Raw genomic sequence first — 57542 nt, 5'->3', positions numbered from 1 at the left:
CCGCATGCCCGCAGTGGGCGGCCAGGTGGCCACTTTGCGCACGCCTCAGGGCCTCTACAAGGATGTACCCATCGACAAGTTCGGAGAGCATCAGGCCCACAACGCCCTGGCGGCACTGGCGGCGGCCGAGACGGTCATCCCCGTCAACGGGGCTCTGGACCAGGATCTGGTGGCCGAGGCCCTGAGCCAGGTGCGCATCCCCGGACGGATCGAACAGGTGCGCACCTCGCCCACCATCATCATCGATGGCGGGCACAACCTGAACGCAGCCCAGTCCCTGCGGGCGGCCATCGAGGAGAACTACGACTTCAAGCAGCTGGTGGGTGTGATCTCCATGATGGCCGACAAGCAGGTGGAGGACTACCTGGGCCTGCTGGAGCCTGTGCTGGACAGCGTCGTGGTCACCGAGAACTCCTGGAAGGGCCGGGTCATGCCGGCCGAGGATCTGGAGCGGCTCGCAGTCCGGGTCTTCGGGCCTGACAGGGTGGTCCGGCGCGACCGGATGCCTGATGCCATCCAGACGGCCGTCGACATGGTCGACAGCGAGGACCAAACCGGCGTGGGCTATGGCCGGGGAGTGCTGATCTGCGGCAGCTTCGTCACCGCCGGCGATGCCCGCACCCTACTTGCCGAGCGTCCCAATCCCGATCTGGCCAAACCTAAGGCGGAGCGCGCCTGATGTATCTCAAGGAGCTGACCCTCAAGGGCTTCAAGTCCTTCGCCTCGGCCACCACCCTGCGTTTCGAGCCGGGCATCACCGCTGTGGTGGGCCCCAACGGATCAGGCAAATCCAACATCGTCGACGCCCTGGCCTGGGTCATGGGCGAGCAGGGGGCCAAGAGTCTGCGCGGTGGATCCATGGAGGACGTGATTTTCGCCGGCACCTCCTCCAGGCCGCCGCTGGGCCGGGCTCAGGTCACCCTGACCATCGACAACACCGACCGGACCTTGGACATCGATTACACCGAGGTCACCATCAGCCGGACCATCTACCGCAACGGCGGGTCCGAATACGCCATCAACGGATCAGACTGCCGCCTGCTGGACATCCAGGAGCTGCTCAGCGACACCGGGCTGGGCCAGCAGATGCACGTCATCGTCGGCCAGGGGCGGCTGGATGCCATCCTGCGGGCTGATCCGGCCGGTCATCGGGCCTTCATCGAGGAGGCGGCCGGAATCCTCAAGCACCGCAAGCGCAAGGAGCGGGCCCTGCACAAGCTGGCCAACACCGAGGCCAACCTGTCCCGTCTGGACGACCTGATCGGCGAGATTCATCGGCAACTGGGGCCGCTGGGACGCCAGGCCAAGGTCTCCCGCCGGGCCGACATGATCCAGGTCAGCCTGCGGGACGCCCAGGCCCGCATCCATGCCGACGACGCCCTGACCTCGCAGAAGAAGCTGGAGGATCTGCGCTCGCGGATGGTTCAGACCCGTGGGCAGCTGGCCAGGGGGCAGGAGGAGCTGACCAGGGTCAAGCTGCGCATCGAACAGCTGGAGGGGCTGGATCGGCAGTCCAGCCCGGCTCTGGAGGCGGTCAACCAGCAGTGGAACGACCTGACCAAGCTCGGCGAGCGGTCCGGATCCCTGGCATCCTTGGCCAGGGAACGCAGCCGTTCGCTGGAAGCCGGCATGGTGGCCGACCAGGGGCAGGATCCCGGTGTGCTCAGGCGGCGGGCCGACGAACTCAAGGGCCAGGCCGACCGGGAGGAGGGCCAGGTCGGAGCCGACAGGATTGCCCTGGATGGCTGTGTTCAAGCCCGTGCGGATCTGGAGCGGCGGTTGGCCGCTCACCGGCAGACCATGACCGAGCTGCGGCAGGCGGCCAGAAAACGGCAGGCTCGGTTGGGGGACCTGGCACAGCTGGTGGCCAAGGAGGAATCGGCTCTGGAACTTTCCAGGCAGCGCGAGCGTGACCTGACCCGGCAGCAGGATCAGCTCAGGGAGGGCCTGGAACGGGCCAGGAACCGTGTGCGGGACCTGGACAGCCAGGAGGAAAGCCCCGACCAGGATGGCAGACAGGCTCTGGACCAGGCAGGCCAGGTCAGGGACCAGGCCCGCAACAGACTCAACGATCTTCAAGAGCGGGAACGTCGGATCCAGTCCGATGCCATCTCGGCTCAGGCCAAGGCCGATGCCCTGGCGGACACACTGGACCATCGTGGCGCTAGCGAGGCTCTGTCCCAGGCCGGGGATCCGGCCCTGCTGGGTCAGCTGACCGACTTCGTCCGCGTAGAGGAGGGCTGGGAGGAGCCCCTGGCCCAGGCCCTGCACGACTATGCCTCGGCCCTGGTGGCCAAGGATGGCCAGACGGTCGACCAGGCCCTGGAGCGGGCGCGCCGGGACCGTCTGGGACGCGCCGCACTGATTTCGGCATCAGGCCAGCTCGAGGGGGCAGGCGTAAAGCCCGGCGAGGGCCCCTGGCGGTCGGCCGCTGACCTGGTGGCCCTGCGGGAGCATCCTGCCGATCCTGACCGGGCCCAGGGGGTGCTGGATGCTGTCCGCAGTCTGCTGGCCTCCACAGCTGCCGTCGATGACGTTGATCAGGCCCACCGTGCCCTGGAGGACGGATGGCAGCAGGCGCTGACCCGCCCGGGCGACCTCTATGACCGGGTTGGCGCTGTGGGCGGATCCGCCCCGGCCACCAGCGACCTGGCGTTGACCGCACGCAGGGAGAAGGCCCTGGCACAGGTGGAGGCCCTCCAGGAGGAATCCAAGGCACTGCGGCCGCAGATGGATGCGGCCCGTGCTGTTCTTGAGCAGGCTGAGAAGAAGCTGCAGGAGGCGCGCAACCAGTGTACCGAGGCCCGGGTCAAGGCCGAGCAGGCCGCCCGGGAGCTGGCAGCTGCCCGCAAGGAATCGGATCGGGCCCAGGCCGGGGTCAAGGATCTGGAGGCTCGCCTGGCCCAGGTGCGCGACCAGGTGCGTACCCACGAACTCAAATTGGATGACCTCAAGGCCGGACTGGCCCGAGCCCAGGAGGACGGGGGGTCTGACCCTGATGACCCGGAGGGCATGGAAGAGCGACAACATGAATTGGAGACGGCCCTGGACCAGGCCCGCACGGCCGAGATGGAGGCCAAGCTGACCTGGACCGAGACCGACCGGCGGCACGCCTCCCTACTGCGACAGATTGATCTGCTGCGGGATCAGGCCGACCAGGCCGAACGCCATCGGCAGCGGATAGGCGAGGAGAACCGTCGTCGCAAGGCAGGCATGGCCTCCCTGGGGCTGATTGCGCGCAGGGCCGACCTGCTGGCCCAGCTGATCAAGGGCAGGATGGACCATACGGCCCGCCGCCGGGATCAGCTCAGGGCCAAGGCCTCGGCACACGACAAGGAGCTGACCGATCTGCGGGCCGACAGGGACGCTCTGGAACCCAAGGTGGCCGGTCTGCGACAGGACGAGCATGGTCTGGATCTTGAGCGGGAGCGTCTGGCCGGCGAGGACGGCCGTCTGCGCCAGCGCATCCAGGATGACCTGGGCATGGAACCGGAGGAGCTGATCCGCGAATACGGCCCCGACCATCCGGTGCCTGTCCTGGATGACGAGGGCAACCCCGTGCCCCTGGACCAGGAGCCGACGGAGGAGGACGGGGATTCGTCGGCCTTCAAAACGGTTCCCTACCAGCGCGGTGAGCAGGAGAAGCGGCTGGCCAAGGCCAAGCGGGACCTGGCCGCCCTGGGCAAGGTCAACCCGCTGGCCACCGAGGAATACGAAGCCCTGGAGTCCCGCAACCGCTACCTGCATGAGCAGCGTCAGGATGTGATAGGTTCCCGGGACGATCTGATGGCCCTGGTCAAGGATCTGGATTCGACCATGGTCACGGTCTTCAAGGAGGCCTTCGACGACACTGCACAGGCCTTCGAATGTATCTTCGCCACCCTCTTCCCCGGAGGGCGCGGGCGGTTGCGGCTGGAGGACCCGGACGACCTGCTGACCACAGGCGTTCTGGTCGAGGCCAGTCCAGCCGGCAAGAAGGTCCGTCGGCTCTCCCTGCTTTCGGGTGGGGAGCGTTCGCTGACGGCCCTGGCCCTGCTCCTGGCCATCTTCACGGCCCGGCCCAGTCCCTTCTATGTCATGGATGAGGTCGAGGCCGCCCTGGATGACGTCAACCTGACCAGGCTGCTCAAGGCCTTCGAACAGCTGCGGGAGCATGCCCAGCTGATCATCATCACCCATCAGCAGCGGACCATGGGCATCGCCGATGCCCTCTACGGAGTCACCATGCGGGGGGATGGGGTGACGGCCGTCATTTCCCAGCGGCTGAAAGAGCCGAATCGTTCCGGCCGCGAAGAGCCAGAGCCCGATCAAGGGTGACCTCTGCCAGGACTGCCTGAGAGTCCACGATAGGCAGCTGCGGCATGGGGTAGGCCTCGTTGAGCACCGAGAGCTCCGTGCAGCCCAGCAGGACCGAATCGCAGTGGTAGTCGTTCAGGAAGGCTTCGAGGACGCTCAGGTAGCGGTCCCGGTCCAGTCGGCCTTCCTTGACGTCGTCGTAGATCAGCGCACTCACCCGGTCCTGCAGGGCCTGGTCCGGGTCCACCAGCTGGTAGCCGGCGCTGTCGGCCGGGCCCTGGTAGATGGCGGCATGGCGGGACCCCTCGGTGCCCATGTACCCCATGCGCGGATGGGATTTCGCAGGATAATGCCGATCAGCCCAGTCGATGGTGGCCTGGGGCATGCTCAAAATGGGCACCGGGGTCAGGGCCTGGAGCCTGGGCAGAATCTGATGGGCGGTGTTGCAGGCCATGACCATGAAGGAGGCGCCCATGGCTGTGGCCTGGCGCACGTCCTCGGCCAGATAGGGGAAGGGGTCATCCTTGCTGCGGCCCAGGATGAACTCGGTGCGGTCGGGCACGGTGGCGTGGTTGAAGACCACGTAGTCCAGAAAGTCCTGGTCCCGGTGCGCCCCGGTCATCCGGTCCAGCACCCGTACGAAGCTCTCGGTGGCTAGCGTGCCCATGCCGCCCAGGACGACGAAGAAGTTCCTCATGCCAGTGTCCTCTTGTCACGGAAGTAGCGCCGGTAACGACGCCGATAGATTGCGAACATGTGTCGGATCAGCAGCCAGCGCTTGAAATTGCGGTCCTTGCCGTACTCCAGGGTGGTGCCCCAGTCCCCGCGGCGAATCATGGCCATGGCCTGTCGCTTGTCCTCGGATTCGGCGCAGTATTTGCGGAAGATGTCCTTGGGGATCTCCATCCAGAGGCGATGCCCCCGGCCGAAGACGGTGCGTCCGTTGAAGGGGGTGTCCAGAACCAGGTCGTCCACGAAGTAGCGGGCCAGGTTGAAGCCGTTCAGGGTGACCACGTAACTGCTGCGGCCCTGGCGCAGATTGATCTCGAATAGCTTGTAGACGCCGTCGCGCGGGTCGTACTTCATGTCGAAGTTGGCCACCCCGCTGTATTTGATGTCCTCAAGGAAGGCCTTGATCCGGTCGAAGATGTCCTGGTTGTAGTCGGGGATGATGGCCGCGTAGTTGCCCACGGCCTCGGGAGCAGGATCCTCCAGCAGGGGATGACCCAGGAACATCATGCGCACCCGGTGGTGACGGTCCACGTAGGCGTTGAGCACCCTCATGTTGTCATCGCCCCCGGGCACGAAGTCCTGGATGACCATCTTGGAGGTGTATCCGGCCTGGTAGGACCTGCGGATCATGGTGTCCAGCTCATCCGGGTTGCTGAAGATGAAGGCCTTCTTCCTGCCCGGGAAGTCGATGCCCAGCCACTCATCGCTGTCCGCGGGCTTCATGGCCACCGGGTAGTCGAAGGGCAGGTTGCGGTGGCGGCCGGCTTTGACGTCATCTGCATCCACCGAAACAGTCTTCGGGTGGGGAAGGTCATAGCGGTCGCAGAGCTCGTAGAATGAGGATTTGAGCGAGAGGGACCGGTTCAGTTCCTTGTCGATGGCGTTGAAGACGAACCGCTCGCGCAGGGGCTCACCGAACTCGTCCAGCAGGTTGGCGTAGGTGTCCCCGCAGGGCAGCAGGAGCAGGGTGGCCCCTGGGTGGTCCCGGTGATAAGCGTCGGCCCAGTCGTTCAGGGTGGACACGAAGACCTTGGGATTGGTGAAGTCGTGGACCAGGTGCAGGTCCAGGATCTTGCTGTATTTGGTGGGGGAGAGCTGGTAGTGGCCGAATGCGGTGGAGACCAGGCCGTAGGCCTCGTGGAAGGCTCGCGCCATCCCGTAGGTGTTGATGTCGGTTCCCAGTATGACCGGTTGGAATTCTTTCATATTTCTGAAACCACCTACCATGTGCTCGTGCGCCCCACCCTGCCGCGGGGCATTCGGCTTTCCATCTTAGAACCTGTCGGAATCGTCAGACCTTGGCTGCGCCTGTGGCTCCCAGGTCGTAGCTTTTTGTGCCCAGCAGACGTGCCACTACGTGGTCGTCGCCCTCGTAGGGCACGTGGCGGCCCTTGTTCTTGAACCAGCGTTCCTCGCCCTTGCCGGTGACCAGAATGATCCGCAGACGATCCCCCGGCTGGCCTGGTTGGCCAAGACCCTGTTCGATGGCCTGGGTCCTGTCCAGCACCATGCTGGTCTTCAGGTTGGCGTTGGTGACGAAACTCAGCATCTCCTGGTCCACATGTTCCGAGCTTTCCTCGTTTTCGTCGTCAGCGGTCAGGATGAGCCGATCGATACGGTCCTGGGCTGCCTGGACGATGCCCTTTCGGCGGTCGATTCCCCTGCCGCCGGTTGCTCCGCAGACCAGGGTGATCTCAGGTTTGCGCTCGCCGTAGCGCTCATCCACAAAGTCCAGAAGGGCCTTCATAGAGGCGTAATTATGGGCGTAATCGACATAGACAATCCGGTTGTCGGCTTGGAAGCATTCCATCCTGCCTGCGATGCGGATCTTCTCCATGGCGTGGAGTGCATCGGCATCGGGTTCCAGCCCCAGCCGGTTCAGCATGGCAAAAGCGGCTATGGCGTTCAGGGCGTTGAAATCACCGGCTATGGACAGGCTGATCGGGGTCATGGGACCACTGGAGGGGCCGATCAGATAGTCGTTGCCCTTGCCTGGAGCCTTGCGAGCCACGAAGTCGGCCTCTTGTTGGCCGAATCCGAAGGTGGTCACTGGAATGCCGGCGGCTCTCGCATCCTGACGGATCAGGTCGGCCCTCTGGATGTCGGCTCCCATGACCAGCTGCCTGCTGTTGTAGGCTATGCGGCGCTTGCAGTAGAGGTAGTCCTCGAAGGTGGGGTGCTCCATGGGACTGACGTGGTCCGGGGAGATGTTCAGGAAAGCACCCAGGTCAAAGGTCAGTCCATAGACACGATCCACCTTGTAGGCCTGGGAGGAGACCTCCATGACCAGGTAGCGCATGCCGTCATCCACTGCCTGGCGCATCATGCGGAAGAGGTCCAGCGACTCGGGCGTGGTCAGCTGGGATTCTACGTAATGGCGGCCGTCCAGGCAGTTGTCCACCGAGGAGAACAGGGCCGCCCGACCTCCGGAGAGTTCGCCCAGCATGGCGTGCAGGTAATAGGCGGTGGTGGTCTTGCCCTTGGTTCCGGTGATTCCCACCAGGGTAAGCTGGTTCTGGGGGTAGCCGTAGAAGGCGGCCGAGAGCAGGCTCATGGACTTGCGCACGTCGTTGACGATGATTCCCGGGGCGCTGGTGTGGGCGGACAGATCCTGCTGGGCCACGTAGGCTGCCGGGCCTTCGGGGCCGCAGGCATCCATGTACTCGGGCAGGAAATGCCCCTTGCAGAAGAGCAGGCTGCCGGGTCCCGCCTGGCGGGTGTCGTAGGTGACGTCGGTGAAGGGCTTGAGCAAATGGTGATCCGCGGGCTGATCCAAGGTCCATCGGTCACCCTGAATTACCTCGCGCAGCTGATCGTGTTTGCGCAGCAGTTCCAGGGCCGAAGCCATCGTCAGCGCCATGCCGTCTTCCTCCTCGTCTGATGGGATTCTTTCAGCCCGACTACAATCCGGTCGAGGCCAGGTCCAAGTCTATAGTCCCGGCCAGGCAGGCACAGAGGAGTCGCGCCACCCCTTGACCGAAAATATACATATGCTTCAGGTCCCATACCGGAAGTGACTGGGCCAACCATTGCCCGGTGATGAAAGGTCAGAGCCAGGAGTCGGTGACCGGGCGGCGGCCCTGGGAGATCAGGTGCTGGTTGAACTGTTCCCGCCATTTGGCCTGCGCCTGCCGTTGCCAGTCCATCAGGGAGTCCATGGTGATTCGGGCCACCTGGGGGAAGAGGGTGGTCATGGGCTTGATCAGGTCCACGGCGGCCACCGTATCCGCCGTGGCATTGTGGAAGTTGCCGTGGGGGATGACACCGTAGTACTCGCTGGTCATTCCCAGGTTGCGGCGGCCCGACCGATGGGAGATCTCCCTGTCCAGAACAAGAGGGTCCACCACCAGCAGATCGCCCTCGCTCAGGGGCTTGACCGAGCCCGCGCACCAGCGCGCGATGTCCCCGTCCAGCATCTGCACGTCGAAGGGGGCGTTGTAGGCCAGCAGGGGGATGCGCTTGTCCTGGGCGCGGGCGATGAATCCGGCCATCTGCTCGGTGGCCAGCTCAGGCTCCATACCCTCGGTGGCCAGCTGCTGATCGGTGAACCCGTTGACCCGACTGGCGCCCTTGCTGATATGCCGGTGCGGATTGACTATCCAGGTGGCTACTGCATCTCCTGAGTAGCCCTTGGTCGGGTCGCGCAGAACCAGGCTGGCCGAGACAATGCCGTCCTTGCCCGGTCTGGTGCCCGTGGTCTCGGTGTCGAACCCCAGAAGCCAGGAGTCCCCTAGGCGAGTTGATTCCTCCTGTTGCGGGGCGGACTCAAGCGCCTGCTCCATGCTTGTGTACTCGGTGTTTTCCATAAGCGTGATTTCTCCTTCGTCATTATGGTAACCGAGGAGCTACCGGCCCGCGACCGGGTCGGAACCGCAACGGGCGAGGGGGGATGGCACAATAGGGGTGTGGCAGATACCAGCGAACTCGAAAGCAGAAAACGTCAATTCGAGGCCCTGGCCATGCCTGCGGTGGATGTGCTTTACCGACAGGCCATGCGCCTGACCAATAACCCCGACGACGCCCAGGATCTGGTCCAGGATACTTTCGAGCGCGGATTCAAGGCTTTTGACCGCTTCCAACCCGGCAGCAACTTCGAGGCCTGGATGACCACCATCGAGCGCAACGCCTACTTCAACCAGTATCACAAGGCCAAGCGGCGCCCTCAGAGGGCCAACGACTCGACCGGCGAGTACAACGACTGGGACATCTATTCGGCTTCGGAGCACGGGTCCGAGGGGCTCAAGTCCGCCGAGCAGGAGTACATGGAGACCTTCGCCCCCGAGGAGATCATGGCCGCCCTGGACCGGCTCAGTCCGGAACGCCGGCGGGTCTTCATCGATGCCGCCATCGACGGCAAGAGCTACCAGCAGGTGGCCGATGAGGAGGGCATCAAGATCGGCACGGTCATGAGCCGGCTGAACCGTGCTCGATCGCAGCTGCGCCAGGAGCTGGAGCGGTATGCCCAGGAGCGCGGCTACCAGCAGGGTCGTGATGCTGCAGGCAAGCCCTCAGCGGAACAACATGGCGCTGGTGCTGCCAGGCCTAGTATAAAAAAAGAGATCAGCAGTAAGGGGCACTGAGGGCCCCCGAAGATTGGGTACCAGGAAGCGGGCAGGAGCATGGACGGACGCGTGGAGATGAGTCACTACGCCTACGATGACGGCGGCTCTGTCAGGGTATCCCACACCAGTCTGCGCATCTACCAGGATGCCTCCTGCGTGGATCCCAGCGATTGCTTCGATCCGGAATCCTGCTGTGATGATCGGGAGCGCATGGTCATCGAGGAGCTGCGCCGATATCTGCGCCCCGAGTGCGCACCGGACTGTCTGCTGGATCGGCTCAGGCATATGTTCGATCAGATGGATGAACTGGAGCAGGGGACCTCGGATCGCACTACAGACAAGTAGATCCGGTCAAGTAGGTCCAGCTTTTTTGGGCAGAGCAGCGGTTCTGTCCGGCTATTCAGGCTATTGCAGAAATCATGGTCTTGCACGTGTGGCCATGTTTTTTTTTTTTAAGTATATATGCAAAACCCCGGCACCGTTGGTGCCGGGGCAGACGATCAGGTGTTCGGCCTCTTGCCGTGGTTGGCGGCCTTCTTGCGGCGATCCCTGCGCTTGCGTCCGCGCATGCCCATGATTGGACTCCTTTGCTACTGATGAACCTATAAGCCTTGCCGATTATCGCACACCGGGCTGACCTTTGTCGACCAGCTCGGTTGCTCAGACTCTGCTCAGACCTCTTGTGCCCGATACCCCACCTGGGTGGTGTAGACGGCGGCAGGCTGCAGAATGACCAGGTTCCGGCCGGTTCGGAAAGCGTTGGCATAGGCGGTCATGGGCTCCACGGCAACGCCGGCCGGGCGCATGCCTGCGTCGAAGCCGGTCCCGGTGCAGACCTGCCATGAGGTGATGGTCTCATCGCCCCAGAGCTGAATGCGGATGCCGTCCGGCCGGGTGAACCAGGCCGAGCAGGTGCCGTCGTCGTCCCGCTCCACATCGGTCCAGGCATCGTCGAAGTTCGCATCCTCGCCCAGCACAGGACCCTGGCGCAGATCGGTTCGCCCCTGGACGGGTTCGGTGCCGGTGGGTAGCAGCCTGTCCGGATCGACCACCACATGCGTGCGGCAGGGGATGGACAGGGTGCAGGGGGCGTTGTCCTTCTGGATCTGGTCACCTACACCCTGCTTGCCGTTGGCCAGCCAGGGGTGGATGCCGAAGGCCCAGGGTGCTGCATCGTCGCCCAGGTTCAGGGCCCGGGTGGTCATGGTGAGCCCCTGGTCGTCCAGGGTGTAGGTGACGGTGACCACCACGTCGAAGGGGTATCCGCCCATGTCCGGCACCCGCCAGGAAAGGCTGACGGAGTCCTCGGTCAGGGCTTGCAGCCGCCAGTAGGCCCGGTATCCGTAGCCGTGGATGGCGGTGTTCCGGTCGTGTTCGTCGATGGGCAGGGTGTAGGTGTGGCCCTGGAATTCGTAGATGCCATCCTCGATCCGGTTGGGGAAGGGGACCAGCACGTTCCCGTTGCTGCAGGGTACGGTTCCATCCGGGTCAAAGGAGGCCAGCAGGTCCTTTCCCTGGTATTTCAGAACGCGCAGGATGGCTCCCAGCTCGGTCACCACCGCCTCGTAGTCCCCGTGACGGATGCTGTACTGCTGTCCTGTCCGGGGCACGGCCCCGCCCATCATCTCGTTCGTATGCATGCTCCCACTTCCATAGTGCCGTTGATGCTTGGTACGCCACCATCCTAGCGCCTGGGTGGTCTTGGCTTCTTGGTGAAAGAGTGGCGGATGGACTACCGGGGTGCTCTTCGGCTTTCTACCATGGACTTGCATTGTCCGGTACCGTCCGGATTGACATCGATAAGGAGCGGCAGTGGCAGGATTTCGGACCACCGTGTGCGAACAGCCGACCCCACAGGGGCACGGGCGAGTCATCCTGGCCGATCCGCGCGGGTTCTGCGCGGGGGTGGACCGTGCCATCCAGACTGTGCAGACCATCCTGGATGCGGACAACCCCCACCAGAGTCAGGGTCTGCCCCCGGTCTACGTGCGTCGGCAGATAGTCCACAACCGGCATGTGGTCGAGGACCTGGCCCGGCGAGGAGCCGTATTCGTGGATGAGCTGGACCAGATTCCCGACCAGGCCGTCCGTGCCGGGGTGCCTGTGGTCTTCTCGGCCCATGGAATCGCTCCCTCGGTCGTCAAGGAGGCCCAGCGGCGTGGGATGCGTGTGGTTGATGCCTCATGCCCCCTGGTCAGCAAGGTCCACCGGGAGGTCCACCGCTTCGTTCGCGACGGCTACTCGATTATCTACATAGGCCATCGGGGGCATGACGAGGCTATCGGAGTCATGGGGGAGGCCCCGGACCGGGTTCATCTGGTGGAGCATGAGGATGATATTGAGGCTTTGGACTTCGGACCCGACACCCCGCTGGTCATGCTGACCCAGACCACTCTGAGCCTTGATGAGACCGCCGACCTGGCTGCGGCCCTGCGTCGACGGTTCCCCTGGATCCAGGAGCCACCGGGCTCGGACATCTGCTACGCCACCCAGAACAGGCAGCAGGCGGTCAAGCTGGTGGCCGGTCAAGCAGACTGCATGATTGTGGTGGGTTCGGCCAATTCCTCCAATTCGGTGCGTCTGGTCGAGGTGGCCCGTCAGGCCCTGGATGCGCGCTTTCCTGGTCAGGGCGAGATGAGGGCCCACCGTGTCGACGATGCGGGCGAGCTGGACCCGACCTGGCTGCAGGGCATGGATTCGGTAGGACTCACCTCGGGTGCCTCGGTTCCCGAAAATCTGGTTCAGGGGGTGCTGGAGACCCTGGCTGCCCGAGGGTTCACCCAGGTGACCCGGGAACGAGCAGTCGACGAGCACATGCACTTCGTCCTGCCTGCCGCACTTCGTTCAGCACGCGCATCAAAGAAAGTCCCGCAACCACGGGGCTAAGGCCGCCGCTCAGATTTTTCAGTCGGTGGCTAGAGGTGCGGTCTTGGCCTTGAGGACACGGATCAGATCCCGAGGGTCCAGCCCAAGGCTGATGCCGCGCTTGCCGCCGGAGACCATGATGGTGTCGAACTCCAATGCGCCCTGGTCCAGCACGGTCACGTGTTGGGTGCGCTGGCCGAAGGGCGAGATGCCGCCCAGGACGTACCCGCTCTCACGCTCGGCCTGGGCCTTGTCGGCCATGCGGGCCTTCTTGGCGCCCACGGCCGCCGCCAAGTGTTTGAGGTTCAGGTGGCCGGTCACCGGCACAATGCCGATGACCCGCTCCTTGCCCGTGTCGGCCATCAGGGTCTTGTAGACCGTGCGCGGGTCCAGGCCCAGCTTTTTGGCTGCCTCGATACCGTACCCCTGATCCATGTGGTCCGCGTTGTGATGATACTCGTGGATGGTGAAAGGAACCCCCAGACGCTCCAGCTGGGCCATGGCCGGAGTCGCGGCATCCGAATCCGCCCGCTTCTTCTTGCTCATGACTCCATGCTAAGGTACTGACCGTTTAGGGAGGCTGAGGGGTGTCTTTGGCGCGATCGCGCGGAAAGGGTGGTCCATGACCGCTGTCAATGCCTGGCTGCTCGATGCGGTGACGGGCGGCTGGGGGCTGGCCGTGCTGTTCCTGGCCGCCTTTCTGGATGCCCTGATCATCCCCATACCCACGGAGCTGATGGTCCTGGCCACGGCTTCTGCCTTCCGGGCCACAGGAAGACCCCTTCCCGTCCTGGTCTTTCTGGTATGCGCCCTGGCCTTTGCAGGCGGCGATGCCTGCACCTATGGACTGGGACGGCTGGTCCCGCTGAATCGTCTGGCCGTCTTCCGAGGTGCCGCAGGCAAGGCTGTGACCTCGTGGGCCCATCGGGCCCTGCTGCAGGGGGGTGGCTTCTTCACACTGGCCTCGCGCTTCGTGCCCTCGGGCCGGACCGTGGTCAATCTGACGGCCGGCGCGGCGCGGTATCCGCTGAACCGTTACCTGCCCCTGGCTGCCCTGGCCGGCCTGCTTTGGTCGATTTATATGTGGACCCTGGGGTATCTGGCCGCCTCGTGGCTGGAAAACAATCCTCTGGCCGTCATGGCCTTCGGCTTTCTGGCGGGGATGGTCGTCGGCCTGGTCTGCGACCTGGCCATGCGGGCGCTCACCCGGAGGCGCTGATCACAAACAAGGGGCCCGCCCCCGTAGGGAACGGACCCCGAAATCCTTATGGCCGGAGGAGCCGGCCGGATGCTCAGTCGCCCAGCTTGGCGAAGTAGAGCAGGGTGCGGATCATGTTGCTGGTGAAGCCATACTCGTTGTCGTAGAAGGCAACGGTGCGGACCAGCTGGTCGTCACCGTGGGTGTTGACATCGGTCTGGGTGGGATCGAAGATGCCGCCGTGGGTGTCGCCGATCACGTCGGAGGAGACGATGCCCTCGTCGTTGTAGCCGTAGTAGTCCTTGCCCTCGAAGGCCTTCTTGGCGGCGTCGTTGATCTCGTCGACGGTGACCTTCTTGTCCAGGACGCAGGTCAGCTCGGTGACGGAGCCGGAGGGAACGGCCACGCGCTGTGCATGGCCCTGAAGCTTGCCGTCGACGGAGGGAACGACCTTGCCGATGGCCTTGGCGGCACCGGTGGAGTGCTCGATGGTGTTGATGGCGGCGGCGCGGGTGTTGCGCGGCTTGTTGCCCTTGGGGCCGTCCAGCAGCATCTGGGAGCCGGTGTAGGCATGGATGGTGGTCATGTAGCCGATGCGGATGCCGAAGTTGTCATCCAGCATCTTGACCATGGCGGCCAGGGAGCCGGTGGTGCAGGATCCGGCGGAGATGATCTTGTCGGAGGCCTTCAGGGTCTCCTCGTTGACGCCGTAGACCACGGTGGGCGTGGTGTCGTCCTTGGCGGGGGCGGAGATCAGAACCTTCTTGGCTCCGGCGTTCAGGTGGGCCTGGGACTTCTCGGCCGAGGTGTAGAAGCCGGTGCACTCCAGCACATAGTCCACGCCGTCGTTCTTGACCCAGGGGATGTTGTTGGCGTCCTTCTCAGCATAGACCGGGTATTCCTTGCCGTCCACCACGATGGCGGTGTCGGTGGAGGTGACCGAGACAGGGGTGCCGTCGTCGTGACGGAAGGTGCCCTGGGTGCTGTCGTACTTGAGCAGATAGGCCAGAATGGCCGGGGTGGTCAGATCGTTGATGGCGGCAACCTCGATGTTGGAGGCGTCGCCGCCACGGGCCTGGAGCTCAAAGATGCGCCGGAAGGCCAGACGACCGATACGTCCGAATCCGTTGATGCCAATCTTTACTGTCATTCAATTCTCCCTTGGAGATTGGCCGTATACAGCACAAAAAATACCGGACCGTATATGGCCGATTACTGATAACATCTCATAGTTTATAGAACCCTGTGTACTTATAGCAAGCGACTACGCGGGTTCTGCCAAGGAAAAAACGAACAAAAAAATTGGTAGGTTTTGTTGTTTGTTTGCGCAACAAAACGATCAGGAATTGTGAGTATTTTCGTTCGTATCAGCCAGCCAATCCTCCCACTGCTGCTGACGGAATCCGACCAGGACACGCCGACCATCCAGCAGGATGGGGCGCTTGACCAGCATGCCGTCGGTGGACAGCAGCTGCAGAGCCTGCTCCGTGTCCATCTGCGGCAGGCGTTTGCTCAACCCCTGGCTGCGATAGGCCTGACCCGAGGTGTTGAAGAATCGCCGCACGGGCAGGCCGCTCATGTCCAGCCATTCGGTCAGTTCCTCCTGGGTGGGTCGGTCCTCTTTGATGTCTCTCTCGATGAAGTCCACATTGTGGTCACGCAGCCAGGTGCGGGCCTTGGCGCAGGTGGAGCAGCGGCTATAGCAGATGAAGAGCGGGTGCCGGACTGTCGGGGTCGCGGACTGGGTGGTAGATGATGCTGTCATGGTTTTTCCTTTCCAAGTGGAGTTTCAAGTCAAGAGGAGGCTCATGCCAGCCGCCGGGAGGGATGGGTCTCCAGGGAGCCCAGGTCGGCCTTGGGCTCCAGGCTGGTGCTCCAGACCGGCTGGGGCGCCGAGGTGGGGTAGGTGACGAACACGGTTCCCTGCTCCAAGGCTATGTGTGCAGGCCTGCCGGGCAGGAACTCGTTGCTGACACCGGTCACCTGCTGGCTGGTCATGGTCATGCCGTCCGTCTGGTATTTGAGGCCCTGTTCGACCACGCCCAGAGCCTGGTCGCCAGCCGCCAGGACCGAGACCATGGACCTGGGCGGGCAGTCCCAGGCGGGGAAGTCCAGGCTTCCAGGGCCAAGGGCCGTGACCAGCATTCCCTGTCCCCAGAGTTCGGCCCGGCCCCCGCTGGCGGCGATCAGATGGATCAGGTTCAGGTTGGCCAGCGTGTGGTCCATGCGCCCGCCCAGGCCACCATATATAAGGAATCGTCGGCAGCCCCGCTGCCAGCCCACTTTGACTGCAGCCAGCAGGTCCGTATCGTCCTTCTCGGCAGGCAGGACCCGGCGGGGGATGTCTGTTCGTAGCCTTCGGCTACCAGCGGGCAGGGAATCGAAGTCGCCCACGACCAGGTCGGGCTCGTCACCATGCTCCAGGGCCGGCTCCAGTCCTCCGTCCGCCGCGATGACCAGGGCCTGTCCTCCGCGTGCCACCTCTTCGCCAAAGTATTGTCCGGCGCCCCAGATCCGGCAGAGCGGTGCCTGACTCGCCTGGCTCGTATGGTCCGACTGACCGTCATCCTGCATGGGATTCTTCTTTCTGCGCTCGCCCATCGGACGCGCCCCCATCATCCCAGACCAACCAGACCGACCAGGAAGGCCAGCCAACCCTGCACCAGGGCCATGTAGGTCAGGGTCCCGCAGGCGATGCTGACCATCATGTTCCGCCAACGCAGGTGAACCAGGGCCGTGATCAGCAGGGCCAGGGCCTCGTAGAGCCCATGGTCGCCCCCCATCAGGTTGGTGTGCCTCAAGGAATAGACCACCAGCAGTCCCATGACGGCGGCGGGCAGCAGACGTCCCAGCCGGGTCACCAGTGCCGGCGGCCGACGCCCCTCCGGCCAGATTATGAAGGGCAGGAATCTGGTGGCCATGGTTCCCAGGACCACAATGCCTATGGTGATCAGTTGCTGTGCAGTGGTCATGAGGCCTCCCTCTGGTTGTGGAAGTCCAAGAGGATGAAGATGGCCAGGATGACCACCATGGACGGGATGATGAACCGGTCGGGTCCGAAGACCAGCAGGCAGGCCAGGGAGGCCAGCAGACCGATAAGGGCCGGCACGCGGGCTTCGGCCTGCCGCCACTGCTCCAGAAAGAGGACCAGGAACATGGCGGTCAGCACGAAATCCAACCCCTTGGTGTCGAAGTTCGCCAGGTTGCCCAGCACAGCGCCCAGGGTGGCGCCGCCCACCCAGTAGATCTGGTTGAGCAGGGTGACGAAGAAGAGATACCAGCCCTTGTCGGTCCCGGCCGGGTGGGGGTCGGCGGACTCCAGGGCGAAGGTCTCATCGCACATGCCGAAGATCAGGTAGGGCTTCTTCCGGCCCGTCCCTCGGAAGACCGGCAGCATAGCCAGGCCGTAGAAGAGGTGCCGCGCATTGACCATCAGGGTCAGCATCAGCGCGCCCCATGGATTGAAGGTGGACATGAGCAGGTCCACGGTCACGAACTCCATGGACCCGGCATAGATCAGGGCACTCATGGCCAGCGGATAGATCACCGGGAATCCGCGGCTGGTCATCAGAAAGCCGTAGGAGATCCCCAGCACAAGGAATCCGGCCATGATGGGCAGGGTCCTCGGGAAGGCCGCAGCCAGGGAGCCCAGGATGGTCCCGGATGCCCCCGCATCTTCGTCCACCTCTTCCTGCGCTCGCTGCATGACCCGCCTCCTGGCCTCGTTTTGGAGATGGTCATATGATAATCGCCCCTTGCGCCGCATGGGCAAGCCGGTCGACAATGTGAGAAGGCTGTCAAGAGGCGAGGGAGGCGGAATAGGCGCTCTCCGGCTCCTGTTGAACCTATCGATAGGCACCGGCATGTGAGGAGGAATCATGGATAAGAACAAGATTTCGACCAACAACCCGGCCACGGTCGTTCTGGCTGGAGGATGCTTCTGGGGCATCGAGCGGTTCTTCCAGGAGGTGGACGGGATCATCGATACCCAGGTGGGATACGCCCAGTCCACAGTGCCCAACCCCAGCTATGAACAGGTCTGCAGCGGTGTCACCGATGCCGTGGAGAGCGTGCGGCTGACCTATGATCCCCGGACGGTCAGTCTGCGGACCCTGACCCTGCTTCTGCTGGATGTGATCGACCCCTTCTCGGTGGATCGGCAAGGTAACGACCGGGGCCGGCAGTATCGGAGCGGTCTCTACTGGGACCCCGAGCATCGCGAGCAGGAGGAGCCCGTCTTCCGGCGCGCCCTGGAGGAGCTGGAGCGCAGGACAGGCCGTCATCCCGCTGTGCAGGTGGAGGCCCTGATCAACTTCTATCCGGCGGAGGAGTCCCACCAGGACTACCTGTTCAAGAACCCCGGCGGTTACTGCCACATCCCGCTGGAGGCCATCGCCAACGCCGCCTCCCGCCAGCGCTACATCGAACGCATCTGGTCCCTGGACCCCGAAAGCTACGAGGTCACCCAGCATTCGGCCACCGAACGGCCCTTCACCAACGCCTACGACGGCGAGTTCCGCCCGGGCATCTATGTGGACGTGGTCAGCGGGCAGCCGCTCTTCTCCTCGGCGGACAAGTACGACTCGGGCTGCGGCTGGCCCGCATTCACCAAGCCCATCGATCCCCGACTGCTGGTCAACCGCAAGGACTACAAGCTGCTGGGTCGGCCCCGGATCGAGGTGCGGACGGCACAGACCGGCATCCATCTGGGACACGTCTTCGACGACGGACCAGCTGACCGTGGCGGGCAGCGCTACTGCATGAACTCCGCAGCCCTGCGGTTCGTACCGCGGGATCGGATGGAGGAGGAGGGCTACGGCGACTACCTGCCCCTGGTGGACGCGGCAACACGCTGACACTTCCGCTATCGATGGCACGCCGGAGCCTCTACTCTATGTGGTTCCGGCGTACTCCGTACATAAGGCCTGTCAATTTCCCGTTCCTGCTGTCCTTTTGAGATGTGGAGGCAGGCTCCTTTCTCTCGTCAGGGGTGGCCTCAAGCTATGTCACAGCCCTGGCACGCCTCAGGCATGCCTATTCGATCGGCTTTGGCAAGGGGACCTACAACGAGTCAGACCAGGCTGGCTAGCTGTCTCCATGCTCAAGCGCCATAGCACCAGCGAGTCCCTGGAAGGCGACCACGCCAAGCGCAACAATGCCTGCCGCAAGATCTGGACCGTCTACTCCTTCCTGACCTGATATGATGTCCACTTTATCCACAACGGAACCAAGCCAGAGCTTCAAGGTCTCGGAAAATAAAGCGGTACCCTTGAAACAGCTTCAAAGAGCTGGATAAGGGGGTACCCTCCATGGCTTTACGCCCTGATGTTGCCAGAAGCAGGATGGCGGATGCTGCTGAACTCTATTGGGTGCACGGCATGAAAGTTGCTGCCGTGGCAAGAGAGCTTGATGTGTCCACGTCAACTGTCTCACGTCTGCTGTCTGAGGCGAAACGTCGCCACATCATCGAGTTCACCATCAATCGTCAGGAGGACTCGGCGCTCGAGCTGAGGCATCACCTTGAGGAGAAGTTCCATATCCACGCAGTTGTTGTGGGTACTGGCGAGATATTGGATGCTACCAGGCGAAGGGTTGCCGTAGGGGATGCCGCTCAATCGCAGATTTGGAAGATGGTCAATTCCGATATGGTCATCGGTGTGGCATGGGGTCGTACTACAGAATCTCTTTCCCTTCAGCTGATACCGAAGCATCTATCGGGTGTAGAGATTCTGCAGCTTCATGGTTTTGGGAATACGCTTTCCTTCGGGGAAAATTATTTCACTCAGATTCTCACTCGCTTTGGCACCGCATTTGACGCTCAAGTTCATTTGTTCCCTGCCCCTGCCATCTTCGATTCCAGTGAAACTCGTGAGATGATGTGGAAGGAGACCAGCATTCGTCAGATGCTGGAATTGCGCCGTTCCTTGGATCTGATCATAACCTCTGTTGGTACTCCGTACGGGGCTACGCCAAGTCCTCTGTTTAGTTCTGGAGTGCTGTCCCGACATGATCGCGAAGAACTCAACCGTGAGCATGTAGTGGGGGATGTGACCTCCACCTTCTACCGCAGCGACGGCAGCATGCGTGATTTGGCTATCAATAAGAGGTCGACCGGACTGAGTCGAGAGGAATTGCTCAGGGTGCCGACTCGTCTGTTTATCGTAGCCGATGAAAACAAGGTTCAAGCCTTGACCACGGCTCTTAATGCCGGCTTGGTTACTCACCTGGTCGTTGACCAAACGACGGCAGCACATCTGGTACGGCAGTAAGCGATATTGCTCCACACGCAAAACAGGCATGCATTGTGGCATGGTCTGGATCGTGGCGGATTTTATGGTTGATCAACCTGTTCCATGCGGACTACACCCAAATGCATGGCTGGTCATATAGTATCTTGTTTCCTTCATCCCTATTCCATTAAATACCTCATAGATGAAAATATTCCCACAAATATTCGGTATTTCATGCTGATTATCACCATTAATGCATAAAGCATTCGCTTTTGATGGGTATTTTTGCTATCACTAAAAGTACCGCAAGGGATGGCGATGTCCTGAAGCGGATCTGAAAAACAAAAGAGCCCAGTGTCATGCTCCTGGGCTCACCATCTTTCCGGGTGAAGAGCTCGGGGACAGAGAGGACTGCACACGATGGCGTGTCGGATTGATGATGTCGGTGAATTCGCAACTCAGTCGATCAGGGGATTCGTCCAGGCCAATCCTGGGTATGTCAAGGCATGCCCGGGCGGTGTGATTCGTTCTACGCGCTCCAGGAATAATCAGGTTGCGCTGGTAATCGGCGGAGGCATGGGACACTATCCGGCATTCGCGGGACTCGTAGGGCCGGGCATGGCTCATGCGGCCGTGCAGGGTAATATATTCGCCTCTCCATCCGCCAGGCAGGTTGTTGACGTTTGCCGTCGAGCCGATCAAGGGCGAGGCATAATCCTCATCTTCGGCAACTATGAGGGAGATCGACTGAATTTCAACCAGGCTGCACGCACGCTTCGTGCCGAGGGCCATGATGTACGAGTTCTGCCGGTTACCGATGATCTTTATTCCGCCCCTCCAGATCGAATCCAGGAACGCCGAGGCATAGCGGGGGATATGGCGGTTTTCAAAATCGCCGGGGCTGCTTGTGCGGCAGGAATGGATCTGGATTCCGTGGAAGCCTTGGCTGTACGTGCCAATGCATGTACACGAAGCTTGGGTGTGGCATTTTCCGGATGCACGCTGCCCGGGTCGGACAAACCACTGTCCAGTGTCCCTGAAGGCCGTATGTCGCTAGGGCTCGGAATTCATGGAGAGCCTGGAATCGGTCAAACAGATAGGCCTACTATCGATGGTTTGGCGGATCTGCTGGTCAGACGCCTCATGGAAGAAAGACCCGAGGACCGTCAAATGCATGAGGCACATGTGGCTCCCATTCTTAACGGCTTGGGTGCTCTAAAGTCTGATGAGCTCTTTGCAGTATACGATGCTGTCCAGCGACGTCTGTCACAGCTGGGTCTACGATTGATCCAACCTCTGGTGGGGGAGTTTTGCACCAGTTTTGATATGAGCGGGTTGTCGCTGTCCTTGTGCTGGCTGGATGAGGATTTGGAACCTCTCTGGTCTGCTTCCGCAGAGACACCGGCTTTGCATTTGGGTAATCGTATGGATGCAAATCAGACGGATATAAATGCTCAAGTGTCTGTGCATGAGGATGGTCCGATTCAAAAAGAACAGTGGGCCACTCCGGAGTCAAAACTTGCTGCTCAAAGCATAGCCAGAATCATGCAGACTGTGATGCAATGCGTCAACGACAATGTGAATTATCTGGGACAAATAGATGCGGTGGCGGGTGACGGGGATCATGGACTCGGCATGCAGCGCGGTGCTCAAGCAGCGTCAGAAGCTGCAGATGAAGCAATTGCAGCTGGGTCCGGTTGCCGAACTGCATTGCAGAAAGCTGCTGAAGCCTGGGCCGATAAGGCAGGCGGCACGTCAGGAGCGCTCTGGGGCGAATTGCTTACGTCCCTGGCAGGTCATCTCTCCGATTCATCGAGACCTGGCACGGAGGAGATCGCAGAGGGCTGGCGAGATGCCGACAAACAACTCATGGAGTTTGGCGGGGCGAAACCGGGAGACAAGACCATGGTTGATGCCGTGCATCCTTTTGTGCAGGCTTTTACGAGCTGCGGGGGTTCGCTGGCAAATACTTGGAGTCACGCCGCAGAGGCTGCTCGCCATGGGGCTGAGGAGACAGCCGATATGCTTCCCAAGAAGGGTCGTGCGAAAGCCCATGGCAGCAAGGATCTGGGTACTCCAGACCCAGGAGCGGTCTCATTTGCCATGATTGTCCAAGCCGTAAGTCCCGTTCTTAACGATTTGGCCAGCGAAGAACAGTGTAAAGCCGACAAGGTGGTGCTCTCATGAACGTGGCCGTGAACAAAAAGCCAGTGATTGCCACTTGCCTGAATGGAGCGCCTCTGCAAGGAGCGGACGGCAGATCCATGACCGAGGCCGACCCTAGCGATTGGGCCAAGGTTTTCACAGCGATAGCAGGTGCTGGTTTCCATTACGTCGAGCTGTCGGATGCCTGGATCAGGCCGGCGGATATGACTCCTGCAAGGAGGCTTGAATTGGTTGAGACTGCACGGAGCTGCGGGGTTGAATTGCCTTCCTTGCATGTGCAGCGGGCCAGTGTCATTCAGCCGGGAATCGGGCAGAGAAATCTGGCGTATGCGCACGCCAGCATTGACGCTGCAGCGGAGATGGGCATGAAAGTCTTTTCAACCGGACTGCATCAGCCCCTGAACTCCTCGCAGCGCAAGGCCTTTTGGTTCTGGCTGGGACAAGGTCCGGTAGACCCGCCTGACGACCCTGAGCGCTGGCAGACCGCAGTGCGCAGAATCAGAGAGTTGGGCCGTCATGCCAATGACGCAGGAATGGTCATGGCTTTGGAGATGTACGAGGACACCTATCTGGGCAGCGCTGACTCCGCCGTTCGTTTCGTATCCGAAGTAGGCCTGCCCAACGTGGGTCTCAATCCTGACGTGGGCAACCTGGTCCGCCTACACCGGCGGATTGATGATTGGCGCGAAATCTATCGGAAAACGCTTCCTTATGCGGTTTACTGGCATCTGAAGAACTATCAGCGCGACGAAGCCCCTGACGGTTCCTGGCATGTTGCTATACCCACAACCTTGCGTGACGGCATCATCGATTACCGTTGGGCCGTCCATTATGCCCAAAGCTGTGGATACCAGGGCATGTTCATCTGTGAGCACTACGGAGGCGATGTTCTGTCTGTCTGTGCTCACAACGCTGAATACCTGCAGAAACTGCTTTCTCGGCCGTGACCATCGAAACGATGAACAAATCGGTCAATGATTCGGGGAAATAAACCAACACCATATCCAACAAAGGAGTACATATGAGTGCAAATACATCAACAAAACCGCGTATTGCCTTGACGTTCGGCGATCCGGCCGGCATTGGCCCTGAACTTGGCGTCAGACTGCTCGCTGATCCCAAAAACCGCAAGTCCGCCGACATCTATGTTCTGGCTGACAGGGTTGAGGTGGAGTCCGCGGCCGAGAAAGCCGGTCTCGAAGTCCCCATTGCTGATCAACCTAATGATGATGCTGTAGCTGTTCTTGACGATCATTCGCTGCCTGAAACCGCTATCCCCATCAAGCAAACTTCTAAGGAAGCCGGCGAGCGCGCACTGCATCAGCTCAGTCGCGGACTTGATCTGGCGCGCGATGGCAAAATTGAAGCCATGGTCTTCATGCCACTGAACAAGACCAGCCTGCACCTTGGCGGTATGAATGAACTCGATGAACTACGTTGGTTCGCCAAGAAACTGGGATTCAATGGGTTTACGAGTGAAATCAATATCATTCCAGGATTGTGGACTTCAAGGGTGACCAGTCACATGGGACTCAAGGACGTGCCGGGCCGTATCACCAAGGATGGTGTGGTCAGCGCAATCACTCTGCTGCACAACTTGTTGCATGACTCGGGCATAGCGGAACCCCGCCTTGGGGTTTGCGCTTTGAACCCTCACAATGGCGAGAACGGCATTTTTGGCCGTGAGGAGATTGATATCATTCGACCTGGTATCGAGCAGGCTCGGCAGGCCGGTATTAACGTGGAGGGGACCTATTCGGCTGACACCATATTCATTGGTGCCAAGGACCGGTATGACGGTGTCGTTACGATGTACCACGATCAGGGCCAGATCGCTATAAAGCTGATGGGCTTTGACGGTGGAGTCACCGTCCAAGGCGGTCTTCCCGTCTTCATAGATACGCCTGCTCATGGAACGGCATTCGATCTGGTTGGACAGAACAAGGCCAACATCACTTCAAGCCAGAATGCCTTCAACATTGCCTGCGCCATCGGATCAAGCAGGGTCAATCGCTGATCGTCAAGATCTTACCGACGGTCAGGCGAAAAGGATCGACAAAGAATGTCATCCATTTGTCTAACTGTTCGACGTGCCCCGGCATCCTCATGATTTCGGGGCCGTCTTTTGAACATACATTCAAGGAAAGAGTGTCATGCTTCCAGTTCTTAGCGGCATTGCCGCCATCATTGTTTTAATAGTTCTGATTGTGTACTGCAAACTGCATCCCTTTGTGGCGCTCATCATCTCATCTTTGGGCCTTGGTTTGGTCAATGGCCTGGGCACGGAGAAGACCGTCAAATCCTTTACTACGGGGTTCGGTTCCCAGCTGTCCACCACGGGTATCGTGATAGGTTTGGGAGCGATCATCGGCGGGATGCTAGTCAGTAGCGGCGGAGCCGAACGGATAGCCAACGTGATCGTGGGCAAGAGCAAGAAGGCTTTGATCCCTCTTGCCGTAGGCCTGGTGGCTTTGATTGTCGAATTGCCCAATTTGTTCGAGGTTACTTTCGTGCTCCTTATTCCTATTGTGTTCTCTGTGGCTAAGAGGACTCATACCAGTGCGCTTTACGTAGCCATTCCTATGGCAGCCGGTATGATGACCGCCCATGGTCTGCTTCCTCCCGGCCCAGCTACCGTCATCGGTGCAGGTGCAATCGGGGTGGATCTCGGGTTGGTTTCCATGATCGGCATCGTGATCTGCATTCCTGTGTTCGCGGCCGGTGTTTGGCTATTCCCCAAGCTCATGCAACGGTATTACCTTCGTTATCAGGTAAGCGATGGTTCTGAGTACGCCACCAAGGACGACGCCCTGGCGCAGGCTCCCAGCATGCTCAAATCACTGCCTTCGGTTTTACTGGCCCCAATTCTGCTGATCATCGGCACCATTGGCAAGGCGGTCTTCTCCAAAGGTTCAGTCGGTTATGTGATTACGCAATTCTTTGGGAATACTGTGGTCGCCTTGCTGCTGTCGGCCTTGTACGCGCTGATCTTCCTGGGGCTTGGTTCGGGCATGAATGCAAAGAAGACATTGAGTCAGAGCAAGACAAGTCTCAAAGGTGTGGTCAACGTTCTGCTGATCATCGGTGCAGGTGGTGGCCTTAAGGAAATGCTGCAGAGCACTGGTCTGAGCGATCAAATAGCGACTACCACAGCCAAGTGGGCGATTCCCACCGTTCTATTGGCCTGGCTTATCGCTGCTCTCTTCCGAGTGGCTCTTGGGTCTGGCACAGTCGCTGTGGCTGCTGCGGCGGGCATTGTGGCTCCCATGGTCGCACAAGCAGATGATTTGCATAAGGCGCTGGCTGTACTAGCCATCGCCGTAGGAGCGATGATCTTCTCTCATGTAAATGATGGTGCCTTCTGGCTCTTCCAGGAGTACCTGGACATGACAGTTCCTCAGACGCTGAAGACATGGAGCTTCCTGGTGACTGTCCAATCGGTGGTAGGTCTGATTGCTTTGCTGCTGGTGGATGTCGTCCTAGGCGTTGTGGTATAGGCCGCTAGCCCACTAAGCCGATATTCGAGATTCAAGGAAAGGTGAAAGATAATGAGACTGGCATTTGGAGCCGATCCTAATGCTGCAGGGTTGAAGAATGTGCTCATGGAGGAGGCAAGACGGCTAGGTCACGAGGTGATCGATTTTCCCACTGATGATCCGATCTATGCCAACGTGGCCATTGCCCTTGCGCAGTCTGTGGTTCGGGGTGAAGCGGATCGGGGCGTCCTGCTTTGCGGGACGGGTCTGGGCGTTTCGATCTCTGCCAATAAGGTACCGGGAGCCTATTGCGCCTGTGTGTCGGACATATATCAAGCCGAGCGTGCACGCCGCAGCAATGATGCGAACATCATCGCCATGGGTGCTCAGGTTCTAGGACCTGAAACAGCCAAATGTCTGTTAAGGGCCTATCTGGACAGTGAGTTCGATCCTGATTCCAGAAGTGGCCCAAAGGTGGCGCGCATCCGCGAATTTGAGCTTCATCAGCAATGATGAATCCGTGGGCAGCAGACAGTCAATTTTAATAGCGCAGAGTGGGGAAGATGAACAAGCCGATTGTAGCTATAAGCCTGAAAATGTATTTTACAAGAAAACAGACACTGGCATATTGTCGACGATTAGCCGATCTTCTCAATGCCGCAGCCCTACCACTGGACAAGGTGACCATGGCGGTTTTGCCGGATTTCCTTACGGTGGAACAGGCTGGGCAGGCCCTGCTGCCCACGGATGTTCATCTTGGCATTCAGGATGTGTGCGATCAAGACCGTGGCCCGTTTACTGGAGAAGTCTCCCCCCTGGATGCTTTTGACCTGGGTGTGACCGTGGCCGAAGTGGGTCATGAGGAACGCCGTCGCTTGTATGGGGAAGATGATGAACTCATCGGGCGAAAGGTTCGTGCATGCTGGCGCAATGGGTTGACACCCCTGCTGTGTGTCGGTGAGCTCAGCAACCAAGGTCCTGATGCAGCCGCTGATTACTGCTTAGAACAAATCGAAATGGGATTGGGTGAGAAGCATGACCTCCCAGCCTGGATTGCATATGAGCCTGTCTGGGCCGTCGGAGCTTCCCGACCCGCTCCGGTTGAGTACGTTCGAGAGGTATGTTCGATTATCAAAAACAGACTTGGCTCCAAATACCACAATCTGTCGCTGATATATGGAGGGGCCGCTGCTCCGGGATTGTTGACTGAGCTTTGGCCAACTGTCGATGGGGTGTTCCTAGGTCGTTTCGCCCATGATCCCGCTGCTTTCCTGGAAGTCGTGAAAGAGGCCTGTCGCTTGATAATCCAGGACTTGGAGGAGAAAAACGGTCAGAGTTGACCGCTTATTGGTGTTGTGCTAGCATAACCAACGGCTTGAGCAATCAAGAAAGCGGGTGACCCACCTGGAAGTCTCTTATGACTTCGGGTTCGAGAAGTGGCGATGTTCTGTTGTATTTTACAGAAGCGCCCATGAACGCGGAAGCGTGTCGTTTACAGCGATGGTCTTTTCGCCTGGACTCATGTGGATCGGCTGCAGGCAGTGGATGTTGTGGTATTTGAGAAGGAGTCATCATTAGCGACGAACCAAGGATTAACGACGATATACGAGTGTCTCAGGTACGCCTGATCGGGCCCAACGGCGAGCAGGTGGGAATCATTGCGACCTCCGTCGCCCTCAACCTGGCCAAGGAGGCCAACCTTGACCTGGTCGAGGTTGCACCCAAGGCCAAGCCTCCGGTCGCCAAGCTCATTGATTACGGCAAGTTCAAATACAACGAGAAGATCAAGGCTCGTGAGGCGCGCCGCAACCAGAGCATGTCGGAGATCAAGGAGATTCGCTTCAGATTGAAGATCGACGACCACGACTTCGAGGTCAAGGAGGGGCACGTGCGCCGCTTCCTGTCCGCCGGAGACAAGGTCAAGGTCACCATCATGCTGCGTGGGCGCGAGCAGTCCCGGCCCATCGGTGGCGTGGAGCTCCTGCGCAAGCTGGCTGACGACGTCGCGGATCTGGGCTCCATCGAGTTCGCCCCCAAGCAGGAGGGGCGCAACATCATCATGACCCTGTCGCCCAAGGGCAAGAAGGTCCACACCCAGTCCGAGCAGCGTCGGCGGGGTGGCCAGGCCCGTGCCGAGCGCAAGGCCCGCCAGGCGGCCCATCTGGCTGCCAAGGCCGACAACAATACTTCTCCCAAGCAGATGAAATCCAAGGAGGGCAGCAATGCCGAAGATGAAAAGTAACTCCGCCGCATCCAAGCGCGTCCGGACCACGGGTTCGGGCAAGCTCATGCACGCCGGGACCGGTATGCGCCACAATCTGGAGCACAAGTCGGCCAAGAAGCGTCGTCACCTGTCCACTGACGAGGTGCTCGCTCCGACCCAGTCCAAGAACATGAAGAGGATGCTGGCCCGCTGAGCGGGTGCTGTCGCGTCGAGTGAGATTTTAGAAAGCTGAGGAATATCTATGGCACGAGTCAAGCGGGCAGTCAACGCGCATAAGAAGCGTCGGGTCGTCCTGGAGCGGGCGTCAGGCTACCGTGGCCAGCGCTCCCGTCTCTACCGCAAGGCCAAGGAGCAGCTGCTCCATTCATATACATACAACTTCCGGGACCGCAAGGCCCGCAAGGGTGACTTCCGCAAGCTGTGGATCCAGCGCATCAACGCCGGATGCCGCGCCCAGGGAATCACCTACAACCGCTTCATCCAAGGTCTGCGCCTGGCCGGGATCGAGCTGGACCGTCGTGCCCTGGCCGATCTGGTCGTCAACGACATCGACACCTTCAACGCCATCGTGGCCGAGGCCAAGAAGGCCCTGCCTGCCGATGTGACCGCCCCGGTCGCTGCCTGATCCACTGATCTGAACACCGTATTGCAGGAACCCCGCCTTTCGCGGGGTTCTTTGCATATTTGACCATTCCTCGGCGGGACGGTAAGTTGATTGACGACAACGATGCCGGGAGCCGCCATGAACGATGATCACAGCGTAGACGCATGGGCTGTCTCGGCAGAATCGGCGGATCAGGTCAGTCCATCACCGGGCAGCGGCGCTGTCAAGCGGGCCGGATTCAGTCAGCCGCGCCCTATTTTGCGGTCGCGGGTTTTTCTCTATGTGACGGAGTTCTTCTCGGGTATGGCCGTCATGGCCGCCGAGCTGGGGGCCTCCCGCTTGCTGGCTCCTTACTTCTCTTCCTCCCAGATCGTGTGGACCATCATCATAGGGACCATCATGATCGCCCTGGCCCTGGGTGCCGTGGTCGGCGGCCGCTGGGCCGACAGGAACCCCGACCCGGACAGGCTCTACCTGTGCATTATGGCCGCGGCCGTCTGGATCGCCCTGATCCCCCTGGTCGGCAAGTATCTGATCATCCTGATCTCGGGACTGCTGATCGTGGCCGTCTCGACCAACTTCCTGGTCCTGGCGGCCTTCATATCCTGTCTGATAATCTTCGTTCCGCCCCTCTTCCTCCTGGGCACCATCACCCCCGGCCTGGTCAAGAGCGCCACCGATTCCCTGGACGACAACGCTTCGGTGGTCGGTCGGCTCAGCGCCTGCAACACCGTGGGGTCCATCCTGGGCACTTTCCTGCCCACCTTTGTGACCATCCCGGCCGTGGGGACCTTCGTCACCTTCCTGATCTTCTCCGGGATACTGCTCCTGGTGGCCTTGGTCTACTTCCTTTCCTCCCATGCGCACCGCCTGGCCTGCCTGATCGCCACGGTGGCCTTTGTGGTCTCAGCCGCCCTGTCACCGATGACGGGGTTCGCCTTCTGGGAGAAGGGCCTGGCCTACGAGGGCGAGTCCATCTACAACTACCTGCAGGTCAAAACCCTGGCGGACAGAACCATCCTTTCCACCAACGTCCTCTTCGGCGTTCAGTCGGTGACCATGAAACATCCCGGGATGACCGGCATGTACTACGACACGGCCCTGGCGGCACCGCTCATGGCCGATCAGGCCCGCTCGGCCCTGATCCTGGGCATGGGGACCGGGACCTACGCCCGGCAACTGAGGCGGTACTATCCTCGGATGGCCATCCAGGGGGTGGAGATCGACCGGACCATTAGTGACCTGGCCACCAAGTATTTTGATCAGCCCGCCGATATTCCGGTTTCCACCTACGACGGCCGAGCCTGGCTGGCAGCCAGTGGCCAGCGCTTCGACCTGATCATGGTCGATGCCTATCAGGACATCACCATCCCCTTCCAGATGAGCTCCACCGAGTTCTTCAATTTGGTCAGGAAGCACCTGAATCCGGGCGGGGTCATGGTGGTCAACATGAACATGATCGACGACGGTCAGGGGTCCATCAATGCAGCCCTGACCAATACCATCACCAGGGTCTTCGGATCCGAGGCCATTTTGACGGCCGACGTGCCACAGACCACCAACCGCGAGCTCTTTGCGCGTCGCCCCGCTTCCGACGATTTTCCGGGATCAGAAGGAGATAAAAAGGGGTCCATGCGGGACTACCCGGGTTCCGATCTGCTGGCGGAGGCGGCCGCCAGGGTCAGCCCTGATCCGGACCTGTCCCAGATGATGGAGCAGGTCAGCTCCCGTCTGAGCACGGTCGGGGATGCAAAGGGGAGGATATTGACCGATGACAATGCGCCGGTGGAGTTGTTGGGCATGCACGCCATCGACGGCATCATCAGCAGGGAGGCCGGCCCCTACCGACGGATTCTTCAGCGTGAGGGGATTCAAGGACTGATCCGGGAGGTCTCTTGATGGGCCGCCGCAATGCCGAGCGCCTTGGAAGCATGGAAACAGGGAAGTGGGGCGTTAGAATATGGCCTAAAGACCAGCGCTGATGAAGAGAACCGGAGGTTAAGCGGTAGTGGACGGTGATCATCAGGAGGGGCTGACTGCATTATTGGATCAGTTCCTGGCCTACACCGGTCTGGAGCGGGGTCTTGCACCCGCCACGGTCAAGGCTTATAAGTCCGATCTGACCATGTACATCGACTGGTTGTCCGGTCGTGGCATCACCGGTCTGGAGCAGATCCAAACCGCCGACGTGGAGGGCTTTCTGGCCCATCTGGCCGACGAGAGCCCGGCCAGCCGCTCGCGGAGGATGGCCGCCGTCCATGAGTGGCACCGGTTCGCCCTCAAGCAGGGGGTGACCGACCGGGATGTCTCCCGTACCGTCAAGGCTCCCAAGGGCACCTCAGCCCTGCCGGATGTGCTGGATGTGGACCAGGTGACCCGGCTGCTGGATGTGGCCGCCATGGGCGGGTCCAAGGATCCGGTGGTCCTGCGCGACAAGGCCCTGCTGGAATTCATGTACGCCACCGGCTGCCGGGTCTCGGAGGCCGTCGGCACCGACCTGGAGGACATGGACCTCAACGAGCGGGTGGTCCGTCTGACGGGCAAGGGCGACAAGCAGCGTCTGGTGCCCATGGGCTCCTACGCCTGTCAGGCCATGCAGGCCTACCTGAATCTGGGACGGGCCAGCCTGTGCAATCGGGCCACCAAGGGCAGGGAGCTGCGGGCCGTCTTCCTCAACAAGCGGGGCAAGCGGCTGACCAGGCAGACGGTCTGGCAGGTGGTCAGGGATGCCGGTCGCCGGGCTGGCCTGAACAGACCCCTGCACCCCCACACCCTGCGGCACTCCTTCGCCACTCATCTGCTGGAGGGAGGCGCCGACGTGCGTTCGGTCCAGGAGCTGCTGGGCCATGCCTCGGTGACCACGACGCAGATCTACACACACGTCAGCCCGCAGGCCCTGATGGAGACCTACCAGACCGCCCATCCTCGCGCTCGCTGACCCGCCAACCCGCGAATGCGGTCGGAAACTTGATAGGGTAGAGGCATGCCTACGGATTTGTTAGGGCGCGAGTATGAGACGTTCGCTGCCCCGGAGCCTTTGAAACAGCACGGCCCGGCCCGTGTCCTCGCCATGTGCAACCAGAAGGGCGGCGTGGGCAAGACCACCTCATCGATCAACATCGCCGGGGCCATGTGCCAGTATGGGCGACGGGTGCTGATCGTGGATTTCGACCCCCAGGGCGCGGCCACCGTGGGTCTGGGCATCAATGCCAACAGCGTTGACAACACCATTTACACCGCCATGTTCGACACCTCCCTGGATGTTCATGAGGTGGTCCGGCACACCCGTTTCGACGGTCTGGACATCATTCCGGCCAACATCGATTTGTCGGCCGCCGAGATTCAGCTGGTCACCGAGGTCGGTCGGGAGCAGGCCCTGGCAGCCACCATCCGGCCTCTGCGGCAGGAGTATGACGCCATCATCATCGACTGCCAGCCCTCGCTCGGTCTGCTGACCGTCAACGCGTTGACTGCTGCGGACGGGGTCATCATTCCCGTGGCGGCCGAGTTCTTCGCCCTGCGTGGCGTGGCCCTGCTCATGCAATCCATAGAGAAGGTCCGCAGCCGCATCAACCCCGACCTGCAGATCTACGGGGTGCTGGTCACCATGTACACCAAGACCCTGCATTCGGACGAGGTGCTTCAGCGCATCTACGAGGCCTTCAAGGGTAAGGTCCTGCACTCCATCATCAGCCGGTCCATCAAGCTGCCCGACGCCACGGTGGCCGGCGAGCCCATCACCATGTTCGCTCCCGAGCACAAGACCGCCAAGGAGTATCGGGAGGTCGCCCGGGAGCTGATCGCCCGCGGCATCGTGGCGTGAGCGGATCAGCGGACGGCTTCGCCGTCGACCTGGATGTCTACCAGGGGCCCTTCGACCTGCTGCTGGGCATGCTGGCCAATCGGAAACTCTCCCTGACGGAGGTTTCGTTGGCCTCCATCACCGGGGAGTTTCTGGACTATGTGCGCACCTTGGACTTCAGTCAGGGACTGGACCAGGCCAGCGCCTTCCTGGATGTGGCCTCGGTTCTGGTGGAGGCCAAGAGCGCCGCCCTCCTGCCTGTGGAGGACGAGTCCATGCGCGACCAGGCCTCCATAGATGCCCTTCGAGAGCGTGATCTGCTCTTCGCCAGGCTGTTGCAGTACCGGGCCTTCAAGCAGGCGGGGCAGGACTTTCGAGCCAGGCTGGCCGCCAACTCGGGCCGCTACCCGCACCCCGGCCATCTGGAGCCCCAGCTGGCCCATCTGCTGCCTGATCTGGTCTGGACCCTGAAGCCGGAGGATCTGGCCCTGCTCTGCGCCAATGCCCTGGTCAACGCTCCGGCCTCAGAGGTTCGGCTGGACCAGCTTCACGTGCCCCTGGTCGATCTGAACAAGGAGGCCGACCAGGTTCGTCAGGCCCTGCTGGAACAGCCCGGTCAGCCGGTGGCCTTCGCCGATCTGGTCGCCTCCTCCAAGGGCCGGGCTCAGGTGGTGGCCCGATTCCTGGCCGTGCTGATCTTCTTCCGGCAGGAGCTGATCCAGTATCGTCAGGATGGCCCATACCAGCCGCTCTACCTGCGCTGGGTAGGGCCGACCCAGGAGCCGGAAACGGCCTTGATCAGTGAGGGGGACTTCACATGAGCCAAACCTCGGCTCCCGACACCCGTCCCGAATATGTGGACTTCGACGTGCAGGACTTTCCCGGAGGATTGGCCGCCTGCCTGGAGGCCATTTTGGTGGCCACGGACCGGCCGCTGACCGCAGAGGACTTCTCCCGGGTGCTGGCCGTGGATCCGGAACCGGTCAATGCCGCCCTGGAATCGTTGGCCGAGTCCTACAGCGACCGAGGATTCGAACTGCGTCGGACCGCCCGGGGCTGGCAGCTGACCAGCCGGGCCGCCTACCAGCCCGTGGTGGCGGCTTTCGTCAAGGACGGCCAGACGGCACGCCTCTCCCAGGCGGCCCTGGAGGCCCTGGCCATCGTGGCCTACCGACAGCCCATGACCCGTGCCCAGGTGGGCCAGATCCGCGGGGTCAACTCCGACGGGGTCATCCGGGCCCTGCTGGTGCGCGGCCTGGTTCGCGAGGAGGGCCTGGACGAGCAGACCCATGCCGCGCTCTTGGTCACCACCGACCTCTTCCTTGAGCGGATGGGTCTGCAATCCTTGGAGGATCTGCCCTCCCTGGCCCCCTTCCTTCCCGACGAGGACTCGGCCCTGGCCCAGGCCCGCCAGGAGTTGTCCGGCCAGCTTCAGTCCCCGGATCCGGCCCAGGGTTCGCCCCAGGGCGAGGAGCAGTGAACGCCTGTCACACAAGGCGGTTACACTTGTCTCTGTTTGTCCAATTCCTGGACCACGCCAGCCGGCAGACAGGTCGGTAAGGGCATGGATAGCATTCACGAGAATGAGGTTTTGATGGCGGTACGCGGCGATATACGAAATGTGGCGATTGTGGCACACGTTGACCACGGCAAGACCACCCTGGTCAACGCCATGCTGCAGCAGTCGCACGTCTTCTCCGAGCGGGAGGAGGTGCCCGATCGGGTCATGGACTCCAACGACCTGGAGAAGGAGAAGGGCATCACCATCCTGGCCAAGAATACCGCCGTCAAGTATACAGGCCCACTGGCAGCCAAGCTGGGCCAGCCCGACGGCATCACCATCAACGTGGTGGACACCCCCGGCCACGCCGACTTCGGCGGCGAGGTGGAGCGCGGCATCTCCATGGTCGACGGCGTGGTACTGCTGGTGGACGCCTCAGAGGGGCCCCTGCCCCAGACCCGCTTCGTCCTGCGCAAGGCCCTGGAGGCCAAGCTGCCCGTCATCCTGGTCATCAACAAGACCGACCGGCCCGATGCCCGCATCTCCGAGGTGGTTTCCGAGTCCACCGATCTGCTTCTGGGTCTGGCCCAGGACGTGAGCGAGGAGGGAGTGGACCTGGACCTGGATTCCCTCCTGGACCTGCCGGTCATCTACTGCGCAGCCAAGGCCGGCAAGGCCTCCGTCAACCAGCCAGCCGACGGTGCCGTGCCCGACAACGACGACCTGGAGCCGCTCTTCGAGGCCATCCTGAACAACATCCCCGCCCCGGAGTATGAGGATGGAGCCCCCCTGCAGGCCCATGTGACCAACATCGACGCCTCCGACTACCTGGGCCGTCTGGGCCTGGTGCGCATCTACAACGGCACCCTGACCAAGGGCCGCCAGTACGGCCTGTCGCGCGTGGACGGGTCCATCGAGAACTTCAAGCTGACCGAAATCCTGCGCACCAAGGGCCTGCAGCGCTTCCCGGTGGACGAGGCCGGCCCCGGCGACATCGTGGCTGTGGCCGGTGTGGAGGACATCATGATCGGCGAGACCATCGTCGACCAGGACGATCCCCGCCCCCTGCCCCTGATCCACGTGGACGACCCGGCCGTCTCCATGACCTTCGGCACCAACGATTCGCCCCTGGCCGGCACCGAGGGCAAGGACCACAAGCTGACCGCACGCATGCTCAAGGACCGTCTGGACCGCGAGCTGATCGGCAACGTCTCCATCAAGGTGCTGCCCACCGACCGTCCCGACGCCTGGGAGGTTCAGGGCCGTGGCGAGCTGGCCCTGGCCATCCTGGCCGAGCAGATGCGCCGCGAGGGCTACGAGCTGACCGTGGGCCGCCCCCAGGTGGTCACCAAGACCGTGGATGGCAAGCTTCAGGAGCCCATGGAGTCCGATACCATCGACGTGCCCGAGGAGTACATGGGCGCGGTCACCCAGCTCATGGCCGATCGCAAGGGCCGCATGGAGACCATGACCAACCACGGTTCCGGCTGGGTCAGGATGCAGTTCACCGTGCCCTCCCGTGGCCTCCTGGGCTTCCGCACCGCCCTGCTGACCGCCACCCGAGGCACCGGCATCTCCTCGTCGATCTCCGCCGGCTACGCCCCCTGGGCGGGTGACATCAAGACCCGGCAGAACGGGTCCATGGTCTCCGACCGTTCCGGCAAGGCCAGCCCCTACGCCATGCAGAAGCTCCAGGCCCGCGGCGAGTTCTTCGTCAAGCCCCAATCGCCCGTCTACGAGGGGCAGATCGTGGGTATCAACAACAAGCCCGGCGACCTGGACATCAACATCACCCTGGAGAAGCACATGACCAACATGCGTTCCTCCACCGCCGACGTGCTGGAGACCCTGACCCCGCCCATCGACATGAGCCTGGAGGAATCCCTGGACTTCGCCAACGATGACGAGTGCGTGGAGGTGACCCCCGAGTCCATCCGCGTGCGCAAGATCATCCTGGACAGGGATGCCTGGTACAAGTGGAACGCCCGCCAGCGCAGGGCCAACAAGAAGTAAGTCTTCTCTCACAATCAGAACAGTCCGACCCGGCCGCCCTACGGTGACCGGGTCGGACTAGTCTTGAACCCATGAAGTCTCAGGTTTCCAAATCCAAGGGCCCAGCCGCCTCCCATTCGACGGGGGAGTCTGGCAAGGCAAGTCCCTTCCGTTGCCTGCTGGGCCTGCCAATCGGCCTGGTGGTGGGCGTGCTGGGGACTCTGGTCCAGCGCTCCGGGGCCGCTCAGGGTCTGCCCTGGGGGATGGTCCTGGCCTACCTGCTGGTGGCCTTGGCCGCCTGGTGGGTCCGTTGCGACAGCGGCACCATGGGTCTGGCACTGCATCTGGTGGCTTCGACGGTCACGGTCTGGCTGCTTTCCATGCGGGGGCCGGGCGGCGATGTGCTCATGCCCTACGCCAACTTCCCTGCATTCTTTGCCAAGTATGCGGTCTTTCTCTGGATGGGCGGGCTGGTTCTGATCCAGACCCTGGCCATCTGCCTGCCGTCCTCCTGGTTTGCTGACGGCCCCCTGCGTCGTCGGGGGCGATCCGCTTGAGCCAGGCTTCGTCAGACCGTATTCCCCTGTATTTCCTGGGACCCGAGGGGACCTTCACCCATCAGGCCGCCCTCGAGGCCTCCAGCCTCATGGCGACAAGGCTGGGCTGCCAGGCGGATCTGATGCCTTGCACGGACGCGGCTGCCATCGTGGCCGCTGTGGAAAAGGGCCGAGGTTGGGGAGTGCTGGCCTGGGAGAACAACGTGGAGGGCCATGTGGTGCCCAACATGGATGCCCTGATTGACGCTCAGGCGGTAGCGGGCTTCGGCATGGTCCGCCTGCCCATCGTCTTCGATGCCTTCGTCCGGTCCGACCATGGTCCCCTGCGCCAGGTCGGGGCCCATCCTCACGGACTGGCCCAGTGCAAGGGCTTCATCAAAGAGACCGGCCTGGATCCGGTGACAGCCAACTCCAACGCTGCGGCCTGTCGTGATTTGAGGACCGATCAGGTGGCTCTGGGGCCGCGCATCTGTGGGAGCCTCTACGGACTGGAGACCTACCGGCGTGAGGTGCAGGACTATCAGGGGGCCTGCACCGACTTTCTGATGCTGGCACCCCGGGATCAGGCTGCCGGGCTGGCACGCCGCCTGGCGCCGGCAGGGGATTTCGAGTCCATCGTCACCTTCATTCCCCTGAATACCGGGCCGGGCGTGCTGGCCAACCTGCTGGACCGCCTGCGTGATGCGGGCCTGAACATGACCTCTTTCATGTCCCGGCCCATCAAGGGGCACGACGGGACCTACAGCTTCGTAGCCAGCATCGACGCCGCACCCTGGCAGAAGGGCCTGCATCGGGTGCTTGCCGACCTGCTGGACAGGGGGGACTGGCTCAAGACCCTGGCGGTCCATCCGCGCACCCCGCATCCAGCGCCCCCCATCCGTGAATGGATGCTGCCCAGGGCGGGGGCCTTCCGGGGTGAGGACCCCGATTCCGAGACGATCAGCAAGGAGTTGTTATGGTAGATGAATCCGCGCCCTTCCCACACATGGACCTGTCAGGGCCCGAGCACATGCATCCAATAGCAGGCATGGCCGCCTCGCCGGTGCTGACATCGGCCCACAAGATCGCCGTGGCGGGCCTGGGTCTGATCGGCGGATCGCTGGCTCGTCGCCTGGCCGCCCGGGGTCGATTCGTGATTGCGTGGAACCATAACGACCGTCCCTATGAGCAGGCCCGTAGCCAGGGAATCCATTGCGTTGACACCTTGGAGGAGCTGGCCAAGGGCAAGGCCGACGTGCTTGTGCTGGCCACCCCCTTGCGGGCCATGCCCGACGTGCTCCAGACCTTGGCACCCGTGCTGACCCGTGGCACCACCCTGACCGACGTGGGCAGCGTCAAGGGTCCGGTCCGCAGGCAGGTCGAGCAGGCCGGTCTGGCCGATCGTTATGTAGGCGCCCATCCCATGGCAGGCAGCGAAGGCTCCGGCTATGAGGACTCGGACCCGGCCCTTTTGGAAGATGCCCTTTGGGCTCTATGCGTCGATGAGCATACGGACTACAGCCGCTTTTTGACAGTGGCCGACATGGTCACCCAGGGGCTTGGCAACCGGCTGATTGTCCTGGACGATGCCACCCATGACCGTGCTGCGGCATTGATCTCGCATATGCCCCATGTGGTGGCCACCGCCCTGGCCAACATGCTGACAAGGTCGCCTGACCGCCGTGTGGCTTCGGCCCTGGCGGCCGGATCCTGGCGGGACATGACCCGTGTGGCCCTGACCGACCCAGAACGGACCCGGGCCATGGTGGAGGAGAACGCCGACCAGGTGGCCGACCTTCTGGATGTCCTGGTCGAGAATCTGCAGGGCATGGCTTCCCTTTTGCGGGTTCAGAAGCCGGAGACCGGCGAAAGGCGTAGGGACTTCTTCCTCCAGACCGATCCCTTCCGGCGCTATAAGGCTGCCTTGAGCGACCAGGAGCAAATCTCCACAACTGATTTGGAACTGGATTCGCAGGAGGGCAACTGGCGGAAGGATCTGCTGGATTCGGCCCTGCGCGGGGAGCAGGTCTCGGCCTTCCTGACCACAAGCCGGGCCCGGGTGTTGCACCCGCCGGTCATCGACTGAGATCGGAGGGGTCCGGTCGGGGCGAACGGCGTTCCGGGACCGGTTTCAGCGCCACCATGTCTGCCGCCTGAAGGGTCACGCGCTCTCCGGGACGCGACCCATTGGCCGCCGGATCCCTGTCCAGGATCAGCCGATGCCCGTTCCAGTCGACCACATGGCCCACATAGTCGCGGAACTTGGGCCTTCCGTCATCCGGGTCCGATCCCAGGGCAATCCTGACCACCAGCCGTGCTCCGGCCGGTATGGTTGCTGGCAAACGCATGGCCATCCACCTCCTGGGTCAGTATCGCCTGCGGCTGCGACGAGGGCTTAAGCGCCTAGACTGTATTGCACATGCAACACAGCCAAGCGAAGGGAGCGCCCGTAGTGGACCAGGATCTGCAGGACTTTACCGACTATCTTTCCCGGGTTGCAGGCAAGAGTCCCAATACGGTGCGTTCCTACCGGGCCGACCTGTCGGGCTTCCTGCACCTGATGCATCTGCATGGCATCGATGACCCAGCGCAGATCGACCTGGCCACCATCAGATCCTGGCTGGCTCACGAGGCATCGACCCATGCCCGATCGACCATGGCCCGGAAGACGGCCGCACTGAGGTCCTTCTTCGGCTGGCTGAGCCGGCACGACCGGATCAAGACCGACCCCACCCTGGCCCTGAGCAGCCCCAAGCAGTCCGAGCATCTTCCTCGGATTCTGACGCATGACCAGGCCCGCACCCTGATGGATACGGTCGACCAGGATCCGGTCGAGCCCCGGGAGGACGCGAAAGTTCAAGCGGCCCTGCAGGTGCGGGATGCTGCCATGCTGGAGCTGCTGTATGCCACGGGCATGCGTGTGGCCGAGCTCTGCGGACTTGACCTGGATGATGTGAACCGGCACAGCCGCACTGTCAAGGTCCTGGGCAAGGGATCCAAGGAGCGGGTTCTGCCCTATGGCCTGCCCGCCGACCGTGCTCTGGACCGTTGGCTGGGGGAGGGGCGTCCGGTCCTGGCGGGCGCAACGGCCAAATCGTCCCTAAAGGCAGGTCATGCCCTCTTTCTGGGTCAGCTGGGCGGCAGGGTTGGTCAGCGTCAGGTCCGCAAGGTGGTCCACCAGGCGGCCGGTCAGGCCGGTGTGCCCGACATCGCCCCCCACGCCCTGCGGCACTCGGCCGCCACGCATATGCTGGATGGGGGAGCCGACCTGCGCGAGGTTCAGGAGATGCTGGGCCACTCCTCCCTGCGAACCACCCAGCGCTACACCCACGTCTCCATCGAGCAGCTGCGGGCCCGGTACAGGCAGGCGTTTCCCCGGGCCTGAGATTCGGCAAGTGAGACGAGACCTGTCCTGTGAAACATACTGGTATCAGAATGTGGCGTATCGCAGCCTACACGTCGGTCAAGGAACGGCGGTCAAGAACCTTCCAAGTGTATGCGCGAGAATGAGAGTCGGCTAAAGGGGAGCAGCAGCAATGAAAAAGGGATCACAGCTTACGCTCGTATCCGTAACCATCTGTGCCTTGGCGCTCTTGGCAAACGGCTGCGGCAGTGGCAGCGGCACCAACACCGAGGGTGCCGAACAGTCGTCCGGCAGCCAGGCCAGCAACAACGCCGTGGTCTCGGTCCACGGATGTGAGCCCGCCCAGCCGCTCATTCCCAGCAGTACGGCGGAGAGCTGCGGCGGGCAGGTCGTAAACGCCATCAACTCCAGACTGGTCCGCTTTGACGACCAGGGCAAGGCCCACAATGATCTGGCTTCGGAGATCAAGGGCAACGACGACATGTCCCAATACAAGATCACTTTGGCTGATGGGCGCAAGTTCTCGGACGGCACCCCCATCACGGCCAAGTCCTTCACCAAGGCCTGGTCCTGGAGCGCCAACGTGACCAACGGTCAGCTGAACGCCAGCTTCTTCGCCAACATCAAGGGCTTTGAGAACCTGCAGAAGCAGGGCGTGCCTGCGGATGCCCAGTTCTCCGGATTGAAGGTCATCGATGACAAGACCTTCACCGTGGACCTCAGCTCGCCCTCGTCCACCTTCCCCATCCAGGTGGGCTACATGGCCTTTGCGCCCCTGCCCGAGTCCTTCTACAGGGATCCCAAGGCCTTCGGGGAGAACCCGGTCAGCTCGGGTCCCTACAAGTTTGAGTCCTGGCAGCACAACGCCCTGATCAAGCTTGGCAGGAACAGCGACTACGACGGGGAGGTCAAGGTCCAGAACGGTGGCATCAACTACAAGGTCTACACCGACCTTGGTTCCGCCTATTCGGATGTGCAGGCGGGCAACCTGGATGTGATCGACAGGATCCCCACCTCCGCCGTCAAGACCTTCATGACCGACAGCATGGTGCAGAGCTACAACAAGCCCGGATCCGGTCTGCAGATGTTCACCATTCCCACAGCCATGGAGCACTTCGGCCAGGATCAGGAGGGTCACCTGCGTCGTCAGGCCATCTCCATGGCAATTGACCGCAAGATGTTGATCGACAAGGTCCTGGGCGGTCTGGGTGTCCAGCCCACCGACTTCACCGCACCTACCATCCCTGGCTATGCCAAGAACCTCAAGGGTTCGGACAACATCAAATACAACGCCAAGAAGGCCAAGGAGTACTGGGCCAAGGCCGACGCCATCAGCCAGTGGCCGGCTGACAGGACTTTCAGGATGCTCTACAATGCAGACGGCGGTGCCAAGGATTTCTATGACGGCATGGCCAATTCCATCAAGAACACGCTCGGAATCAAGGCCGAGTCCACCCCCGTGCCCACCTTCAGCGAGTTTCGTGGCAACATCAAAAAGCGCCTCTACAATGATGCGGCCTTCAGGTCATCCTGGTCGCCGGACTACCCATCGCCTGAGACCTACCTGATGAGCAACTTCGCAAGCTCTGCGGCCGATGGGAATGGGTCCAACGACGGCGACTACAAGAACCCCAAGTTCGATGCCCTGCTCCAGCAGGCAGCCAAGGCCAAGGACACCGATGAGGCCAACAAGTTCTTCCAGCAGTCGGAGGAGATTCTTCTGCAGGACATGCCGGCGGTGCCGCTCTACTACGCCAACAACACCGGTGCCTCTGCCAAGATGGTCCATGGTATGCGTCTGGGCTGGGATGGCTTCCCGATCTTCGCGGAGCTTTCCAAGGACCAGTGATGTCAAGCAGCTGCGGGCCTGAGACCGGGAAATGAGATGAGACTTGCTTTACGAAACATCTTCGTACCAGAATATGGCGTAATGTGGCTTACACGTCAGTCAGGGATCCTTGAGGTTCGGTCATCCCAGTGTTCCTGGTCATAGACGTGAGGTTGACACTCAGTAAATATAAGAAATATAGGGAGCAGCAATGAAGAAGGGTTCACAGCTTACGCTCGTGTCCGCTACCATCTGTGCCTTGGCGCTTTTGGCAAGCGGCTGCGGTGGAGGTTCAGACACCAAGGGCGCACAGCAGTCGTCCAGCAGCCAGTCCAGCAACAATACCGTCATTTCGGTCCATGGGTGTGAACCGGCCAAGCCGCTCATTCCCAGCAACACAGTTGAGAGCTGCGGCGGGCAGGTCGTGGATGCCATCAACTCCAAGCTGGTCCGCTTTGACGACCAGGGCAAGGCCCATAATGATCTGGCTTCGGAGATCAAGGGCAACGATGACATGACCCAGTACAAGGTCACCCTGGTCGATGGGCGCAAGTTCTCGGACGGCACCCCAATCACGGCCAAGTCCTTCACCCAGGCCTGGTCCTGGGCGGCCAATGTGAACAACGGCCAGCTGGCTTCCAGCTTCTTCGCCAACATCAAGGGCTATGACGATCTGCAGAAGCAGGGCGCGCCTGCGGACGGGCAGCTGTCCGGTCTGAAAGTCGTGGATGACAAGACCTTCACCGTGGATCTGAGCTCGCCTTCGTCCACCTTCCCCATTCAGGTGGGCTACACCGCCTTTGCGCCGCTGCCTGAGTCCTTCTATAAGGACACCAAGGCCTATGGCGAGAACCCGGTCAGCTCGGGTCCCTACAAGTTTGAGTCCTGGCAGCACAACGCCATGGTCAAGCTCCGCAAGAACACCACCTACAAGGGTGATATCAAGGTCCAGAACGGCGGCATCGACTTCAAGGTCTACACCGACGTTGCTGCGGCCTACTCCGATGTGCAGGCGGGCAACCTGGACGCGATCGATACCATTCCCACCTCGGCCCAGAAGACCTTCATGACCGACAACCTGGTTCAGGGCTACAACAAGCCTGGTTCCGTCCTGCAGATGTTCACCATCCCGACCACCATGGAACACTTCGGCCAGAACGAGGAGGGCCACCTGCGTCGTCAGGCCATCTCCATGGCTCTGGACCGCAAGATGCTGATCGACAAGGTCCTGGGCGGTCTGGGTGTCCAGCCCACCGACTTCACCGCGCCGGCCATTCCCGGCTACTCCAAGAACCTCAAGGGTTCCGATAATCTGAAGTACAACGCCAAGAAGGCCAAGGAGTACTGGGCCAAGGCCGATGCCATCAGCAAGTGGCCTGCCGACAAGAGCTTCCAAATGGTCTACAACGCCGACGGCGGAGCCAAGGACTTCTACGACGGCATGGCCAACTCCATCAAGAACACACTGGGGATCAAGGCCATAGCCACGCCTGTGCCCACCTTCAGCGAGTTCCGTGGCAACGTCAACAAGCGCGCTTACAACGATGCGGCCTTCCGGTCGGCCTGGTCGCCTGACTACCCCTCGCCTGAGAGCTACCTGCTGAGCAACTTCGCCAGCTCGGCTGCCGATGGCAACGGGTCCAACGACGGCGATTACAAGAATCCCAAGTTCGACGATCTGCTGAAGCAGGCTGCCAAGGCCAAGGACACCAATGAGGCCAACAAGCTTTTCCAGCAGGCTGAGGAGATCCTTCTGCAGGACATGCCGGCGGTGCCGCTCTACTACGCCAACAACAAGGGTGCGTCAGCCAAGAATGTGCATGGATTGACTCTGGGCTGGAACAGCTATCCGAACTTCGCGGAGTTGTCCAAGCAGAAGTGATGATCGTGCCGGAAACGGCATAATCCGTCGTCACTGACCCGGCCGGATCCGCATCAAAGCGGATTCGCGCCCGGGTCTTGTGTACTGGCGGCGGATTCGGGAAACCAACCAAAGGAAAGAGCAGCATATATGAAGAAGCAATCGGCCCTGACCATTGCTGGCGCCGGACTGTGCGTCATGGCGCTCACGCTGGGCGCCTGCGGCGGATCCGGCGGATCCGACTCCTCAGCCAAGGGGACCGACAGCGGCAGCTCGGATGCCGTCATCTCGGTCTTCAACCCTGAGCCGGCCAATCCACTCATTCCCAGCATGACCAACGAGGTGGGCGGCGGCAACCCCATCGACGTCATGTTCTCCAAGCTTGTCCGCTTCGACGACAAGGGCAAGCCAGCCAACGAGATCGCCAAGCAGATCAAGGCCAACGAGGACAACACCCAGTACACCGTGACCATCAACGACGGCTGGAAGTTCTCGGATGGCACCCCGGTCACCGCACAGTCCTTCACCAAGGCCTGGTCCTGGGCGGCCAACATCGCCAACAAGCAGCTGGGTTCCAGCTTCTTCGCCAACATCAAGGGCTATGACGACCTGCAGAAGGAGGGCACCCCTGGCGATGCCCAGCTGTCCGGCCTCAAGGTCATCGACGACAAGACCTTCACCGTGGATCTGACCTCGCCCTCGTCCACCTTCCCCATCCAGGTGGGCTACACCGCCTTTGCCCCGCTGCCTGAGTCCTTCTACAAGGACACCAAGGCCTTCGGCGAGAAGCCGGTGACCGTGGGACCCTACAAGTTCCAGTCCTGGGAGCACAACAAGGCCATTAAGCTGGTCAAGGATCCTTCCTACAAGGGCGGCATCAAGGTCAAGAACGGCGGCATTGAGTTCCGCGCCTACACCGATGCCACCGCAGCCTACCGCGACGTGCAGGCCGGCAACCTGGATGTGCTGGACACCCTGCCTGCCTCGGCTCGCAAGACCTTCCAGACCGACAACACCGTCCAGGCCATCAACGACCCGGGCTCGGTCATCCAGATGTTCACCATCCCCAGCTACATGAAGCACTTCGGCCAGGATCAGGAGGGCAAGCTCCGTCGCCAGGCTATCTCCATGGCCATCGACCGGCCAACCATCATCAAGAAGGTGCTGTCCGGAACCGCCAAGGAGGTCCACGACTTCACGGCCCCCGTCATCCCCGGCTATTCAACCAGCATCAAGGGATCCGACGTGCTCAAGTATGACCCGTCCAAGGCCAAGGAGCTCTGGGCCGAGGCCAACAAGATCTCCCCCTGGGGCGAGGGCGACACCTTCAAGATCGCCTTCAACGCCGATGGCGCCCACAAGGAGATCTACGACGCGGTCACCAACTCCATCAAGAACGCCCTGGGCATCCAGTCTGCGGGCAATCCTCTGCCCACCTTCAGCGAGTTCCGCTCCAACGTGCAGAACCGCAAGTTCACCGACTCGGCCTTCCGCTCCGGTTGGCAGCCTGACTACCCCTCGCCCGAGAGCTACCTGTCCAGCAACTTCGCCAGCTCGGCAGCCAACGGCAATGGGTCCAACGACGGTGACTACAAGAACCCCGAGTTCGATGAGCTGATGGACAAGGCGGCCTCCGCCAAGAACATCGACGAGGCCAACAAGATCTACCAGCAGTCCGAGGAGCTGCTCTTCCGCGATCTGCCCGCAGTCCCGCTCTACTATCAGAACTCCAACGGCGTGGCAGCCAAGAACATCAAGGGATTCTCCTTCACTTGGAAGGGAACCCCCGCCTACTACAACCTCAGCAAGTGAGGTGACGGGAGTCTGAATCCCGCACCTTAAAACTGACACCGCCCGGGCCGGCGCGGAAGGATCCACTCCGCGTCGGCCTTGGTGTTCTTGCACCCCTGTTGAGGTGTGCTGGTAGACTCAAACAAGAATTTTTGCGGCGGCCCCGATCCCCATGCCGATCCCGGTCGCGGATGACAAAGGAGAATAGCCGATGGGAAAATATCTTCTGCGACGTATTCTGCAGATGATCCCCGTCGTTCTCGGTACGACACTGCTGATATACGCGCTGGTCTTCGCGCTTCCTGGCGACCCTGTGGCCGCCATGTTCGGGGACAAGCCGGTCAACCAGGCCGTTGCCGCACAGATACGCTCGGAATACAATCTCGACAAGCCCTTCATCGTGCAGTACGTGCTCTTCCTGAAGAACGCGCTGACCTTGAACTTCGGTAACACCTTCGCCGGCCAGCCCGTCATCAGCGTGATCGGCAGGGCCTTCCCGGTGACTATCAAGCTGGCCCTGATGGCCTTCGTCTTCGAGGGCATCTTCGGCGTGATCTTCGGCATCATCGGAGGCCTGACCAAGGGCAAGTGGTCGGACAACATCATTCTGGTCCTCTCCCTGCTGCTGATTTCGGTGCCTACCTTCGTCACCGGCTTCATCCTTCAGTACCTGTTCGGCGTCAAATGGAAGCTTTTGCCAGCCACAGCCGGAGCCAATCCGGGCTTCATTGATCTGCTCATGCCGGCCATCGTGCTGGGGTCGGTATCCATGGCCTCCATCATCCGTCTGACCAGGACGGAGATCACCTCCAACATTTCCGAGGACTACGTGCGCACGGCCCGGGCCAAGGGCATGAGCAACCGGTCCGTCATTATGCGGCACGTGCTGCGCAACTCCCTGATCCCTGTGGTCACCTACCTGGGCGCCGACATCGGCGGACTCATGGGAGGGGCCATGATTACCGAGCGTATCTTCAACATCCAGGGTGTCGGCAACACCCTCTACCAGGCCATCCTGAGGGGCGAAGGCACCCTGGTGGTCTCCATCGTGACCATTCTGGTCCTGATCTTCGTCATAACCAGCCTCCTGGTCGACCTGCTCTACGCAGTGCTCGATCCGCGGATCAGGTATGCGTGAGGGAGAGGGACCGACTATGAGTGAAACGGCAATGAACGAGTCAAGCGAACAGAACGAAAGCCAGGCCCGCGTATACTTCCCCGACCCCTTGCCGGGGCAGGAGCGGTTCGTGGCCCCCATCGACGAGACACCCCTTCGCGAGGTGGACTCGGTGGATGAGGACGTGCCGCCCACCAGCATGTGGGCCGACGCCTGGAAGACCCTGAGGCGCAACCCGCTCTTCATCATCTCCGCAATCCTGGCGATCGTGGTCATCCTGGTGGCCCTCTTCCCCAACCTCTTCGCCAAGCAGGACCCCATGGCCTGCAACCTGTCCAACTCCGTGGAGCCGGGTCGGCCGGGACACCCCTTCGGCTTCGACCTGCAGGGCTGTGACGTCTACAGCCGTGTCATCCACGGGGCCCGGACCTCGGTGGCCATCGGCATCATGACCACCATTCTGGTTACCGTCTTCGGCGGACTCATCGGCGCAATCGCTGGATTCTTCGGTGGCTGGGTCGACGCAGTGCTCAGCCGCATCACCGACATCTTCTTCGCCATCCCCATGATTCTGGGCGCCATCGTGCTCCTGCAGATGTTCCGTACATCCACCTCACTGTGGAAGATCATCCTGACCCTGACCCTCTTCGGCTGGGTCAACATGGCGCGTATCACCCGAAGCGCCGTCCTGGAGGCCAAAAACCTGGAATTCAACACCGCATCCACGGCCCTGGGCTCCACGCCCCTGCGCAACCTCTTCCGGCATATCCTGCCCAACTCACTGGCCCCGGTCATCGTCATGGCCACCATGTCGCTGGGTACCTACATCGTCTCCGAGGCCACGCTGAGCTTCCTGGGCATCGGCCTGCCCTCCACCGTGGTCTCCTGGGGCGGGGACATCTCGACGGCCCAGACCCTCCTGACCACCAACCCCTCGGTCCTCTTCTATCCATCCGCAGCCCTGGCCATCACCGTGCTGGCCTTCATCATGATGGGCGACGCGGTCAAGGATGCATTGGATCCCAAGAGCAGAACGGCCTGAGTGGAGGAAGCATGACTGAAGCAGACAAGAACATGACCACCAATCAGGAGCAGCAGCCCCTGCTCGACGTGCGGGACCTGCAGGTGGACTTCACCGCCGATGGACGCACGGTCCACGCGGTTCGCGATGCCTCCTTCAACGTCTATCCCGGCCAGTGGGTGGCCATCGTGGGGGAGTCCGGCTCGGGCAAGTCCACCTCTGCCATGGCTGTGCTGGGCCTTCTGCCCGGTACCGGCAAGGTGACCGGCGGCAGCATCCGGCTCAAGGGCCGCGAGCTGGTGGGCCTGGATCGCAAGGACTACGAGGCGCTGCGCGGCTCCCAGGTGGGCCTGGTTCCGCAGGACCCCATGAGCAATCTGAACCCGGTCTGGCGCATCGGCTCCCAGGTCAAGGAGGCGCTGACCGCCAACCATATGGACGTCTCCCGGGAGAAGCGCTCCCGGCTGGCCAAGGCCCTGGCCGGCGACGAAGAGGTGAAGGTAAAGAAGTCCGACGACGAGCTCTTCATCTCCTCCAAGGATCTGCCTGGCCTGCTCGAGGCCGCCCGTAAGGCCCTGAACGATGCCGGGGTCGCCGACGTGGACAAGACCATGGAGGCCATGAAGGCCGAGTGGGATGTGGGCTCCGAGACCCGCTGGGGCGTGGCCAAGTCCCTGATCGACGCCGGTGTGGATGACGACACGGCCTGGACGCTGGCCAAGGAGCATGTGACCGGCTCGGACATGAACGACCGCATCGCCGGCCTGCTGTCCGAAGCTGGACTGCCCGAGGCCGCCACCAGAGCCCGGCAGTATCCACACGAGTTCTCCGGTGGTATGCGTCAGCGCGCACTGATCGCCATCGGCCTGGCCTCACGGCCCGACCTGCTGATTGCGGACGAGCCAACCAGCGCCCTGGATGTGACCGTCCAGAAGCGGATTCTGGACCACCTGCGCAGCCTGACCGAATCCCTGGGCACCGCCGTGCTCTTCATCACCCATGACCTGGGTCTGGCGGCTGAGCGCGCCCAGCACATCGTGGTCATGTACCGGGGTCAGGTGGTGGAGTCCGGGCCCAGCCTGGAGGTCCTGCAGCACCCCCAGCACCCCTACACCAAGCGGCTGGTCCAGGCTGCGCCCTCACTGGCCTCTCAGCGCATCATCTCCGCCAAGCAGCGCGGCCAGGATGCCGAGGGCCTGCTGGAGCACCACGTCAAGGGCGAGAGCACCCTGGAGCGCAGCGAGCACGTCATCACCGTGGAGCACCTGACCCGCGAGTTCAGGCTGCCCCGGCGCAAGGAGATGTTCAAGGCCGTGGACGACGTCTCCTTCTCGGTCAAGCGGGGGACCACCCTGGCCATTGTGGGGGAGTCCGGTTCGGGCAAGTCCACCGTAGCCAACATGGTCTTGCACCTGCTGAAGCCCACCTCGGGTAAGGTGACCTACGAGGGCCAGGACATCGCCGGCTTTGGCGGTCGTCAGCTCTTGGAATTCCGGCGGCACGTACAGCCGGTCTTCCAGAACCCCTATGGCTCCCTGGACCCCATGTATTCCATCTACCGCTCCATCGAGGAGCCCTTGCGCATCCACAAGATCGGCAACGCCAAGTCCCGGCAGAAGCGGGTCAAGGAGCTGCTGGACATGGTGGAGATGCCCGAGTCGGTCATGGGGCGCTACCCCAACGAGCTCTCCGGCGGACAGCGTCAGCGCATCGCCATCGCCCGGGCCATGGCCTTGAATCCGGATGTGATCATCTGCGACGAGGCCGTCTCCGCCCTGGACGTGCTGGTCCAGGACCAGGTGCTGCGGTTGCTCAACGACCTGCAGGCCGAGCGAGGACTCAGCTACCTGTTCATCACCCACGATCTGGCCGTGGTCAGGCAGATCGCCGACGAGGTGGTGGTCATGCAGCACGGCCGGCTGGTGGAGCATGCCACCACCGACGAGGTCTTCGACCATCCGCAGCGTCAGTACACCAAGGATCTGCTGGACGCCATCCCCGGTGGCAAGCTGCGCCTGGGTCTTGACTAGGTATCCTTTGCACAGACTCACAAGGAAATGAGGCATCATGGGATTGTTCGGTTTCGGCAAGAAACGCGCCAAGAAGCAGACCGAGGAGGACGTTGAGGATCAGAAGGACCAGTCCAAGGAGCACGACGAGTCCACTGAGAAATCTGATCTGACGACTGAAGCGGACCGCGATGAGACGGCTGCGGAGCAGGACGAAGCCGAGCAGAGCGGGAAAGGCCCCTGGGACAGCATGGATCCCGAGGCCCCCGACACCGATGAGTACCTGGACATCGGCGCCCTGATGCTGCCCTTCCTGCAGGGCAGCGAGCTCAGGCTCAAGGCCAATTCACAGACCGGCGACGTGCTGGGAGCCACCATCACCTACAAGTCCTCCAGTCTGGAGCTGGAGCCCTTCGCGGCCCCCAAGTCCCTGGGCCTGTGGGACGAGGTCCGGGCCGACCTGCTCAAGGCCAATCCCTCCTGCAAGGAGGTGGACGGTGTATTCGGCAAGGAGCTGACCCTGCCCGTCAAGGTCAAGGGCAAGAACCTGCTGACCCGTGTGGTGGGGGTCGACGGACCCCGTTGGATGCTGCGAGGCATCTTCTCCGGCCCGGCAGCCAAGGGTGGCAAGGAGAAGGATGTGCTCGACGGATACCTGGCCGACCTGGTCGTGGTCCGTGGCGATGAGCCCCTGGCCCCCCGCGACCTAGTTCCCATGCATGCGCCCATCACCCCCAACCAGCGACGCGGAGAAGCCGAAGATTCGGAGTCCAAGGACGATGAGGCAGCGCAGATCCCCGGCAAGCCGGAGGGCCCCTTCGACTCGGACCAGCAGACCGAGGTGAAGACCACACTGTCTCGCGGACCCATGTTCTCGGAGGTCCGCTGAGGCTGTGAAGCAGAAGCATTCCGGACTGGCAGCGCTGGCCGACGACGATTTCTCCGTCATGGAAGCCATCGGCGGATGGCGGGGGATTGTCGAGTCCCTGCTGCCAGGGCTGGTTTTTCTGGTTGTTTTCCTGGTGACCGGCCGTCTGGGGCTGACCGTGGCGGTTTCGGCGGCCCTGGCCCTGGTGCAGCTTCTGATTCGCCTGGTCCAGCGGCAGTCCTTTCTGGGTGCGCTGACCGGTCTGCTTTCGGTGGGCATCTGCCTGGTGGCTGCATGGCTGACCCGGGATGCGCGTAACTACTATCTGCCAGGATTCCTGACCAACGGATTCTGGATTATCGTTTTGGGCTCCTCACTGCTGGCACGGATACCCGGCATAGGCTTGGTTGTGGAGTACCTGCGCCGACCTGTCGTCTCAGGCTGGAAGCAATGGCTGGCCTCTTGGCGCAGTGAACCGGATCTGGTACGGGCCTATACCCAGGCCACTCTGGTCTGGATCGCCGTCTTCGCGCTGCGCCTGCTGGTTCAGGTGCCGCTCTACCTGACTGGTTCCGTCGGGTTTCTTGGCGCCGCACGCCTGATATTGGGCCTGCCCTTGTTCGCCCTGGGCATCTGGATTAGCTGGCTGCTGATCGGGGGCCCCTACCATCGCCGCCAGGCTGACCAGGGTCAGGCCGATCAGGAGGTTCACGCCGATCATGACTGAGACCAGGGTTCGTCTGCGCATCGAACGCTATGCCGACCAGGGCCGTTGCGTGAGCCACTTGGAGGACGGCCGGGTGGTCTTCGTCCGCTTTGCCCTGCCCGGAGAGCTGCTGGAGGTCCTCTTGGACGAGCCTCACGGTCGGGCCGACAGATTCGCCACGGGCGAGGTCACTCAGGTGTTGGAGGCCAGCCCTGACCGACGCGAACCCGTCTGGCCCCTGGCTGGACCCTTGGCCTGGGGAGGCGGCCTGGGTGGTGCCGATCTGATTCACGTGAGTCTGCCCGGTCAGCTGACCTGGAAGGCCGATCTGATCAGTCAGCAGATGTCCCGTTTGGGCGGGGTGGACGTCCAGGTGCCGGTGGCCCGTGTTCCGGGCGATGAGGAGCTGGGCGGCCTGCACTGGAGGACCCGAATCGAGCTGGTGGCCGACGACCAGGGACGCCCCTCCATGCGTAGGCGGGGTTCGCATGACCGCCTGCCGATTCAGACCATGCCCCTGGCTACCCAAGAGCTGCTGGACCTGGCCGACGAACTGGGCATCTGGGAGGGCGGCCTGCCGGCGGGTGCCCGCATACGCCTGGCCGTGCCCCAGCCGCGCGATGGGGGACCGGTTGGCGACAACTTCGCCCTGCTGGTGGATGGCCGCCTGAGCAAGGGGAGCCGCCTGTTGACGGAGCGGCTGGAAGCCGGAGCAGGATCTGTCTACCAGGTCCGGGCTGACGGATTCTGGCAGGTCCACCGCCAGGCACCGGTCGTGCTGACCAAGGCGGTCCTGGATCAGGCCAGGCAGGCCCTGGATGGAGTCGCCGAACCGGTCATCTGGGATCTCTACTGCGGGTCAGGGCTCTTCACCCTGCCCCTGGCCGCCCTGGCTGACGGACGTGCCCGGCTCCTGGCCGTGGAGGGATCCGCCGGAGCCATTGCCAGCGCGAAACACAACGTGAAGCAGGCCGGACTGGACCGGGTGGTCCTGCGGCGAGGGGACGTGGCCAAGGTCCTGGCTGGCGGTGCGCCCAAGGGGCTGGGACATCCCGACCTGATCCTGCTGGATCCGCCCAGGGCCGGCGCCAAGGCTCAGGTCTGCCGACTGTTGGCCGCCAGCGGGGCTGGGACCATCATCTATGTGGCCTGCGACCCGACCAGCCTGGCCAGGGATACGGCCACCCTGATCTCCCTGGGGTACAGCCCCAAGCACCTCGAGGCCTTTGACATCTACCCGATGACCCATCATGTGGAGACCCTGGCGGTCTTCACCCGCACGGTGGGAAGGCAGCGCTGACATGAGCCGCGCCGGGCGGATTGTGGCAGCAGTCAGGCGGCTGGCGGGTCTGCTGCTGGCGGTCGCTCTGCTGGCAGGTCTGCCCATGCTGACCGGTTGCGTCCCCAAGGACAGGGCCGTGGGCGACTCCTGGCATGAGGGTACCGTGCCCCATGACGGCGTGGATCGCTCCGACACGCTCGTGGCTTTGATTGGATGCCCGCAGAAGGGTGACAAGGACCCGGATACCGGTCTTGACAGCCGCATCCTGGCATCCTTGAAAGCCGAACGCATGAAGGGCTATTTCTCCTCGGCGCAGTCCACCAGCGATCAGCAGGATGGGGTGCAGGATGCCATCAACCGCGGGGTCAGTCTGATTCTGATCCGTCGGCCCGGAGCCGGCGACTGGGCCCCTGCTTTGAAGGCAGCCCGGAAGGCGGGCATCCCTGTGGTAGAGTTCGCTCAAAGCGCCAAGGCTTGGACCCCTGACCCAGGTAGGCTCTACTATGCGGCTACGGTTCACCCGGTCGATCCTGCCGGGAATCCACACGCGCCCTTGCTGGCTGACGCTCTGCAGACCATTGTGGACGACGGACCGCATGCAAGGATTATGGCCGTGCGCCTGAGCGCCGACTGAGAGGGGGGCCAAGGATGAGCACAGGCAGTGAGCAAGAGCCGACTACGGGCACAGCAGCGGGCACAGGCTTTCCGGACACGGACCGGCCTGGGCTGAGCTCCCGGGAAGTGGAGCAGCTGAAGGCCCAAGGCCTGGTCAACGTCTCCCAGAACCAAACATCCCGCAGCCTGGGCCAGATCATCCGCGACAACATCTTCACCCTTTTCAACGGAATCATCCTGACCGCCATGGTGGTGGTCCTGCTGACCGGCCAGTGGAAGGATGCGGTCTTCGGCCTGGTCATCATCATCAACACCGGCATCGGCGTGGCCACCGAGCTCAAGGCCAAGCACACCCTGGACGGGCTGTCCATCCTGGTGGCCTCCGACTACACGGTGCGCAGGGATGGGCGCAACCTGACCGTGCCCCACGATGACATCGTCAAGGGGGACCTGCTCTGGATCCGCTCCGGGGACCAGGTGCCCGCCGATGCGAAGATCATCGACACCTACGGCCTGGAGCTGGACGAGTCCATGCTGACCGGCGAGTCGCGCACGGTCAAGCACAAGCCGGGCGACCAGGTCTACTCGGGCTCCACGGCCGTCTCGGGCATGGCCCTGGCCCAGGTGACCGCCGTGGGCGCCGACTCCTACGCCGCCACGCTGACGGCCAAGGCCAAGGTCTACAAGAAGGTCCGTTCCGACCTGAACGAGGGCATCAACACCATCCTCAAGGTCATGACCGTGGTGGTCATTCCCCTCTGCCTGCTGCTCATCTTCACCCAGATGCGGACCGTGGGCGGCTTCCAGACGGCCCTGGCCACCGGAGCCTGGCGGCAGGCCGTGGTGTCCGCCGTGGCCGGGGTGGTGGGCATGATCCCCGAGGGTCTGGTCCTCTTGACCTCACTGAATTTCGCCCTGGCCGCCATCCGCCTGGCCCGGCATCAGACCCTGGTCCAGCAGATGGAGTCCGTGGAGACCCTGGCCCGGGTGGATGCCCTGAACCTGGACAAAACCGGCACCATTACCGACGGGGGCATCGTCTACGACGACCTGCACCAACTGGTCGAGGACATCCCGGCACCGCAGCTGCGGCAGGCCCTGGTGGATGTCTGCGCGGAGGAGAGCCCCAACGCCACCGGCCGGGCCATCCTCAAGGGGATGGACGACCTGCGCCCCGGCAGAGCCGTCAGCCGCCTGCCCTTTTCTTCGGCCCGCAAGTGGAGCGCTGTGGCCGACCAGTCCGGCAAAATCTGGTACTTCGGCGCCCCGGAGGTGCTCCTGGCCTCCCAGGCGGGCAGCTGGCCCCAGGTGGACCAGCAGGTGGCCGACCTGGCCGACCGTGGCTACCGGGTGCTGATGCTGGCCGCCCCCGATGGGTATCCGAGCACCGACCAGCCTGACTACTTCACCAGCAACCCCGACCTGCCCGGGAACCTGAAGCCCCTGGCCCTGATTACCTGCTCGGAGCACATCCGCGACGACGCCGCCGAGACCCTGGCCTGGTTCCGCCAGCAGGGCGTGCGCTGCCGGGTCATCTCGGGCGACAACCCGGCCACGGTGGCGGCCATCGCCAACAAGGTGGGCCTGACCGGCGACCGGGCGCCCAGGGCCATGGATGCCCGTCAGCTGCCCAAGGACACGGCTGCCCTGGCCGATGTCCTGGAGGACGTGGACGTGCTGGGCCGGGTCCTGCCCGACCAGAAGAAGGCCATCGTCCAGGCCCTGCACCTGAAGGGTCATACGGTGGCCATGACCGGCGACGGGGTCAACGACTCCCTGGCCCTGAAGGAGGCGGACCTGGGCATCGCCATGGGCAATGCGGCGGCCGCCACCAAGGCCGTGGCCCAGCTGGTCCTGGTGGATTCGCGCTTCTCCCACCTGCCCGACGTGGTGGCCCGGGGCCGGCAGGTCATGGCCAACATGGAGCGTGTGGCCGGCCTCTTCCTGGTCAAGACCGTCTACTCGGCCCTGATCTCCCTAGGCGTGGTCCTGACCGGCATCCCCTTCCCCTACCTGCCCCGGCACATCACCTACATCGGCGCCCTGACCATCGGCACCCCGGCCTTCTTCCTGGCTCTGGCCCCCAACACCAGGCGCTACCGGCCCGGCTTCCTGAAGCGTGTGGTCACCTTCGCCCTGCCCTCGGGCATCGCCACGGCCTTGATTGTGCTGGCGACGGCCTGGAGCCTGCCCGGCCTGCTGGGACTGGACCTGGCCCGGTCCGGCGACCTGGGGCGTTGGCGTTCGGTCTGCGCCATCGTCCTCTTCTGCATGGGCGTGCTGGTCCTGACCCAGGTGGCCCGGCCCCTGCGCTCCTGGAGGGGGCTGCTGGTCCTCTTCTTCGCCGCAGCCGGGGTGATCGGGGCCCTGATCCCCGTTGTGGCGCGGTTCTTCGCCATCAGCCTGCCCACCGGTCCGGCCCTGGCCGCCACCGTGGCCTTCGCCCTGGCGGGTGCCCTGCTCATGGTCCTGGCCGTCCTGGGCTATCCGGCATGCGCACGTTACATAGGCCAGGTAACACATAGGCGCTAAGAATGAACCTCACAAGCACAGATAAGCGTCACTGACGGCCTGGGGTCCTCCCGCCGCCGGTCCACATGGGCGCAAGGGCAGTGCCTGAGCGTCCAAGGAAGGGGTGGTGCATGTCAGAATCCGCACAAGATGCCGGTCGTTCCAAGCTCAAGGTGGGCTCCGAGGAGTTCGAATACTACCGGATCAGCGACCTGCCGGGCATCGACCACCTGCCCTACAGCCTGCGCATCCTGGCCGAGAATCTGCTGCGGCACCAGAACGGGACCACGGTGACCCGGGACCAGCTGGACCAGCTGCTGAACTGGGACCCCAAGGCCCAGCCCGACAGGGAGATCCAGTACAGTCCCGCCCGGGTGCTCATGCAGGACTTCACCGGCGTGCCCTGCATGGTCGACCTGGCCACCATGCGCGATGCCGTCAAGGCCCTGGGCGACGACCCCTCCCTGGTCAACCCGCTCATCCCCGCGCAGATGGTCATCGACCACTCCGTCCAGGTGGACAGCTCGGGCGTGCCCGGCGCCTTGGAACACAACATGGACATGGAATACCGGCGCAACAGTGAGCGCTACCGCTTCCTGCGCTGGAGCCAGCAGGCCTTCCGGAACTTCCGCGTGGTGCCCCCGGGCACCGGCATCATCCACCAGGTCAACCTGGAGTACCTGGCCCAGGTGGTCATGCGCAGGGACAGGACCAAGGGGGAGGGGCCGGCCCTGGTCTACCCGGACTCCTGCGTGGGCACCGACTCCCACACCACCATGGTCAACGGCCTGGGCGTGCTGGGCTGGGGCGTGGGCGGCATCGAGGCCGAGGCGGCCATGCTGGGCCAGCCCATCTCCATGCTGGTGCCCCAGGTCCTGGGCTTCAAGCTGACCGGGTCCATTCCCGAGGGGGTCACCGCCACCGACGTGGTGCTGACCGTGACCCAGATGCTGCGCGAGGTGGGCGTGGTGGGCCGGTTCGTGGAGTTCCACGGCAAGGGCCTGGCCCAGGTCCCCCTGGCCAACCGGGCCACCCTGGGCAACATGAGCCCCGAGTTCGGCTCCACCTGCGCCATCTTCCCCATCGACCGAATCACCCTGGACTACCTGCGTCTGACCGGCCGCAGCGACGAGCATGTGCGCCTGGTGGAGGCCTATGCCAAGGCCAACGGCCTGTGGATGGACCCGGAGGATGCCGACTGCCCCGAGCCCGAGTATTCCCAGGTGCTGGAGCTGGATCTGTCCACGGTGCGTCCCTCTATTGCCGGCCCCCGGAGGCCCCAGGACCGCATCCTGCTGGATCAGGCCCAGCAGACCTTCCATCGGGACCTCAAGGATTACATCGACCAGGGCAGGGACAGCGACGGCGAGGCTGTGCCGGTCAAGAAGGCCGACGGCAGCGAGTTCAGCCTGCGGGACGGGGATGTGGTCATCGCGGCCATCACCTCATGCACCAACACCTCCAACCCCTCGGTCATGGTGGCCGCCGGTCTGCTGGCCCGCCAGGCCCGGGCCCGGGGCCTCAAGCCCAAGCCCTGGGTCAAGACCTCGCTGGCTCCCGGCTCCCAGGTGGTGACGGACTATCTGAACCGGACCGGCCTGAGCAAGGACCTGGACGCCCTGGGCTTCGAGCTGGTCGGCTACGGCTGCACCACCTGCATCGGCAACTCCGGCCCCCTGGACCCGGCCATCCACCAGGCCATCGCCGACCACGACCTGACGGTGACGGCCGTGCTCTCGGGCAACAGGAACTTCGAAGGGCGCATCAGCCCGGATGTGAAGATGAACTACCTGGCCTCGCCGCCCCTGGTGGTGGCCTACGCCCTGGCCGGCAGCATGGACTTCGACCCCTGGAGTGACACCCTGGGCCAGGACAGCCAGGGCAAGCCGGTCATGCTGGCGGACATCTGGCCCTCCCAGGAGGCCATCGAGTCCGTGGTGGGCACCGCCCTGGACCGGGACATGTACCTGCGCGACTATGCGGACGTCTTCGGCGGAGACGAGCGCTGGCGGAAGCTGGAGGTGCCGGAGGGCGAGCTCTTCCACTGGGATCAGGATTCCACCTACATTCGCCGCCAGACCTTCTTCGATGGCATGAAGGCCCAGCCCGACCCCCTGGAGGACATTCATGGGGCCCGGGTGCTGGCCCTGCTGGGGGATTCGGTCACCACCGACCACATCTCGCCCGCAGGGGCCATCAAGGCCGACGCGCCGGCCGGCCGCTACCTGCAGGAGCACGGCATAGCCCCCAGGGACTTCAACTCCTACGGCTCCCGGCGCGGCAACCATGAGGTCATGGTCCGGGGAACCTTCGGCAACATCCGCCTGCGCAACCAGCTGCTGGCCTCGGTGGGGCTGGATGTACGCCCGGGAGGGTTCACCTACG

The 57542-nt window shown here is 62.4% G+C and carries 52 protein-coding genes and 1 pseudogene (2 of these 53 running past the window's edge); 40 read left to right on the top strand and 13 right to left on the bottom strand.

The window, feature by feature from the left end:
* Nucleotides 1-679 carry the final stretch of a bifunctional folylpolyglutamate synthase/dihydrofolate synthase gene (locus tag AACP62_RS04650; RefSeq protein ID WP_339346722.1) on the top strand. It extends 743 nt beyond the left edge of the window, so only the last 679 of its 1422 coding nucleotides appear in the window; the start codon falls outside the window, past its left edge; the stop codon is at nt 677-679.
* Nucleotides 679-4317 (top strand): chromosome segregation protein SMC, encoded by a 3639-nt coding sequence (gene smc, locus AACP62_RS04645; protein ID WP_339346720.1) that lies wholly within the window; start codon nt 679-681, stop codon nt 4315-4317. The genes AACP62_RS04650 and smc overlap by 1 nt, the downstream gene beginning before the upstream one ends.
* Here the strand turns inward: smc and AACP62_RS04640 are convergent.
* The 4 genes from AACP62_RS04640 to AACP62_RS04625 all read right to left on the bottom strand — a co-directional run bounded on the left by AACP62_RS04640 (nt 4250) and on the right by AACP62_RS04625 (nt 8834).
* A complete protein-coding gene (locus AACP62_RS04640) occupies nt 4250-4993 on the bottom strand; it encodes an aspartate/glutamate racemase family protein (RefSeq protein ID WP_198186951.1) in 744 nt (247 codons plus the stop codon). The two genes, smc and AACP62_RS04640, sit on opposite strands and share 68 nt — an antisense overlap.
* A complete protein-coding gene (locus AACP62_RS04635; protein ID WP_198186952.1) occupies nt 4990-6234 on the bottom strand; it encodes a carboxylate--amine ligase in 1245 nt (414 codons plus the stop codon). Before AACP62_RS04635 ends, AACP62_RS04640 begins: the two co-directional genes overlap by 4 nt.
* Nucleotides 6235-6319: 85 nt before the next feature.
* Nucleotides 6320-7888, bottom strand: coding sequence for a Mur ligase family protein (locus tag AACP62_RS04630; protein ID WP_198186953.1), 1569 nt, complete (start codon nt 7886-7888; stop codon nt 6320-6322).
* 187 nt (nt 7889-8075) lie between these two features.
* Nucleotides 8076-8834: an exonuclease domain-containing protein gene (locus AACP62_RS04625; protein ID WP_198186954.1), complete on the bottom strand. Its 759-nt coding sequence runs from the start codon at nt 8832-8834 to the stop codon at nt 8076-8078.
* A gap of 153 nt (nt 8835-8987) precedes the next feature.
* Between AACP62_RS04625 and AACP62_RS04620 the strand changes: the two genes are divergently transcribed.
* Both AACP62_RS04620 and AACP62_RS04615 read left to right on the top strand, forming a co-directional pair.
* Nucleotides 8988-9608 (top strand): sigma-70 family RNA polymerase sigma factor, encoded by a 621-nt coding sequence (locus tag AACP62_RS04620; protein ID WP_198187479.1) that lies wholly within the window; start codon nt 8988-8990, stop codon nt 9606-9608.
* Nucleotides 9609-9647: 39 nt separating this feature from the next.
* Nucleotides 9648-9935 (top strand): hypothetical protein, encoded by a 288-nt coding sequence (locus tag AACP62_RS04615; protein ID WP_198186955.1) that lies wholly within the window; start codon nt 9648-9650, stop codon nt 9933-9935.
* 155 nt (nt 9936-10090) lie between these two features.
* Here AACP62_RS04615 and AACP62_RS08360 read toward each other — a convergent pair whose 3' ends face one another.
* Both AACP62_RS08360 and AACP62_RS04610 read right to left on the bottom strand, forming a co-directional pair.
* Complete coding sequence (locus AACP62_RS08360) at nt 10091-10165, bottom strand: 50S ribosomal protein bL37 (RefSeq protein ID WP_099327425.1); 75 nt, start codon at nt 10163-10165, stop codon at nt 10091-10093.
* Nucleotides 10166-10261: 96 nt separating this feature from the next.
* Nucleotides 10262-11230: an aldose 1-epimerase family protein gene (locus tag AACP62_RS04610; protein ID WP_198186956.1), complete on the bottom strand. Its 969-nt coding sequence runs from the start codon at nt 11228-11230 to the stop codon at nt 10262-10264.
* A 172-nt stretch (nt 11231-11402) separates the two neighbouring features.
* Between AACP62_RS04610 and AACP62_RS04605 the strand changes: the two genes are divergently transcribed.
* Nucleotides 11403-12476 (top strand): 4-hydroxy-3-methylbut-2-enyl diphosphate reductase, encoded by a 1074-nt coding sequence (locus AACP62_RS04605; RefSeq protein WP_198186957.1) that lies wholly within the window; start codon nt 11403-11405, stop codon nt 12474-12476.
* A gap of 18 nt (nt 12477-12494) precedes the next feature.
* On the opposite strand, the gene ybaK is transcribed toward AACP62_RS04605, so the two are convergent.
* The gene (ybaK, locus tag AACP62_RS04600; RefSeq protein ID WP_339346715.1) at nt 12495-13001 is read right to left on the bottom strand and encodes a Cys-tRNA(Pro) deacylase; all 507 of its coding nucleotides are present in this window, start codon (nt 12999-13001) and stop codon (nt 12495-12497) included.
* Nucleotides 13002-13077: 76 nt separating this feature from the next.
* Between ybaK and AACP62_RS04595 the strand changes: the two genes are divergently transcribed.
* A complete protein-coding gene (locus AACP62_RS04595) occupies nt 13078-13674 on the top strand; it encodes a DedA family protein (protein ID WP_052690707.1) in 597 nt (198 codons plus the stop codon).
* 73 nt (nt 13675-13747) lie between these two features.
* On the opposite strand, the gene gap is transcribed toward AACP62_RS04595, so the two are convergent.
* The 5 genes from gap to AACP62_RS04570 all read right to left on the bottom strand — a co-directional run bounded on the left by gap (nt 13748) and on the right by AACP62_RS04570 (nt 17359).
* Nucleotides 13748-14803, bottom strand: a complete 1056-nt coding sequence (gap, locus tag AACP62_RS04590; protein WP_198176627.1) for a type I glyceraldehyde-3-phosphate dehydrogenase — start codon at nt 14801-14803, stop codon at nt 13748-13750.
* A 189-nt stretch (nt 14804-14992) separates the two neighbouring features.
* Nucleotides 14993-15418, bottom strand: a complete 426-nt coding sequence (locus tag AACP62_RS04585) for an arsenate reductase family protein (RefSeq protein ID WP_045935224.1) — start codon at nt 15416-15418, stop codon at nt 14993-14995.
* A gap of 41 nt (nt 15419-15459) precedes the next feature.
* Nucleotides 15460-16254: a thiamine diphosphokinase gene (locus tag AACP62_RS04580; protein ID WP_198179099.1), complete on the bottom strand. Its 795-nt coding sequence runs from the start codon at nt 16252-16254 to the stop codon at nt 15460-15462.
* Nucleotides 16255-16268: 14 nt separating this feature from the next.
* Nucleotides 16269-16625: a branched-chain amino acid transporter permease gene (locus AACP62_RS04575; protein WP_339346712.1), complete on the bottom strand. Its 357-nt coding sequence runs from the start codon at nt 16623-16625 to the stop codon at nt 16269-16271.
* Nucleotides 16622-17359 carry an AzlC family ABC transporter permease gene (locus tag AACP62_RS04570; protein WP_198205938.1) on the bottom strand — a complete coding sequence of 246 codons (738 nt, stop codon included), beginning with the start codon at nt 17357-17359 and terminating at the stop codon, nt 16622-16624. The genes AACP62_RS04575 and AACP62_RS04570 overlap by 4 nt, the downstream gene beginning before the upstream one ends.
* A gap of 169 nt (nt 17360-17528) precedes the next feature.
* On the opposite strand from AACP62_RS04570, the gene msrB reads away from it, so the two are divergent.
* The 21 genes and pseudogenes from msrB (at nt 17529) to AACP62_RS04465 (ending at nt 38270) form a co-directional block, all read left to right on the top strand.
* Nucleotides 17529-18509, top strand: coding sequence for a peptide-methionine (R)-S-oxide reductase MsrB (gene msrB, locus AACP62_RS04565; protein ID WP_425332922.1), 981 nt, complete (start codon nt 17529-17531; stop codon nt 18507-18509).
* Nucleotides 18510-18610: 101 nt separating this feature from the next.
* Nucleotides 18611-18739: pseudogene (locus tag AACP62_RS04560) on the top strand (asparagine synthase-related protein); the annotation flags it as partial.
* 256 nt (nt 18740-18995) lie between these two features.
* Entirely contained in the window at nt 18996-19922 is a 927-nt protein-coding gene (locus AACP62_RS04555; protein WP_339346707.1) for a sugar-binding transcriptional regulator, read from the top strand.
* Nucleotides 19923-20303: 381 nt separating this feature from the next.
* On the top strand, nt 20304-22070 hold the full coding sequence (locus AACP62_RS04550; protein WP_339346705.1) for a dihydroxyacetone kinase family protein: 1767 nt from the start codon (nt 20304-20306) through the stop codon (nt 22068-22070).
* Complete coding sequence (locus tag AACP62_RS04545) at nt 22067-22996, top strand: sugar phosphate isomerase/epimerase family protein (protein WP_339346702.1); 930 nt, start codon at nt 22067-22069, stop codon at nt 22994-22996. The genes AACP62_RS04550 and AACP62_RS04545 overlap by 4 nt, the downstream gene beginning before the upstream one ends.
* Nucleotides 22997-23070: 74 nt before the next feature.
* A complete protein-coding gene (locus tag AACP62_RS04540) occupies nt 23071-24066 on the top strand; it encodes a 4-hydroxythreonine-4-phosphate dehydrogenase PdxA (RefSeq protein WP_339346700.1) in 996 nt (331 codons plus the stop codon).
* 136 nt (nt 24067-24202) lie between these two features.
* The gene (locus tag AACP62_RS04535) at nt 24203-25546 is read left to right on the top strand and encodes a GntT/GntP/DsdX family permease (RefSeq protein WP_339346698.1); all 1344 of its coding nucleotides are present in this window, start codon (nt 24203-24205) and stop codon (nt 25544-25546) included.
* Nucleotides 25547-25597: 51 nt separating this feature from the next.
* On the top strand, nt 25598-26038 hold the full coding sequence (locus tag AACP62_RS04530) for an RpiB/LacA/LacB family sugar-phosphate isomerase (protein ID WP_339346696.1): 441 nt from the start codon (nt 25598-25600) through the stop codon (nt 26036-26038).
* Nucleotides 26039-26088: 50 nt separating this feature from the next.
* A complete protein-coding gene (locus AACP62_RS04525; RefSeq protein WP_339346694.1) occupies nt 26089-26865 on the top strand; it encodes a triose-phosphate isomerase family protein in 777 nt (258 codons plus the stop codon).
* Nucleotides 26866-27095: 230 nt separating this feature from the next.
* Entirely contained in the window at nt 27096-27767 is a 672-nt protein-coding gene (gene infC, locus AACP62_RS04520; RefSeq protein WP_029676114.1) for a translation initiation factor IF-3, read from the top strand.
* Nucleotides 27748-27942 (top strand): 50S ribosomal protein L35, encoded by a 195-nt coding sequence (gene rpmI, locus AACP62_RS04515; protein ID WP_015021617.1) that lies wholly within the window; start codon nt 27748-27750, stop codon nt 27940-27942. Before infC ends, rpmI begins: the two co-directional genes overlap by 20 nt.
* A 48-nt stretch (nt 27943-27990) precedes the next feature.
* Nucleotides 27991-28374 carry a 50S ribosomal protein L20 gene (gene rplT / locus AACP62_RS04510; RefSeq protein WP_339346692.1) on the top strand — a complete coding sequence of 128 codons (384 nt, stop codon included), beginning with the start codon at nt 27991-27993 and terminating at the stop codon, nt 28372-28374.
* Between the two features lie 117 nt (nt 28375-28491).
* Nucleotides 28492-30252: a spermidine synthase gene (locus tag AACP62_RS04505; protein ID WP_339346690.1), complete on the top strand. Its 1761-nt coding sequence runs from the start codon at nt 28492-28494 to the stop codon at nt 30250-30252.
* 109 nt (nt 30253-30361) lie between these two features.
* Entirely contained in the window at nt 30362-31291 is a 930-nt protein-coding gene (gene xerD, locus AACP62_RS04500; protein WP_339346688.1) for a site-specific tyrosine recombinase XerD, read from the top strand.
* Between the two features lie 45 nt (nt 31292-31336).
* Entirely contained in the window at nt 31337-32176 is an 840-nt protein-coding gene (locus AACP62_RS04495; protein WP_015021621.1) for a ParA family protein, read from the top strand.
* A complete protein-coding gene (locus tag AACP62_RS04490) occupies nt 32173-32976 on the top strand; it encodes a segregation and condensation protein A (protein ID WP_339346687.1) in 804 nt (267 codons plus the stop codon). The genes AACP62_RS04495 and AACP62_RS04490 overlap by 4 nt, the downstream gene beginning before the upstream one ends.
* On the top strand, nt 32973-33635 hold the full coding sequence (gene scpB / locus AACP62_RS04485; protein ID WP_339346686.1) for an SMC-Scp complex subunit ScpB: 663 nt from the start codon (nt 32973-32975) through the stop codon (nt 33633-33635). The genes AACP62_RS04490 and scpB overlap by 4 nt, the downstream gene beginning before the upstream one ends.
* A 114-nt stretch (nt 33636-33749) precedes the next feature.
* Nucleotides 33750-35669 (top strand): translational GTPase TypA, encoded by a 1920-nt coding sequence (gene typA / locus AACP62_RS04480; protein ID WP_198183920.1) that lies wholly within the window; start codon nt 33750-33752, stop codon nt 35667-35669.
* Between the two features lie 71 nt (nt 35670-35740).
* The gene (locus AACP62_RS04475; protein ID WP_198205933.1) at nt 35741-36205 is read left to right on the top strand and encodes an alcohol dehydrogenase; all 465 of its coding nucleotides are present in this window, start codon (nt 35741-35743) and stop codon (nt 36203-36205) included.
* On the top strand, nt 36202-37167 hold the full coding sequence (locus AACP62_RS04470; RefSeq protein ID WP_339346684.1) for a prephenate dehydratase domain-containing protein: 966 nt from the start codon (nt 36202-36204) through the stop codon (nt 37165-37167). Before AACP62_RS04475 ends, AACP62_RS04470 begins: the two co-directional genes overlap by 4 nt.
* Before the next feature lie 65 nt (nt 37168-37232).
* Nucleotides 37233-38270, top strand: a complete 1038-nt coding sequence (locus AACP62_RS04465) for a prephenate dehydrogenase (RefSeq protein WP_339347284.1) — start codon at nt 37233-37235, stop codon at nt 38268-38270.
* Here AACP62_RS04465 and AACP62_RS04460 read toward each other — a convergent pair.
* Nucleotides 38260-38532, bottom strand: coding sequence for a DUF6725 family protein (locus tag AACP62_RS04460; protein ID WP_198206091.1), 273 nt, complete (start codon nt 38530-38532; stop codon nt 38260-38262). The genes AACP62_RS04465 and AACP62_RS04460 overlap by 11 nt on opposite strands.
* Nucleotides 38533-38603: 71 nt before the next feature.
* Here AACP62_RS04460 and AACP62_RS04455 point away from each other — a divergent pair, with 71 nt between their 5' ends.
* The 13 genes from AACP62_RS04455 to acnA all read left to right on the top strand — a co-directional run.
* Nucleotides 38604-39569, top strand: a complete 966-nt coding sequence (locus AACP62_RS04455; protein ID WP_425332906.1) for a tyrosine recombinase XerC — start codon at nt 38604-38606, stop codon at nt 39567-39569.
* A 151-nt stretch (nt 39570-39720) separates the two neighbouring features.
* Complete coding sequence (locus AACP62_RS04450; RefSeq protein WP_339346681.1) at nt 39721-41397, top strand: peptide ABC transporter substrate-binding protein; 1677 nt, start codon at nt 39721-39723, stop codon at nt 41395-41397.
* Between the two features lie 190 nt (nt 41398-41587).
* The gene (locus tag AACP62_RS04445) at nt 41588-43258 is read left to right on the top strand and encodes a peptide ABC transporter substrate-binding protein (RefSeq protein WP_029678003.1); all 1671 of its coding nucleotides are present in this window, start codon (nt 41588-41590) and stop codon (nt 43256-43258) included.
* Nucleotides 43259-43387: 129 nt separating this feature from the next.
* Nucleotides 43388-45049, top strand: coding sequence for a peptide ABC transporter substrate-binding protein (locus AACP62_RS04440; RefSeq protein WP_339346679.1), 1662 nt, complete (start codon nt 43388-43390; stop codon nt 45047-45049).
* A 190-nt stretch (nt 45050-45239) separates the two neighbouring features.
* Nucleotides 45240-46166 (top strand): ABC transporter permease, encoded by a 927-nt coding sequence (locus tag AACP62_RS04435; protein ID WP_029678005.1) that lies wholly within the window; start codon nt 45240-45242, stop codon nt 46164-46166.
* A 31-nt stretch (nt 46167-46197) separates the two neighbouring features.
* The gene (locus AACP62_RS04430) at nt 46198-47187 is read left to right on the top strand and encodes an ABC transporter permease (protein WP_029678006.1); all 990 of its coding nucleotides are present in this window, start codon (nt 46198-46200) and stop codon (nt 47185-47187) included.
* An 11-nt stretch (nt 47188-47198) separates the two neighbouring features.
* Nucleotides 47199-49196, top strand: coding sequence for a dipeptide ABC transporter ATP-binding protein (locus tag AACP62_RS04425; protein WP_339346676.1), 1998 nt, complete (start codon nt 47199-47201; stop codon nt 49194-49196).
* A gap of 37 nt (nt 49197-49233) precedes the next feature.
* On the top strand, nt 49234-50064 hold the full coding sequence (locus tag AACP62_RS04420) for a DUF3710 domain-containing protein (protein WP_339346675.1): 831 nt from the start codon (nt 49234-49236) through the stop codon (nt 50062-50064).
* 4 nt (nt 50065-50068) lie between these two features.
* A complete protein-coding gene (locus AACP62_RS04415; RefSeq protein WP_339346674.1) occupies nt 50069-50770 on the top strand; it encodes a DUF3159 domain-containing protein in 702 nt (233 codons plus the stop codon).
* Nucleotides 50763-52049 carry a class I SAM-dependent RNA methyltransferase gene (locus tag AACP62_RS04410; protein WP_339346673.1) on the top strand — a complete coding sequence of 429 codons (1287 nt, stop codon included), beginning with the start codon at nt 50763-50765 and terminating at the stop codon, nt 52047-52049. Before AACP62_RS04415 ends, AACP62_RS04410 begins: the two co-directional genes overlap by 8 nt.
* 1 nt (nt 52050) lies before the next feature.
* Nucleotides 52051-52665 carry a substrate-binding domain-containing protein gene (locus tag AACP62_RS04405; RefSeq protein ID WP_339346671.1) on the top strand — a complete coding sequence of 205 codons (615 nt, stop codon included), beginning with the start codon at nt 52051-52053 and terminating at the stop codon, nt 52663-52665.
* 14 nt (nt 52666-52679) lie between these two features.
* Complete coding sequence (locus AACP62_RS04400; protein ID WP_339346669.1) at nt 52680-55178, top strand: HAD-IC family P-type ATPase; 2499 nt, start codon at nt 52680-52682, stop codon at nt 55176-55178.
* A 110-nt stretch (nt 55179-55288) separates the two neighbouring features.
* Nucleotides 55289-57542: the 5' portion of an aconitate hydratase AcnA gene (gene acnA, locus AACP62_RS04395; RefSeq protein ID WP_339346667.1), read on the top strand. 479 nt of this gene lie beyond the right edge of the window; only the first 2254 of its 2733 coding nucleotides appear in the window; the start codon lies at nt 55289-55291; its stop codon lies off the right edge, out of view.

It is taken from the genome of Bifidobacterium apis (assembly GCF_036986835.1).
Lineage (GTDB): Bacteria > Actinomycetota > Actinomycetes > Actinomycetales > Bifidobacteriaceae > Bombiscardovia > Bombiscardovia apis_A.
The sequence above is the reverse complement of the archived record's forward strand: the minus strand, read 5'-3'. Positions and strand labels throughout refer to the sequence as shown.

Excerpts from the sequence above, each read along its gene's own strand:
- AACP62_RS04410 (WP_339346673.1), top strand. The coding sequence starts at position 50,763 with ATGACTGAGACCAGGGTTCGTCTGCGCATCGAACGCTATGCCGACCAG.
- AACP62_RS04625 (WP_198186954.1), bottom strand. The coding sequence starts at position 8,834 with ATGGAAAACACCGAGTACACAAGCATGGAGCAGGCGCTTGAGTCCGCC.
- AACP62_RS04430 (WP_029678006.1), top strand. The coding sequence starts at position 46,198 with ATGAACGAGTCAAGCGAACAGAACGAAAGCCAGGCCCGCGTATACTTC.
- AACP62_RS04545 (WP_339346702.1), top strand. The coding sequence starts at position 22,067 with ATGAACGTGGCCGTGAACAAAAAGCCAGTGATTGCCACTTGCCTGAAT.
- AACP62_RS04455 (WP_425332906.1), top strand. The coding sequence starts at position 38,604 with ATGCAACACAGCCAAGCGAAGGGAGCGCCCGTAGTGGACCAGGATCTG.
- AACP62_RS04425 (WP_339346676.1), top strand. The coding sequence starts at position 47,199 with ATGACTGAAGCAGACAAGAACATGACCACCAATCAGGAGCAGCAGCCC.
- AACP62_RS04440 (WP_339346679.1), top strand. The coding sequence starts at position 43,388 with ATGAAGAAGCAATCGGCCCTGACCATTGCTGGCGCCGGACTGTGCGTC.
- AACP62_RS04550 (WP_339346705.1), top strand. The coding sequence starts at position 20,304 with ATGGCGTGTCGGATTGATGATGTCGGTGAATTCGCAACTCAGTCGATC.
- AACP62_RS04465 (WP_339347284.1), top strand. The coding sequence starts at position 37,233 with ATGGCCGCCTCGCCGGTGCTGACATCGGCCCACAAGATCGCCGTGGCG.
- AACP62_RS04445 (WP_029678003.1), top strand. The coding sequence starts at position 41,588 with ATGAAGAAGGGTTCACAGCTTACGCTCGTGTCCGCTACCATCTGTGCC.
- AACP62_RS04570 (WP_198205938.1), bottom strand. The coding sequence starts at position 17,359 with ATGCAGCGAGCGCAGGAAGAGGTGGACGAAGATGCGGGGGCATCCGGG.
- AACP62_RS04460 (WP_198206091.1), bottom strand. The coding sequence starts at position 38,532 with ATGCGTTTGCCAGCAACCATACCGGCCGGAGCACGGCTGGTGGTCAGG.
- AACP62_RS04535 (WP_339346698.1), top strand. The coding sequence starts at position 24,203 with ATGCTTCCAGTTCTTAGCGGCATTGCCGCCATCATTGTTTTAATAGTT.
- smc (WP_339346720.1), top strand. The coding sequence starts at position 679 with ATGTATCTCAAGGAGCTGACCCTCAAGGGCTTCAAGTCCTTCGCCTCG.
- AACP62_RS04435 (WP_029678005.1), top strand. The coding sequence starts at position 45,240 with ATGGGAAAATATCTTCTGCGACGTATTCTGCAGATGATCCCCGTCGTT.
- AACP62_RS04450 (WP_339346681.1), top strand. The coding sequence starts at position 39,721 with ATGAAAAAGGGATCACAGCTTACGCTCGTATCCGTAACCATCTGTGCC.
- rpmI (WP_015021617.1), top strand. The coding sequence starts at position 27,748 with ATGCCGAAGATGAAAAGTAACTCCGCCGCATCCAAGCGCGTCCGGACC.
- AACP62_RS04575 (WP_339346712.1), bottom strand. The coding sequence starts at position 16,625 with ATGACCACTGCACAGCAACTGATCACCATAGGCATTGTGGTCCTGGGA.
- AACP62_RS04585 (WP_045935224.1), bottom strand. The coding sequence starts at position 15,418 with ATGACAGCATCATCTACCACCCAGTCCGCGACCCCGACAGTCCGGCAC.
- AACP62_RS04610 (WP_198186956.1), bottom strand. The coding sequence starts at position 11,230 with ATGCATACGAACGAGATGATGGGCGGGGCCGTGCCCCGGACAGGACAG.
- scpB (WP_339346686.1), top strand. The coding sequence starts at position 32,973 with ATGAGCCAAACCTCGGCTCCCGACACCCGTCCCGAATATGTGGACTTC.
- AACP62_RS04540 (WP_339346700.1), top strand. The coding sequence starts at position 23,071 with ATGAGTGCAAATACATCAACAAAACCGCGTATTGCCTTGACGTTCGGC.
- AACP62_RS04555 (WP_339346707.1), top strand. The coding sequence starts at position 18,996 with ATGGCGGATGCTGCTGAACTCTATTGGGTGCACGGCATGAAAGTTGCT.
- AACP62_RS04495 (WP_015021621.1), top strand. The coding sequence starts at position 31,337 with ATGCCTACGGATTTGTTAGGGCGCGAGTATGAGACGTTCGCTGCCCCG.
- AACP62_RS04620 (WP_198187479.1), top strand. The coding sequence starts at position 8,988 with ATGCCTGCGGTGGATGTGCTTTACCGACAGGCCATGCGCCTGACCAAT.
- AACP62_RS04505 (WP_339346690.1), top strand. The coding sequence starts at position 28,492 with ATGAACGATGATCACAGCGTAGACGCATGGGCTGTCTCGGCAGAATCG.
- AACP62_RS04580 (WP_198179099.1), bottom strand. The coding sequence starts at position 16,254 with ATGGGCGAGCGCAGAAAGAAGAATCCCATGCAGGATGACGGTCAGTCG.
- AACP62_RS04400 (WP_339346669.1), top strand. The coding sequence starts at position 52,680 with ATGAGCACAGGCAGTGAGCAAGAGCCGACTACGGGCACAGCAGCGGGC.
- AACP62_RS04630 (WP_198186953.1), bottom strand. The coding sequence starts at position 7,888 with ATGGCGCTGACGATGGCTTCGGCCCTGGAACTGCTGCGCAAACACGAT.
- AACP62_RS04525 (WP_339346694.1), top strand. The coding sequence starts at position 26,089 with ATGAACAAGCCGATTGTAGCTATAAGCCTGAAAATGTATTTTACAAGA.
- AACP62_RS04615 (WP_198186955.1), top strand. The coding sequence starts at position 9,648 with ATGGACGGACGCGTGGAGATGAGTCACTACGCCTACGATGACGGCGGC.
- AACP62_RS04640 (WP_198186951.1), bottom strand. The coding sequence starts at position 4,993 with ATGAGGAACTTCTTCGTCGTCCTGGGCGGCATGGGCACGCTAGCCACC.
- AACP62_RS04635 (WP_198186952.1), bottom strand. The coding sequence starts at position 6,234 with ATGAAAGAATTCCAACCGGTCATACTGGGAACCGACATCAACACCTAC.
- rplT (WP_339346692.1), top strand. The coding sequence starts at position 27,991 with ATGGCACGAGTCAAGCGGGCAGTCAACGCGCATAAGAAGCGTCGGGTC.
- typA (WP_198183920.1), top strand. The coding sequence starts at position 33,750 with ATGGCGGTACGCGGCGATATACGAAATGTGGCGATTGTGGCACACGTT.
- gap (WP_198176627.1), bottom strand. The coding sequence starts at position 14,803 with ATGACAGTAAAGATTGGCATCAACGGATTCGGACGTATCGGTCGTCTG.
- ybaK (WP_339346715.1), bottom strand. The coding sequence starts at position 13,001 with ATGAGCAAGAAGAAGCGGGCGGATTCGGATGCCGCGACTCCGGCCATG.
- AACP62_RS04475 (WP_198205933.1), top strand. The coding sequence starts at position 35,741 with ATGAAGTCTCAGGTTTCCAAATCCAAGGGCCCAGCCGCCTCCCATTCG.
- AACP62_RS04595 (WP_052690707.1), top strand. The coding sequence starts at position 13,078 with ATGACCGCTGTCAATGCCTGGCTGCTCGATGCGGTGACGGGCGGCTGG.
- AACP62_RS04530 (WP_339346696.1), top strand. The coding sequence starts at position 25,598 with ATGAGACTGGCATTTGGAGCCGATCCTAATGCTGCAGGGTTGAAGAAT.
- AACP62_RS04405 (WP_339346671.1), top strand. The coding sequence starts at position 52,051 with ATGAGCCGCGCCGGGCGGATTGTGGCAGCAGTCAGGCGGCTGGCGGGT.
- AACP62_RS04420 (WP_339346675.1), top strand. The coding sequence starts at position 49,234 with ATGGGATTGTTCGGTTTCGGCAAGAAACGCGCCAAGAAGCAGACCGAG.